We start from the raw sequence: 52,985 nt of genomic DNA, 5'->3' as shown, positions 1-52,985 counted from the left end.
GGGGCTGGGCTGCTGCATGCAGCCCCTCGTCCTCGCCATGCAGACGGCCGTGCCGCTGAAGGACATGGGCGTGGGAACCTCGACGGCGGCCTTCTTCCGCTCGATGGGCGGGGCCGTGGGGACGGCGGTCTTCATCTCGATGCTCTTCAGCCTCGCCGCGGACAAGGTCGGCGACGCGCTCAAGGCTGCGGCCTCCCGCCCCGAGTTCACCCAAGCGCTCCGCGACCCGTCCGTGCGCGCGGACCCGGCCAACCGCCAGCTCTTCGACCTCTTCCAGGGAGCCTCGGGCGGCCTGAGCACCGACAGCCTCAATGACACGAGCTGGCTCCGGAACGCGGACGCCGTGCTCACCCACCCGGTCAAGGACGGCTTCTCCCAGGCGGTCGACGGCGTGATGCTCACCGCCGGCGCGCTCATGGTCGTCGCGTTCCTGGTCACCCTCGCGCTGCCGAACGTCAGGCTGCAGGATCCGAAGGCCGCCATGAGGCGGGCGCCCGCGGAACCTGCGGAATAGGGAGCGCCGTCAGGCCAGGCGCTGCTGCGTGACGCCGAAGGGGACACTCTCGTCGAGCGCGACGGTGAACTCCCCGGCGGCCTCGCGCGTGACGAGGATGCCGCAGCACGGGTTTGCCGCGGCGCGCTCCTGGAGCGTGCCGATCGCACTGCCCAGCGCCGAGTCGAGCTCGTTCGCCGAGTCGACGACGACCCTGAGCGCGTGGTGCTGGTGGCTTCCGTAGGACATGGTGGCTCCTCAGTACTTCCGTATCTGCCCGAAAACGCTACCGGCCGAGGATTTGTCAGACAAATGCACGAAAGCATGGGCGCGCCGCGCGATGCGACATCTGTCGCACGTTCGATGTGACGATCAAGACACTCTGTATGGTCAAGAGCACACCGTGGTGGCTGTACGCTGGAATGGCCCTGTTAGGGGCATCACATTGATGGCAAACACTGCGAAGGCTTGCGCACTATGACTACGCCTAACGTCCCGGGGGCCCCGACCGGCTCAACGTCGAGCCACGCCGACGAGCCCCACCTCTCACGCGGACTGTCCAACCGCCACATCCAGCTGCTCGCGATCGGCGGTGCCATCGGCACCGGCCTGTTCATGGGTTCCGGCAAGACCATCTCGGTGGCCGGCCCCTCGGTGATCTTCGTCTACATGATCATCGGCTTCATGCTCTTCTTCGTCATGCGGGCTATGGGCGAGCTCCTCCTGAGCAACCTCAACTACAAGTCGTTCTCCGACTTCGCGGGCGACCTGCTCGGCCCTTGGGCCAGCTTCTTCACCGGCTGGACCTACTGGTTCTGCTGGGTGGTCACCGGTGTCGCCGACGTCGTCGCGATCGCCGGCTACGCGAACGAGCTGTGGCCCGGCATCCCGCTGTGGATCCCCGGCATCGCCACGATCCTCATCCTCCTCGCCCTCAACCTCCCCACCGTCAAGGCGTTCGGCGAGGTCGAGTTCTGGTTCGCCCTCATCAAGATCGTCGCGATCGTCGCGCTCATCGTCACGGGCCTCTACATGATCTTCACGGGTTTCTCCTCGAGCGCCGGCACGGCCTCGTTCACGAACCTGTGGCAGCACGGCGGCTTCTTCCCCAAGGAGTTCATGGGCTTCGTCGCCGGCTTCCAGATCGCCGTCTTCGCCTTCGTCGGCATCGAGCTCGTCGGCACGGCCGCCGCCGAGACCAAGAACCCGGAGCGCAACCTCCCCCGCGCCATCAACGCGATCCCTGTCCGCGTGGGCCTCTTCTACGTCGGCGCGCTCGTGATCCTCATGTCGGTCACGCCCTGGATGGAGTTCAAGGCCGGCCACTCGCCGTTCATCGGGATGTTCTCCCTGGCGGGCCTCGGCGCCGCCGCGACCCTCGTCAACCTCGTGGTCCTCACCTCGGCCATGTCCAGCGCCAACTCGGGCATCTACTCGACCTCGCGCATGGTGTTCGGCCTCGCGATGGAGGGCGACGCGCCGTCGGTCTTCGGCAAGCTCTCCTCCCGCAAGGTGCCCCAGAACGCGCTGTTCCTCTCGTGCGTGCTGCTGCTCTCCGGCGTCGTGCTCCTCTACGCGGGCAAGAGCATCGGCGAGGCGTTCGACATGGTGACCACCGTCTCCGCGGTCTGCTTCATGTTCGTGTGGTCGATGATCCTCGTGAGCTACCTCGTCTTCCTCAAGCGCCGCCCCGAGCTCCACGCGGCGTCGAAGTACAAGATGCCCGGTGGCCGCGTCATGGTCTGGGCCGTGTTCGCCTTCTTCGCCTTCCTCGTCTGGGCCCTGACCACCCAGCCGGACACGCTCACCGCGCTGCTCGTGACTCCGGTCTGGTTCATCGTCCTCGGCATCGCGTGGCAGTTCGTGAAGAAGTCCCCGGTCCACCAGGCACGCATCGCGAACCACGCGGAGACCCTGCACGAGGAGGCCAAGGTCAACGCCTGACCTTCCTTCCTCACGCACCGACGACGGCGGGTGCGCGGCTCACACGGGCCGCGCACCCGCCGTCGTGCGTCTGCGCGGCGCACGGGCCGCCGCTACGCTTGGGCGCATGAGCCGATTCGCCCCGCGCACCACACCGGCCCTCGAGCCCGACGACGCAGCCCGCCTGGCGGAGGCGCTCGAGGCGAAGGACGTGGCGGTGTTCGTGGACGGGACCGCGCACCGGCTGACGGGCGCCGCCGACGAGGCCGTCCGCGACCTCCTGGCCCGGCTCGCCCGCGGGGAGGCCGTGACCGTCACCAGCGCCGACGACGTCCTGACGGTGGCGCAGGCGGCCGAGCTGGCCGGGATCAGCCACTCGTACGTGCGCAAGCTGACGACCAACGGCACCTGGCCGGTCGAGTACCGCGGCACGCACCGGCGGATCAAGCGCGAGGACGTGCTCGCGTGGGTGGCGGCCCAGAAGACGTCGCAGGGACGTGACTCCTCGCGGGCGGGGGACGGCTAGAGGCGGGGGCGGGCGGCCCAGCGGCGGGCCTTGAGCGCGAGGTGCAGCTCCTGGCGCACCCGGCCGGAGAGCGGCTCGGCCCGGATGATCTTCCGCACCCGTGCGAGCCGGTGGTACACCGTGGAGCGGTGGACGTGCAGCTTGTCCGCGACCGCCTGGACGGCGCCATCGCTGTCGTAGAGCATCTCGAGCACGGGCAGGAGCTCGTCGTTGCGGTCCTCGGCCTCGAGGAGCGAGAAGTAGATGCTCGTCGGCTCGGCCGCGAGGGCCCCCATGAGCTGGTAGGCGCCCACGCTGCGCGCGTCCACGAGCTCGCCCAGCACTGGGTCCACGGCCGCGGCCTGGACGGCCGTCTTGGCCTGGGCGTACGCCTCGCCGAGCTCGCGCAGGGACGAGAACGGCTCGCTGATACCCACGAGCACGCGGCCCGCCGGGCGGCCCGAGCGCTTGGCGAGCTCGCGCTCGTAGTGGGTGAGGACGGCCGCGTGGCTCGCCCGCGCGGTGGTGGCCGCGAAGAGCACGACGGCGTGCGTCTCGGTCCCGACGCTGAAGAGCGCCGGGTCGATTCCCGCGGTCGCCTGCAGGGCCGCGGTGCTCGTCGCGACCACAGCGGCCTGCGGGTCCGACGGGGTGACGCCCTCGGGGTCGACCAGCACCACGACCTGCCAGGGGGCGTGGCCGTGGACCTCCCGCCACCCGGAAATGGCGGCGAGCGCGGACTTGTCCCCGGCAGCCGCGGCGAGGAACTCGGTCTCGCGTCGGCGCCGGTGCTCCGACTCGGCCGTGTTCGACTCCAGGAGCAGGCCTGCGATGAGCTCGATCTCGAGGCGCACCGCGGGCAGTGCCGCGAGGATCCCGCCGGAGCCTTCCTCCCCCGCGTTCTGCTGCACCCAGAGGTAGCCGACCCTGAAGCCGCGCACGAGCAGCGGGACGCACACGCGCCCGTACATGCCGAGGTCCGGGTTCGCGGGAACGGTGACGGGCCGGACGGCGGTCGCGACGCCGTGGGACAGCTGCCACGCCTGCACGTCGGCCGGCAGGCGCTTGGAGAGGAGGAAGTTCACGCGCGCCGGGTCGGCCTGGGACTGGTTGGACGAGTAGGCGATGAGCAGCCCGTCGAGGTCCTCGACGCTCAGCCCCCGCCCGAGCTTGGCCGCCGCCGCTTCCACCAGATCCTCGACGCCATGACGCATGGACTCCAGCATATCCTCCTCGCGACCACATGCGGGGACAGTTGCCGCCCTGAGCCACGACAAATGTCGGACCGCAATCCGTGAAAAGCCCGGAATTCCGGGGCCGCAGACGGGCGCATGGTGGTATACCTGTTAGCTGTCTCACAAACGGGCCTACGCTGGAAGCACCGAAGAACGGCCCCGGACGGGGCTTACCGGCCCCCTCGAACACAGCCGGCCCCCTCGAACACAGACGGAGACACAAGTGATCATCGGAGTCCCCAAGGAGATCAAGAACAACGAGTTCCGCGTGGCCATCACGGCCGCGGGAGTGCACGAGTTCGTGTCCCACGGACACACGGTCCTCGTCGAGCGCGGCGCCGGCGTCGGCTCCGGCATCACCGATGACGAGTACATGGTGGCCGGCGCCGAGCTCGTCACCGACGCCGCCGACGTGTGGGCGCGGGCCGGCATGGTCATGAAGGTCAAGGAGCCGATCGCCTCCGAGTACCGCTACTTCCGCAAGGGCCTGATCCTCTTCACCTACCTCCACCTCGCAGCCGAGCCGGATCTCACCCGTGCCCTGCTCGACTCCGGCGTCACTGCGATCGCCTACGAGACGGTCCAGGACGGCCGGAAGCTTCCGCTCCTCGCGCCGATGTCCGAGGTCGCCGGGCGCCTCTCGGTCCAGGTGGGCGCGCAGGCCCTCCTCGCACCGAACGGCGGCAAGGGCGTGCTCCTGGGCGGCGTCCCCGGTGTCCGCCCAGCCAAGGTCGTAGTGCTCGGCGCCGGCATGGCAGGGACCAACGCCGCCGTCGTCGCCATGGGCCTCGGTGCGGACGTCACGATCCTTGACATCAACATCGGCCGCCTCACCGAGCTGGACGCCCTCTACGGCGGCCGCCTCAAGACGGTCGCGTCGAACAAGTACGAGATCGAGAAGTCCCTCGTCGAGGCGGATCTCGTGATCGGCTCGGTCCTGATCCCTGGCGCGAAGGCGCCGAAGCTGGTGACCAACGAGCTGGTGGCCCGGATGAAGCCCGGCAGCGTGCTCGTGGACATCGCGATCGACCAGGGCGGCTGCTTCGAGGACTCCCACCCGACCACCCACCAGGACCCGACCTTCCAGGTCCACAACACGACGTTCTACTGCGTTGCCAACATGCCCGGCGCGGTTCCGAACACCTCCACCTACGCGCTCACGAACGTGACCCTGCGCTACGGCGTCCTGCTCGCGGACCTCGGCGTCAAGGGAGCCTTCGAGAAGGATGCGGCGCTCGCCTCCGGCCTCAACGTGGCCGCCGGCCAGGTCACGCACCGCTCGGTCTCCGAGGCCCACGGCCTCCCGCTCGCGCAGGACTGGCACGCGCTCGTGGCCGCCTGACCGCGCCGACCCAACGCCAGAGGCCCCGCAACCGGTGTTGCGGGGCCTCTGGCATGCTGCCGGGACACCGCGCGGGACGCCATGTGACCAAGCCCACGCCGCAGATCGGAACAGGGCACCCGCCTCATTGGTTGACGCATCACAGAAGTCGCCGCGCACCGCGGGGACGCCGTCTACCAGAGGAGAAACCTTGGCCGAGAACACGATCCTGACCCTCGTCGGCAGCCTGCGCGCCGAGTCCGTCAACAGCAAGTTCGCCGAGGTGGCCACCGCGGCCGCTCCCGAGGGCACCGAGGTCACCACCTTCGCCGGCCTCGAGGAGATCCCGTTCTACAACGAGGACCTCGACGTCGAGGGCAAGGTCCCGGCCAAGGCCGCCGAGCTGCGCGCCGCCGTCGCGGCCGCGGACGGCCTCCTGTTCGTCACCCCGGAGTACAACGGCACCATGCCGGCGGTCCTGAACAACGCGATCGACTGGATCTCCCGTCCGTTCGGCGCCTCCTCCGCGACCGGCACCAAGGCCGCGGTCATCGGGACCTCCGCCGGCCAGTACGGCGGCGTGTGGGCGCACGACGACGTCCGCAAGTCCCTCAAGATCGCCGGCGCAGAGGTCCTCGAGGACGTCACGCTGGCCGTCGGCGCCTCCTACTCGCGCTTCGCCGAGGTGGAGCCGAAGGACGACGCCGAGGTCGTCGAGGGCATCAAGAACGTCCTCGCCTCCCTCGCGGCCCCCGCCGCCGTGCTCGAGGCAGCCTCCGCCAACTGACTCTGAAGGTCACCTCCTGAAGGTCACCTCCTGAAGGTCAGGTCCTGAAGGTCACCTCCTGAAGGTCACCTCCTGAAGGTCACCTCATGTGACCCCCAGGACCTGACCTTTAGACGTCGGTGGGGGCGTGGGGCGGCGTCGGGGCCGAAAGGCCGTGGCCGCCACGCTCCCCTCGCCCTACGCTGGGCGCCATGACGCACGACGGCGGCACTCACCTGAGCTTCTGGGGAGCCACGGACACGGTCACCGGGTCCCGGTACCTCCTCGAGCACGACGGCCAGCGGATCCTCGTGGACTGCGGCCTCTTCCAGGGCTACAAGAAGCTCCGCGAGCGCAACCGCGCCCCGCTGCCGCTTCCGCCGTCGTCGATCGACGCCGTCGTGCTCACCCACGCGCACCTCGACCACAGCGGCTATGTGCCGGCTCTCGTGCGGGACGGCTTCCGCGGGCCGGTCTACGCGACACCGGGCACTGCGGAGCTCTGCACGCTCCTCCTCCCGGACAGCGGGCACCTGCTGGAGGAGGAGGCGGAGACGGCGCGCCTGCGCGGGTCCTCGCGGCACCATCCCCCGCGCCCCCTCTACACCGCCGCCGACGCCGTCGAGGCCCTGCGCAGCTTCCGGCCGCACCCGTTCCGCGAGCCACTGGAGATCGGCGACAGGATCAGCGTGCGCTTCGTCCCCGCGGGGCACATTCTCGGCGCCTCGCAGGTCCGCGTCACCCTCGGCGCCGGCGGGAGCGAGCTCACCGTGCACTTCACGGGGGACCTCGGCCGCCGCGACGACCCGCTCATGAATCCGCCGGAGCCGCTCGAGCCCGCGCAGGTCCTCGTCGCGGAATCGACCTACGGAGACCGGGCGCACCCCGCCGAGAGCGCGGAGGACGCGCTCGGCGACGTGGTGCGGCGGGTCGCGAAGCGGGGCGGCGTCGTCGTGATCGCTGCGTTCGCCGTGGGTCGGGCCGAGACGCTCATGCTCCACCTCGCCCGGCTGCGCCGGAAGGGGAAGATCCCGGACATCCCCGTCTACCTCAACAGCCCCATGGCCGTGGACGCGAGCGAGATGTACCGGGACCACCGCGACGAGCACCGGATCGACGAGCGCGAGTTCCGCGAGATGTACAACCTGCCGACCATGGTCCGCGAGCCGGACGACTCGAAGCTCCTCAACCTCCGGGGAGGTCCCATGGTGATCATCTCGGCGTCGGGCATGCTCACGGGCGGCCGCGTCCTGCACCATGTGGAGGCGTACGGCGGCGAGGCGAAGAATGCCATCGTGCTCAGCGGGTACCAGGCCGGCGGCACGCGCGGCGCCTCCCTCCTGGACGGCGCCGCCTCGCTGCGGATCTACGGCCGCGACGTTCCGATCCGCGCGGAGGTGGTGAGCCTCGAGAACCTCTCGGCGCATGCCGACGCAGACGAGATCCTGCGCTGGATGGGCGCCTGTTCCGCCGCGCCCCGGATGGTGTACGTGACGCACGGGGAGCCGGAGGCCTCGGATGCGCTGCGCCGCCGGATCCAGCACGAGCTGGGCTGGCGCGCCCGGGTGCCGGAGCACCTCGAGCAGGTCGACCTCGCCGATCCGCGGTGAGCCGACCGGCAGGGTGAGCCCGCCGACCCGGTAACCCCGTCTGCTCGGTGGACCCCTCTGCCGCCGAAACAGGCCTATCCGGGGCGCCGTGCCCCAGCCGTGACACCTCCGCCCCCACGCCCGTGCGTCCGTTGCCGCCCCGTGCCCCAACCGCTGCCGAAGCGTGAGCCCGCAGGCATTCATCCGCCCCGGTCCGCGGGCCTACGGTGGTCTCACCCGGCGGCGGGTGCCCTCCCCCGCCGGGGCCAGCCCGTGACGAAGGGGGCTCCCATGGGGAACCGGCGGCCCGCGCTCGCCCTTCTCAGCCTGCTCGCCGCGCTCCCGCTCTCCGGCTGCTTCCCGCAGACAGGCCCCGCGCCGTCGGCGCCCCCGTCCTCGTACCCGGCGTCCTCCGCGCCTGCGCCGTCCGCGCCGAGTCCCTCCCCCGCCTCCGCACCCGGCTCCCCGACGCCCACCGCGGGCGCGACGCCGGCCAGCGCGCCGCCGTCGTCCTCGCGGGGCACGCCGTCGCCGACCGCCGCGGGCACGACGCCGGCCACCGCCCCTCCCGCCGGCACCGCACCGGCCGCGGAGCTGCCCGAGAGGGTCGCGGCCCTGACCATCTACTACGTGGCGGTGGGCGACGGCGGGGTGGCGGGTCCCGCGATCGGGTGCGGCGACAGCCTGGTCGCCACCTCCACAGCCCCCGAGCGCTTCCGCGACCAGGTGGCGCCGAGCATGCGGAGGCTCCTGGCCGACCACCGGGCGATGCTGGGGCAGTCAGGGCTGTACAACGCGCTGTACCAGTCGGACCTGACGTACGAGGGCGCCGCGTACGACGGCCGCACGATCACGGTCTACCTGTCCGGCACGTTCACCCTCGCCGGCGCTGCGACGTCCCGCGCGTCACGGCGCAACTGGAGCGCACCGCCATCACCGCGGCTGGGGCGGCCCAGGCGAACATCCTCGTCAACGGCCGTCCGCTCGCCGCGGTCCTGAGCCTCAAGTAGGCCTCGCGACACGCGCCGTAGCCGACCGCGGCACCCGGGTCTAGGCTGGGAGGAGGACCGGCACCCCATCGCGCGCTGGGCGCGGTCCCGGTCCCGCGGACATGAACGAGGCGATGACCGATGTCAGGATTCGAGCCCGACAACGACGACCGTGTGCACACCGAGGCACCCGCCGAGGGCGATCCCGAGCTCGACGCGACCGAGATCCGGGCCCATTCCGAGGATCCCGCGGAGGGACCTGACGACGACTAGGCACCTTGAGCAGGAACGCCCCGTGATCGGCTGAATGCCCCAGCTGCCCGGGACCGGCGCCACACCCGCTCCACGGCGGCCATCGCCCGCGAGGCGACGGCCCAGTAGGCCGTGCCCGCGACGAGCGAGACGCCGACCGCCGCCCCGGCCAAGGCACTGCCCTCGCCTCCGGCAAGGCCGAGCCGCCCACCCGCCTCGACCACGAGCGGGTACACGAGCCAGTGCGAGAGGTACACGTACAGGGAGGCCGAGGCGAGGACCGCCACGAGCCGATGCAGCCCGCGCGGGACGGGCAGCGTGGGCAGCCAGAGGAGGAGCAGCACCCCGGCCAGGATCGTCGCGTTGCGGTACTCGTTGTGGAAGAAGCCCGGCACGGTGACGAGCGCGAGGAACGTGACCAGCGAACGCTGCCAGAGCGTGCGCGCGGCGGCGGTGACCCAGCCGAGGGCGAAGAGCCACAGGACCGGGCCCTGGTGCGCGACCGGGGGAATGAGGTGGAACCGCTCGGCGAGCGCGATGCCGAACAGCGCGAGGGGGAAGCCGAACGGCCACCGCCGCTGGGCCCTGCCCGCCCAGGGGAACGCGAGGAGTGCCATGACGGCGAGCAGGACGTACACGAGCTCCTCGACGAACCAGAACCGCGAGGTCGTGTTCCACCCCTCGGGGCCGAGCAGCGAGTTGAGCAGCAGGATGTTCTGCACGGTGTAGTCGCCCGTGACGGCGTACGCGAACGCAATGAACGCGACGCTCGGCACCAGGATCCGCGCCAGCGACCGCGCCTGGCTCCGCAGGCGCTCCCGACGGTTGCCCGTGAGCTGGAAGCGGGCGAAGTTGAATCCGGCGAGCGCGAACAGCACATGGGCGGTTCCCGGCCAGATGAACCACTCGATATGCGTCGCGATGATGAAGACGATTGCCAGCGCGCGCAGCACGATCCCGGTCTCCATGGGAGCGACGGCCCGGCTGAGCAGGGGCCGCGCACGACGCCGGCCCGCGCCCGGGTGCCGCACCCCGCCGGGGACCGGGGCGGGGTGGGAGGCGGGGATGTCCGCGTGCAGGGCCCCGTCGGCGGACAGGTCCGGATCCGGGGCGAGGGCGGCGAGCTCGGCGACCGGCATGAGGTGCCATCCGAGGGGCAGGGTCCCGAGTGCGGACTCGAGCCGCACGGACGCGGCAACGTAGGAGAGCGAGTCGCCGCCGAGCGAGACGAACGTGTCCTCCCCGCCCACGTGCTCGATTTCGAGGGCCTCGGCGAAGATGCGCGCGATGTCGGCCGTGCTGGGCCCGGCGGACGGATTCGGGCGGAGGCCGTCCCGCCGCGCGGTCGCCGGCCCGCCGCTTGTGGCGGCGAGGGCGAGGACGCCCCCGTAGTCCACCTTCCCGTTGGGCAGCCGCGGGATGGACTCCACGGGACGCACGACGACGGCGGCCCGCGGGAGCCCGAGCCGCGCCGCGAGGTCCTTGGCGACCAGCTTCGCGTCGGCGACGGGCCCGGGGAAGGCGACCGGCCCGCCGTCGTGCGCCGTCTCCACGGCGAGCACGAGGCGGGTGTCGTCGCCGACGGCGGCCGCGGCCACGCCGTCGTGCGCGAGCATCCGCTCTACCTGTCCCAGGTCCACGCGCAGGCCGGCGATCTTCACGAACCGCGAGCGGCGGCCCACGATCTCGTAGAGGCCGGGGCCGGTGCGGCGGGCGAGGTCCCCGGTGCGCAGCTCGGCGACGGTCCGGCCGTGGGACAGGTCGGCAGGTTCCTCGGCATAGCCGAGCATGACGTTGGGGCCCGAGTAGACGAGCTCGTGCACGGGCTCGCCGTCGGGGCCGTCGAGGCCGTCCACGGGGTCGAGGCGGAACGAGCCGCCCGGAATGGGCACTCCGATCGCGTGGGGGTGCTCGGCAGCGAGGTCGGGCGGGAGGTAGGCCATCCGCGCGGTGGCCTCCGTGGCCCCGTACATGACGAAGAGGTCCCAGCCGCGGCGGCGGCCCTGCGCGGCGTAGCGGCGGACCCGTTCGGGCTCGAGCTTCCCGCCGGCCTGGGTGATGTAGCGAAGGTGCGGGAGGTCCATGTCCGCGAACCCCACTCGGTCGAGGAGGTCGAAAGTGTAGGGCACCGCCGCGAACGAGGTCACGCGCTCCGTCCGGGCCAGGTCCCAGAAGCACGGGTCCACCACGGAGAGGTCGGTCAGGACCACCGCCGCGCCGACCTCGAGGTGGGAGTTGATGACCGAGAGTCCGTAGCAGTAGGACATCGGGAGCGTGGTGGCCGCGCGGTCCGCGTCCCGGAGGTGGAGGTACTGCGCGATGGCGGAGGCGTTGGCCTCGACACCCTCAGAGGAGAGCCGCACGAGCTTGGGCGAGCCCGTCGACCCGGACGTGCTGATCAGGAGGGCCAGGTCCGGGTGGAGCTCGTGTCGGGTGCCGCGGCGGCGCTCGTGGATGGCCGGGGCCGATTCGGCGCCCCCCACGGGTGTGCCGAGGCCGGGAGTGCCGAGGCCCGGCGAGCGCATGACGACGTCGGGGTCGTAGGCGGCGATGATCGCCTCGGCGGCGTCCGGCTTGCCGGTCGGGAGGACGAGCAGGGGGTGCCCGGCCGCGAGTGCCGCAAGGTATGCGGTCAGCGAGGGCAGGTCGTTGGCGGGCTCTAGCGCCACGAGCCGGCGGGTCGGGCCGAGGAGCCGGACCACCTCGTCGACGCGGCGCGCGAGGTCGCGGTAGGTGAGTGTGCTGCTGCCGGCGGCCCCCGGCACGACGACCGCGGGGCGGTCTCCGTGCCGTTCGAGTGCTGCGGCGAAGGACACCCCGGCGAGGTCTGGCTGGGCGGCGGCTGGCTGGGCGGTCATCGCCACCTACCCTAAGAGGTAAGGCTAACCTCATACAAATATCGGCATGTTTATGTTTCGTATTGTGCCGCGGCAGCCCAGACGGGGCGTAGCGTGGGGGGAATGGAGTTCAGGTACGACGTCGAGGTCCTGCACCTGCTCGTCTCCCCCGCCCACGCCTACTTCGGCCGGGCGCGCGACGGCGTAGCGGACGTCCCGTCCGAGGACGCGGCGAGCGTGGAGGTCGTGGCCGGCAAGGGCATCGTGGGCGACCGCTTCTTCGGCAAGGCCGCCCATATGGACGCCGCGGTGACCCTCTTCGCCGTGGAGGCGCTCGAGGCGATCGGGAAGGAGCTGGGCCGAGGGGCGAAGGAGGAGCCCTTCGACCCGCTCTTCACCAGGCGCAACGTCATCCTGCGGGGCGCGCAGCTCAGCCCGCTCGTGGGGCGGGACTTCGTGCTCGAGTCGGGCGGCGGCGTCGTGCGCCTCCACGGCGGGAGGCCGGCGCATCCGTGTGCCTGGATGGACAGGGTACTGGCGCCGGGGGCGCATGCGGCGATGCGGGGGCGAGGTGGAATCCGCTGCCGCCCGCTCACGTCGGGGACGCTCCGCCGGGGGCCGGCCGTGCTCGTCAGCCCCGTGCCGCTGGATCCCGCGAGCGCGGGCGAGCCGGCGGCGCTCCGCCCCTCGCGCCTGCCGTAGGGCGGCGCCTGCCTTGGGGCGCGCCTGCCTTGGGGCGCGCCAGCCTTGGGGCGCGCCAGCGCGGGCGCGCCCAGCAGGGCGGCCCGTCAGCTCCGCTCGGAGACGCGCTGGGCCAGCCGTGCGAGGCCCTTCTCGAAGTCCCTGCCGACCATCTTGTCCATGTCCACGAACCTCGAGAACAGCGCGGCGACGCCCTTGTTCTCGCCCTTCATCGACCAGGTGACGCGGGTGCCGCCGCGGTCGGGCTCGAAGGTGAAGCCCGTCGGGTTCACGGCCCTGAAGGGCTTGACGAACACCAGCCGGATCCGGATGCTGGCGGGCGCGTGGGAGGCGAGGATCTGCATGCTCCCGGCACCGGCCTTGCGGTTGCCCTTCCAGGAGTAGGCCGCCCCCACGCCGGATTCGGGCCCCGAGTACGTGCGCTGGAGCGCGGGGTCGAGGCCCTCCCACGGCGACCAGGAAGCCCATTCGCGGAAGCTGTTCACGAGGGGGAAGACGGCCTCCGGCGGCGCTGGAATGAAGGCACTCCGCGTGATCGTAAACTCAGCCATGGCCCCATGCTAGGCGCGCGCATGCCCGCCTCGGCAGAGGCGGGCATGGGTGCCGGGGCGCGCCGGCGGGGAAAAGGGTGTGCCGCGGTCAGGTCCGGGCGCGTCCGAGGACCCAGCCGATGAGGGCGAGGACCAGGAGGATGATGCCGACCCAGAGGAGGAAGCTCAGGGCCTGGTTGAACCCTCCGACGAGCAGCAGGATGATCGCGATGACGCCGGCGATGATGAGCAGTGTGTTCATGGTCACATTTCTTCCCGGATGCGGACGAATGAAACACGATGTGCTATGGAGCTAGCCGCGCAGACTGGGTTCGTAGGCCGTGTAGCCCTTCCTGAGCCGCACCGACTCGGGGCCGAGGCTCGCGAGGTCGTCCCACAGGACGAGGAACGAGCCGCGGTGCCGCCAGCTGAGGATCTGCGCGATGGGCCATGGCTGGTCGATGCCCTGGCGCTCGTAGCCCAGGAACGAGCTCGCCGTCCGCGGGCTGACGAGGACACCGACCAGCCGGGGCGCCGCGAGTTGGGCGTCAGGCCCGCCCTCCAGCACGAAGCGCAGGTCGGACACGACGCCGAGCCGCTTCCCCTCCGCATCCAGCGCCGCCGCCCCGAGCACGTCACTGAGGATCATGCCGGCCTCCAGGGATCCGCGCGATGATGTGGTCCCGCACCCACCGCTCCGTCCAGGAGGCGTCGAGCGACTCGGCTCGGACGCCGAGGCTGAGGACGGTCCCGACCTTGGACACTGCCGACCAGGGCACGCGCAGCAGCCGGCTTGCCGGCGCGCGCCCGCCGAAGATCCGCGTGGCGAGGACGGGGCCGGTGACGAGGGCGGCGATCCGCGGGGCCGGGGCGCCCGGTTCGATCGGCTGGTCTGGGTCGTGGCCGTCGAGCTCGAGGTCGTCCACGGTCGTGACGGGGACGCCGTCGGCATCGAGCACCTGTCGGTCGAGGAGGTGCAGCTGCGCGTCGAGGACTCGGCCTGCGAAGCGGGGTGCCTTCTCGAGGCGGTCTGGGGTGGTGGTCACTGTCCGGCTCCCGTGATGATCATGAGGGGGATCGCCGCGACGGAGGCGACGAGGATGATGACGAGGAAGACCGCGGCGACGACGTTCACGGCCCGCCCGTTGACCCGCTCTCCCATGTAGCCGGGGTCGTTGGCGACGATCAGGATCGGCAGGTAGGTCAGCGGCAGCGCGATCGCCGAGAAGACCACCGAGTACTCGGTCACGAGCACGGGGTCGACCCCTGTCGCGAGGACCGCCCCGGCGACCACGAGGCACACGATCATCGCCAGGTGGAAGCGCGCCGCCTCGGCGGGCCGGCGGAACTTGCCCCACGACCAGCCGAAGTACTGGGCCAGGGTGTACCCGCTCGAGAGGGTGGTCTCGAGCGCCGCCCCGAACGTCGCCGCGACGATGCCGACGATGAGGACGGCCAGCGCGATCTGGCCGCCCCCCTGCGCGACGGGGAGGGCCACCTGGGAGAGCGAGACGACCTCGATCCCGGCTGGCAGGAGCACGACGGCGGCGCATACGGCGATCGTGAGCGAGAGGAACCCCCCGAGGGGGAAGCCGATGAAGACGTTGATGCGGGACTGCGCGATGTCCTTGGGCCCCCAGCGTTCCTCGACTGCGCCCGAGGAGAAGAAGAACACCTCGTACGGGGTCATGGCCGCGCCGAACAGGGCGATGGCGTAGTACCAGTAGGTTCCGGCCGACTCGCCGGAGGGGACGGCTGGTGTGAGCGCATCCTTGAGGAGATCGCCCCACTGCGGGCCCAGAAGCGCGAGGGCCACGGCGAAGACCACGAGGCACAGGCCCAGGAGCCCGGTCACGTTCTCCATGATCGAGAACCGCACCCGCCAGATCACGAGCCACACGGCGACGATCGCGAGCGGGATCCACAGTTCGTACTGGACCCCCATCGCGAGCTGGAGCGCGAGGGCGATGCCGCCGACCTCCGCCGTCACCGTCATGAGGTTGATGAGGAACGACGCCGCGAGGTTGGCGAGCCCCGCCCGGGCGCCGAGCCGCTCGCGGATCACCTCGAAGGTAGCGCGCCCGGACACGGCGGCCACGCGCCCGGACATGTTCGCGAAGAGGCAGATCCCCACGACGCCGACCACCACGACCCACGCGAGCGAGACCCCGAACCGGGAGCCCACGACGGCGTTCGTGACGAGGTCGCCGATGTCGACGAACCCGCCGATCGCCGTCAGGATGCCGAGCGCGACGCCGAGGAGCCGCTTCACGGGACGTTCGCCCCAATCCCCCCGGCCGCGTCCTGGATGCCCGCCTCCGCGCCCCGCACCTCGGCGAGGAGGTCCGCGGCGGGTGAGGCAGCGCCGTCGTGCGCGAGGCCGTCCCGCACGTGGGCGAGCGTGCCGGCGAGCCGGTCGACGGCGGATGCTGCGGCATCGCGCTGCCCGGCCTGCTCGGGAGTGCGCGCCTCGAGGGCCCTGACGTCCTTGAGGGCGGACTCGGCCTCGCGGACCATGTCGCCGACCACCGTCTCGGCGGCGGCGTGGGTGGTGCGGCCATCGATCATCAGGGTGAGCGCGAGGGCTGCGGAGTGCGCGGCACTCGACGCCGTGGTGAGCGGCTGCTTGAGGGACTCGGCAGACGGCGCGGCGCCGCAGCCGCCCAGCCCCGCCACGATGGTGGCTGACAGGGCCACTGCAGCGCCACGCTCCCGCCACGCGCCAGGCCGCCTCGCGCGGCCCGGGCGCCGGGCGGGGTCAGGCGGAGATGCCTTCGACCAGTTCGCCAACCCTCTCCTCGGCGTAGTGGCGGGCGATGTCCGCCTGGCAGATGATGCCGACAAGCCTGTGGTCGTGGATGACCGGCAGGCGTCGGACCTGGTGTTCACTCATGACGGCGATCGCGTCCTCGATCGTCGCCTCCGAGTCGACCCAGTACAGCCGCCCCTGCGCGAGGTCGCCGGCGAGGACGATGTCCGGGTCACCGCCCTCCGCGAGGCACCTGACCACGATGTCGCGGTCGGTGAGCATCCCGATGATCTTGCGGTTCTCGCCGCAGATGGGCAGGGAGCCGACGTCGAGGCTGCGCATCCGCTCGGCAGCGAGGCGCAGGGTGTCCTTCTCACCGATGCATTCGGCGTTCGGGGTCATGAGGTCCTTGACCATGGGCATGGCATCCTCCCTCTCGTCCCGGCGCGCCGGCACGGCCCCGTGTGACCGACCTGACGAGCGCGCCGTTCACTCCCTTCCACCGTGCTACCCGGTCAGGGAGAGGTCAAGCGCACGACGGCGGCAGGTTAGTCGCCGCGGTCGCCCTGCCGCTCCGCGGCCACGCGGCCGGACTTCACGGCCTTGGCGAGCGCCGCGAGGTCCGCCTCGGTCTGGTCGGCATACGCGCGCGCCCAGCGGGCGATCGCAGCGTCCGCCGCAGGCGACCGGCCGAGGTAGCCGGCGATCGCGCCGCTCCCGGGGCTCTGCGTGTGGGCGCGGGCCAGGAGCCGTCCGCACAGCTTCGCGTACCGGAGCGCATGGTCCGAGCTCAGGCGCGTGAGGTTGACCGTGCCCTTCATGTCCCGGAACTGGCGGAGGTAGTAGTCCCGGGGCGCGTCGCCCTGGCTGCGCGTGTCCCGGATCCACCCCAGGAACGTGTCCGACTGGGCCTGCAGGACCCTCTGTGACCCGACCACCCGGTAGCCCTGGCCGTGGAAGGCCAGATCGGCGGCGACGAAGCCGGGCGGCACGGTGAGCCCGCCGTGCGTCTGCAGCACCGAGGGCCGCGCCTCCTTGGCCTGCAGCACGAACGGGTCTCCCGTCGGGCCCTCGAGGAGGACGATCCAGGACCTCAGGCCGATGCTGCCGACGCCGACGACGCGCAGCGCGTAGTCCGCGAGCCGGTACTGGCTCAGCAGGAGGGATGCGTCCGGACGCAGCGTGCGGCGGTAGGACGCATAGAGCTCCTCGAGGTAGTCGATCGCGAGCACGTCCGGGTGCCGCATGATCGGCGGCTGGTCGACGATCCGCAGGGAGCCGTCCTCGGTGCGGGTCCCGATCTGGGACAGCACCTGCTCCGAATCCCTGCGCCGCGCCTTCCGGGCATCGCCGCTGAGGAACCCCGAGCGGCGCGCCGAGGCGAGCAGGTCCGTCTCGACCTGGAAGTAGAACCGCTCCACGGCGGTCTTCCGGTGCAGCTCCCGGATGGTCTCCCGGTACTCCCGGGCTGCCCCCTCCGCGGCCTCGCGGCACCGCGCCTCTGAGTACCCATTCGTGCGGCCCATGACCCATGCGCTCGCCGCAAGCCGCTTCAGTTCCCATTCCCACGGCGCGGGGAACGCCTCGTCGAAGTCGTTCAGGTCGAACAGGAGGCGCCTCTCAGGGCTCGCGAAGAAGCCGAAGTTGGCAAGGTGCGCATCGCCGCACGCGAGGACCCGCGGGCCCGAGACGGGGGCACCCGCGAGGTCTGCTGCCATGATTGCGGCGGCGCCGCGGAGGAAGGCGAAGGGGCTCTCGAGCATCCGCCCCACCCTCAGCGGCACGAGGTCCTCGAGGCGGCCTTCGTGCTGTCCGGACAGGATCGCGACGGCGTCCCGGCCCGATGCCCGGTACGTGCCCTGGTCCCTGCGCGGCACGGCCTCGCGCAGGGCCCGTCCCGCCTTTGCCTGTTCGGCGCGGGTCTGTTCGGCGTGCGTCTGTTCGGCGCGGGTCTGTTCGGCGTGCGTCACTGCCACACGGCCAGACTAGGCCGCGCCGCGGGCGGGCGGAACGGCCGGAGAACCCGGTCGGATGCCTCAGTGTGCCGTGGCGTAGAGCCAGAGAAGGTGCCGCCCCGCTGGTCCAGGGCCCGGCGCCTCCCGTGGCACTGGACCTCCCGCGGCGCTGAGCCGGGTGAGGACGTCCGTCGTGAGGGTGTGGGTGTTGCGGGTTCAGGCGGCGATCTTGCGGCGCATGCGGTCCAGGAGGCGGCGCAGCAGGCGCGAGACCTGCATCTGGCTCACCCCGAGCTCGGCAGCGATCTCGCTCTGGCTCATCTCCTGCACAAAACGCATCCGGATCAGCCGCATGTCCTCCTCACTCGCCCCCTCCAGCGCCGCAGCGAGCATCTGACGCTCCTCCACCCGCTCGAACCCCGGATCCGTGAACGAGACAACACACGAGGACGCACCCCCCGCCTCCGGCTCCGACACCCCGTCCAGAGGCTCGATCGCCACCCCGACCATCGCCGAGTCCGCCCCCCGGGCCTCGGCCACCTTCCCCGCCGCAGCACCCGTGGCCTCGCTCAGCTCCGCCGTGGTCGGCTCACGCCCCAGATCCTGCTCCAGCCGCTCCCGCGCAGCCCGCACCCCCAGACGCAGCTCCTGCACCGACCGCGGCGGACGCACCACCCACGACTGATCCCGCAGATGACGCTTGATCGTGCCCGTGATCGTGGGCACCGCGAACGGCACGAACCCATGCCCGGACCCCTCCCGGTACCGCTGCGCCGCCATCACCAGCCCCAGCCGCGCCACCTGGCGCAGGTCCTCCGGATCATGCCCCGGCACCCGATACCGGCGCGCCAGCGCATCCGCCACCCCCAGATGCTCCGCCACCAGAACCGCGGCCTCCGCACCCAGCGGCCCCCGCACCGCCTCCCGCGGCCCCTCCTGGGCCCCCTGCCCCTCCTGGGCCTCCTGGCCCTCCTGGCCCTCCTGCGGGGCCTCCACAGCCGCGGCCCCGCGCAGGGCATCCCCGCGCCCGCCGGCCAACACCTTCAGACGAGCCTTCGACTCACTCACAGCGCCATCCTCCTTGCCGCCGCACACGCGGCGTCCCGGTCCTTCCGGCCGGCCCGGCCCCCTGCCCGTTCCCGGGCCCCGGGGCTCCTGGCCGGTTCTGTCCAGTTCCGTCCAAACGAGACAGACCTGTCTGTCCCGCTAGGAAGAGTTATACAAGTAGACAGACCTGTCTGTCTAGAGTGCTACTATGGATCGCATGGACGGTCGAGATCACGGCCGGGCACAAGTGGCTCAGCGCCCCGCGGCTCGCGAACGGATCTTGGAGACGTCCTACGAGCTCTTCGCCAGGCGGGGCGTGAGGGACGTGGGTGTCGACGAGATCATCGCGCGCTCGGGTGTGGCGAAAGCCACTTTCTACCGGCATTTTCCATCGAAAGAAGCCTTGGTCCTCGCCTACATGGACCGTTGGTACCGAACCCGACACGATGCGATCGAAGACGCGATCGCACGGAGTCACACCCCTGATGACGCGCTGCTCGCCGCCTTCACGGTCCTCGACGACTGGTTCAGACGTGGGACTGCCGAGGTGAGCACCTTCCTGCACGTCATGATCGAGATGGGACCCGAGCACCCGCTGGGCCGCGCCGCGATGGGCCACCTCGCAGCGATCCGCAGGCGGCTCGCCGCCCTCGCGGAGGCCGCCGGGCTCGACGACCCTGAGGGATTCGCCTGGTCGTTCCACATCCTGACCAAGGGCGCGATGGTCGCTGCCATCGAAGGCGACCGGCAGGCAGCGACCCGGGCACGAGGACTCGCGCGGATCCTCATCGATCTCCATCGGCCCGACTGGGCCGAACGGGCCTCTCGGGGCCAGGCGCAGATGCACGACGTCGGGCGGTAGCTGGGGGCTCCACCGGCGTCGTGCTTCTCTGGCCGAATAGGTCCAGTAGGGGTCCGCGCCAGAAACAGAGGAAGGGGCTGGGACCGGTTCGCCGGTCCCAGCCCCTTCCCTCGCCCTTGGGCAATTCCCGCTCAGGAGCCTGGAGAAGCGCCTCAGGGCTTCTCGCCGTCGGGATGCAGCGGATCCTTCGAGTCGGGCGGGAGCGCCACCGGGGCATAGGGGTCCTCGGGCGCGCCCGGCTGGGGCGAGTCAGGGTCCCGCGGCGGCCCGTCGGGCGCGTCGGGCTCCCCGCTGCCCGGAACAACAGGACGTTCGATCGGGTCGCGGTCCGGATCGCCCCTCTCCGGCCCGGGGCCCCTGTCGCCTGGCCGATCGGCCGGCGGCGCGCTCAGCCGGCCCGATCCAGTCTGCGTGTCGAACGGGTCGAGGCCAGGCTCGCGGCCCGGGGGCTGTGGAGCGCCTGGCGGCTGCCCCGGCACGGGACCCCCGGGTGAGGGCTGGCCCGGCTGCGGCATGGGCTCGGCGTCCGGGTCGATGGGCGGGAAGGTGCTCGGCCCCGGCTCAGGACCCCCAGGCTCGGGCCCGGGCTCGGGAGGCTGGCTGGGCGGCTGCGGCTCCGGCGGAATGGAGGCCGAGTTCCCGGCCGCCGCCGTGCTGACCGTGACCGTGCTGTCGGCCTCGGGGCTGACTGAGACGGCAGCTGCCGTCGTATCCATCGTGAGAGGCTTCATGCCTCCTTCTTTCCCCGTGGGGGATCCACCACACACTGGGCCGCCATCATGCAGCTCATCCTGCAACAACGTTTGTTTGGCTCAGCCAGCGTTCGGGAAACACAGGTCTGAGCGCCGGGGTGCTCCAGAAACCTCGGGCTGCACAACCCAAAGAGGGGCAGATTGCCCCTCGCTCAGGGAGGAGAACGGCTATGGGTCTGGGAGACAAGTTCGAGAACAAGGCCGAAGAGCTCAAGGGCAAGGCCAAGGAAGGCGTCGGCGACGCCACCGACAACAGGGATCTTGAGGCCGAGGGCAAGGCTGACCAGGGCAAGGCCGGGGTCAAGCAGGCCGGCGAGCACATCAAGGATGCTGCAAAAGACGTGACTGGCCACTGATCTGTCGCTTCACTGACGTCAGGACCTCACGACAAGGAGCAACACTATGGGCATTCTCGCATTCCTCATCCTCGGGCTGATCGCCGGAGCCATCGCGAAGGCCATCATGCCGGGCCGGCAGGGCGGCGGCATCCTCATTACGATGCTTCTCGGCGTCGTCGGCGCCATCTTGGGCGGCTGGATCGGAAGCGCGGTCTTCGGGATCGGCCTCCAGGAGTTCTGGAGCATCCAGACGTGGCTGGTGGCGATCGTCGGCTCGATCATCGTCCTGGCGATCTACGGGATGGTCACGCGTCGTCGTCATCACGCCTGACCCAAACAAGACCGCGACTGGCCTGATCGCCGCTGGGCTCGATCAGGAAAGCGCGAATGACTACGGCGGCGCACCCTCCCCCCGGGTGTGCCGCCGTTGTCGTAACGCCGTTGTCAAACGGTGAGCGAGAAGCTCGAATGAGAGGGAAAGGAGAAGCCATGGGCCTCGGAGACAAGATCCAGAACAAGGCCACCGAAGTCACCGGCAGGGTCAAGGAGAACGTCGGCAGGACAACCGACAACCCGGACCTGGAAGCCGAGGGACAGGCGGAACAGGCCAAGGCCGGGCTCAAGCAGGCCGGCGAGCACATCAAGGACGCTGCGCGCGACATCACCGGACGCCACTGACGCTGACGCCAGCCATCCACCGCGGCGACGCCCCCACGCTCGGGTGCGTCGCCGCCGTCGTGCGCGCCCGGGAAGCTCACCTAGACAACAGAGGGTGCATATCTGGCAACATGCGGGCTAGGATGTGTGCGTGACTTCACAGGACATCGCCGCCTCGCGGCCTGCGGAGCTCGGGGACGAGCTGACCGCCGAGACCCAGACAGCCCTTGAACGTGCGCAGGCGAGCCACCGCCACGAGGCCCTCTTCTCCGAGCGCGCCTACAACATCAAGCAGTCGGCCGTGCGGGACGTCTTCGACATCTCGATCCAGCCCGGGCTCGTCTCGCTGGCCGGCGGTTCCCCGAGCCTGTCGAAGCTGCCGCTCGAGCTTGTCGCGGAAACCGCCTCGCGGGTCATCGTCGAGCACGGCATGGAGGCGCTGCACTACGGCGGCGGAAAGGGGACCTTGGCGCTGCGCGAGCTCATCTGCGAGATCATGGCCGAGGAAGGGATCGTGGGCGCTTCGGCGGAGGACGTCGTCGTGACCACCGGATCCCAGTCCGCGCAGGACATCGCGGCGAAGGTCTTCTGCAACCCGGGCGACGTGGTGCTCGTCGAGGACCCCACCTATGTCGGCGCGCTCAACACGTTCGAGGCCTACCAGGTGCAGGTCGAGTCGGTCTTCATGGACGACGACGGGCTCATCCCCGCGCACCTCGAATCGCGCATCGCAGAGCTCGAGGCGGAGGGCAAGCGCATCAAGCTCCTCTACACGATCCCGAGCTTCAACAACCCGTCCGGGATCACGCTTGCGGCGGAGCGGCGGCAGCGGATCGTGGACATCTGCAGCGCGCACAACATCCTGGTCCTCGAGGACAACCCCTACGGCATGCTGCGCTTCGACGGGCACCCGCTCCCGCCGCTGCGCGCCGACAACCCGGACGACGTCATCTACTGCGGCTCGTTCTCGAAGATCTTCTCCCCCGGGGTGCGGCTCGGCTGGGCGCTCGTGCCCAGGCACCTGTACCGCCGCTTCTACCTCGCCGCCGAGGCCGTGGTCCTGTGCCCGTCCACGCTCAACCAGCTCATCGTGACCGAGTTCTTCAGGACCTTCGACTGGCGCGGCTACCTCGCCGAATCCCGGGCCACCTACGCCGAGCGGTGCTCGGCCATGCTCGAAGCGCTCGCCGAGCACTTCCCGCCTGAGGCGACGTGGACGACGCCGGACGGCGGCTTCTTCGTGTGGGTCACCCTGCCCGAGGGGATCGACACGTACCCGCTGCTGTACAAGGCGATCGAGGCTGGGGTCGTGTTCATCCCGGGCGCCGCGTTCACCCCGTCGGACGGCACCAGCAGCAAGCTCCGACTGGCCTTCTCCGGGGTCACGCCGGAGCAGATCCGCGAGGGAGTGCGCCGGCTGGCGCCGGTGGTCCGGGGAGCGCTCGAGGCCCACCGCGGCTGACCCGCCCCATCGACTGCTCCGTAAGTGTCGTTCCGAGCCCCCAAAAGGACACTTACGGAGCAGTCGTTTGGTGGGGCTAGCCGCCGATCGCGGCCAAGGCGTTGACGCGGCCCTTGCCGGCGAACGAGTTGTAGCCCGCGCCGCCCGTGCAGGTCTGGGGCGCGCCGTTGTCGACCGACGGGTTGGCTGCATATACCGACATGTCCGTCGGGCAGGGCACAGCGTCGGCGGTGCCGCCGATACGGGCCGCGACGGCACCTGGGCTCGTCACGCCGGAGCTGACCACGAGGGCCGCGACGCCTGCCACGTGGGGCGACGCCATCGAGGTGCCCTGGAGGTAGCAGTAGGTGGCGCCCGAGGCGTCGACGACCTTGTTGGTCCCGCACCCACCGGCGAGGGCTGCGGGGTACGTCGACAGGACACGGCCGTTGACGACCCCGGCGGCAACATTCTTGCGGTCACCACCCGGGGCCATGACGTCGGCCACGCCCGAGCCGTAGTTCGAGTAGTACGACTTGAAGCCCTTGCTTCCGTCCGCGGTCACGCCGATCACACCGGCGACCTCCGTGGGCACCACGGCGCAGGCGTTCGTGACGTCCCGCGTGACCGGCGTGGTGTCATCAGGGCTCTGCACGTCCTGCGTCGGGTGGGCCAGGTCATCGGAGAAGTTGCCCAGAGCCGCCACGACGGTCGTCCCCTTGGACTGCGCATACTTGATGGCCCGCCGCTCGGCCTCCCAAATGGCCTTCTGCTGGGGGTCGTTCTTGCAGTTGAAGTACCACGGATCGGCGAAGTAGCTGTTGTTCGTCACCTGGATGCCGTGCTCGGCGGCCCACATGAAGGAACACACCACGGCCTCGGGGAAGAAGAGGCCGTCCGCGTTCCCGGCCTTGATCCCGGCAAGCTTCACGTTCGGGGCCACACCCACGATGCCCACGCCGTTCTTCGCGGCCGCGATCGTGCCGGCCGTGTGGGTGCCATGCCCGTTGTCATCCATCCAGGCGGACGGGGTCTGGTTGGGGACACCGCCGACGCACGAGGCACTCTTGGAGAAGTCGACGTTCGGCGCGAGGTCCGGGTGCGTGTAGTCGAGGCCCGTGTCGATGTCACCGACCACCACCGACGTGCTGCCGCCGCTGATCGACCGGGCCTCGGGTGCATGGATCTGGTCCATGTCCCACTGGAGCCCGGAGAGGCTGTCTGCTCCGGGTGCCGGCGTCGGCGGCAGGATGGGATCGGCGGCTGCCGCGGAGTCGGCGTCGCCCTTGAGCGCCACGCCGAACGACGCCGTCGACGACGACGCGTCGACGCTCGGATCCGCAGCGCGGAGCTTGGCCGAGAAGTCCGACGCCGCCGAGCTCACCACAGCGACGCCGATGGCACTGTAGTCCTGCACGAGCGTTCCCCCGGCCTTGGCGATGGCGTCAAGGGACTTGCCGGCAGCCTTGCCGCCGGACTTGTAGAGCACAAGGTAGTTCTGGCTCCCGGCCTGGGCTGCACTGGGCAGAGCGGTCGGCGACGTCGCCGCCGTCGTGCCCGAAGGTGCTGCGATGGCTGGGAGGGTGCCGGCGAGCGCGATGCCCGCAGCCAGGCCCGCACACAGCGCGGACCTGCGGATGGATCGGTGCATGATCTGCCTTTCGTCCCGCCGGAAGCGCGGGTGCGCGACGCTTCCGGCCCTACCTCCGCCCCAGTGGCGCCGGGGCACGAAACGAGACTAGTGGCGCAGGTCATACTTGAAAAGAGTCATTCACACTTTACTGCGTTCGTAACGCCAGGGCAGGGCGTCGATCCACAGCCGGTGCCGGGCGTCCCCGACCGCCGAGGCGTCGTCGTACTGGGCGTCGCCGGACCACATGACCGCGCGCACGCCATCGTCCCCGCGCAGGGGATGGCTGAAGTACCGTTCGAAGCCGTCGCCGCCGGCCCGCGCCAGCGCCTCGTCGACGCCTCGAGCCCCGAGGAGCCTGTGCAGCGTCAGCCAGGTGGGCGGGACGAGCACGACGCCGCCGGCGCCGTGCCGCTCGAGCGCCGCCTCCGGCGTCATCCACTCGGACCCCACGTGCTCGCCGGGGTTGAGCACCACGTCCCCACCCGGATGGCCCGCGAGGAAGAACCAGGTCCGAAGCCGCTTCGGCGCGCCGATCGGCGGAATCCAGTGGGAGAGCGGGACGAGCCCGGCCGGCTCGAGCACGAGCCCCGTCTCCTCGAGCGTCTCGCGCACGGCAGCCCGGCGCAGCCCGGCGTCGCCGTCGCCGTCCTCGGGGTCCACCTTCCCGCCCGGGAAGACCCAGGCGCCCGCGAACGAGCCGGAATGGGGCCGCTCGAGGAGCAGGACCTCGACTCCCGCCGCGCCCTCGCGAAGCACGACGACGGTCGCGGCCTCCCCGACGATGGGCGACTCGGGGGTCTCGTCCACATCAGATGCCATAAGCCCCAATGTAGCCGTCCCCCCGCGCGGCCTACCCTAGAAGGCGTGCCCCTTTCCCGCCGCCACTTCCTGCGCGCCTCCGCGGCCGCCGTCGTGCTCGCTCCCCTCGCCCCGTCCCTGGCCGCCTGCGCCGCCCCAGAGGACGTCCCGAAGGTCGAGTTCGGCGCGAAGCTGCCGATCCCGCCGCTCGACGCCGGCACGCTCGACTCCGCGGGCGGGTCCCCCGTGAGGACGTTCCATCTGGCGCCACAGGCGGGCACCCACGAGTTCGTCGCCGGCAAGGCGGCCGACACCATGGGCTACAACGGCGCCTACCTCGGCCCCACGCTGCGGGCGTCACGGGGCGAGAAGGTCCGCGTCGTCGTCGAGAACCGGCTCACCGAGGAGACCACGGTCCACTTCCACGGCGTCCAGCTGCCGGCCGCGGCCGACGGCGGACCGCACGCCATGATCGCCGCGGGAGCCACGGCGTCCCCTGAGTGGACGTTCGACCAGCCCGCCGCGACGCTCTGGTACCACCCCCACCCGCACGGGAACACCGAGAAGCAGGTGGGCCTCGGGCTCGCGGGGCTCTTCCTCGTCGACGAGGCGGCGCCGCCCACGTGGGGCGCAGCCGGCCTCCCCCACGAATATGGGGTGGACGACATCCCGCTCATCGTCCAGGACCGCCGCCTCGACTCGAGCGGCAGGATCACCTTCGACTCGTCCGGCAACTCGATCGGCACCCTGGGCAACTCGATCGCCGCCAACGGGGTCCTCGGCGCCGTCCTGCCTGTCGCCACCCAGCGCGTGCGGCTTCGCATCCTCAACGCGAGCGCGGGCCGCTGGTTCCGGTTCGGCTTCGCCGACCACCGCCGGTTCCACATGGTCGCGTCCGACGGCGGCCTGCTCGCCACGCCGCTCGAGCTCGACGCCGTGCAGCTCTCCCCTGCGGAACGGGCCGAGATCGTCGTCGAGATGGCGCCCGGCGAGTCGGTTATGCTGAAGTCGTTCGCGCCGGAGCTGGGGCGGGTGAACCCCGCGGACGCGTTCGGCGGCGGGCGCGAGTTCGACGTCGTGCGCCTGGACGCCGCGGCAACCCTGACGCCGTCGGCCGCGCTGCCCGCGACGCTCGCCGAGCTGGCCGCGGCGCCGGACACCCGCGTCGCGACGTCCCGGTCCTTCACGTTCAGCGGCCGGCAGATCAACGGCAAGACCATGGACATGAACCGGATCGACTTCACCGCCGCGCCCGGCGGCGCCGAGGTCTGGTACGTGGACAACGTCAACGCGTTCCAGCACAACCTGCACATCCACGGGGTGCAGTTCCGGCTGCTGGACATCGACGGCGCGGCGCCGCCGCCCGAGCGCGCGGGCTGGAAGGACACCATCCCGCTGATGCCGCGCGAGCGGAACCGGCTCGCGTTCCGCATGCCGAAATACGCCGACGCCCAGCACCCCTACATGTTCCACTGCCACCTGCTCACGCACGAGGACCAGGGGATGATGGGGCAGTTCGTCGTGGCCGACGGGAGCTCTCCCGCTGCGGCAGCGGGTGCAGCTGGGTCAGCAGGCGCTGGGACGGGCTCCCAGCACGCCCACTAGGTCCACGCTGTCACAATCTGCACAACTCAGGGCGCCACGGGGCCGTTTCGGGCCGAATGAGCCTCCGAATGATGCAGATCTGCACGCCCGGACCCGTCACCGGCCCCACTGGGTGGGCGGGCCGAGGAACAGCAGCACCGCCACGATCGCCGCGACCGCCACAGCCAGCCCTGCCGCGAGCGCGACCGGGTGGGCCAGCAGGGCACGCAGGACGCCGCTGGCCCACGAGCTGTCGCGGGGGTCGTCCGTGCGCTCGCGGCGCCACCCGCCCTCGAGGTGGCCGCGGCGCTCGAGCCAGCGGTCGAACGGGTACGTCGCATACGGCACCACCGCGGTCGCGACCGCGCCGGCGATCCGGCCCAGAGGCCAGTGCTGGTTCACCCCGACGAGGGCCGCCGTCACCGCATAGGAGACGAAGACAACCCCGTGGACCATCCCTGCGACCTGGACCGGCCAGTCCCCCGCCTTCAGCGCGTACTTCAGGACCATGCCGAGGATGAGCAGGGTCCAGGTCGCCATCTCGGCGAGGGCCAGGGTGCGGTAGAGGGATCGGGGCGTGGCGGCGATGCCGGCGCCGGTGGCCGGTTCCGTGTTCAGGGAAGTCACCCTTCCATCCTCGCAGGCGACTCACGACGCCGGCCTCCACCTTTCGGCTGATCCTCGCCGGCCGCGGGCGGCCGGTGCGGCGCGGGCGTCAGTACCCGGCGGCGGCGTCCACAAGCCCCTCCAGCTCCTGGCCCTCGGCGAACCGCCGGACGTTCTCGGCGACGCGCTCCCCGAGGAGCGGCCGGATCATCTCGATGGTGTCCGCGGCGTGCGGGGTGATGATGGCGTGGGGCTCGTCCCAGAGCGGGTGGCCGTCCGGGAGCGGCTCGGGGTCGGTGACGTCCAGGGCCGCCCCCGCGATCGTGCCGGCGCGGAGGGCCTCGACGACGGCGTCGGTGTCCACGAGCCCTCCGCGGGCGATGTTCACCAGGATCGCGGTCGGCTTCATGCCGGCCAGCTCGTCCGCGCCGATGAGCTTCGACGTCCCGGACGTGAGCGCGGCGGCGACCACCACGACGTCGGCCTCGGGCAGGAGGTCGGCGAGGCGGTCCGCTGTGGTCGTGCTCCTGGCGCCGGGCACGGGTGCCGCGGTGCGCCGCACGACGTCGACCTCGACGTCGAAGGCCCGGAACAGCCGCAGGATCTCCAGGCCAACCCCGCCGGCGCCGATCACGACGGCGCGGAGCCCGTGCAGCGACGTGCCGGTCGCGGGCGCCCAGGAGCGGGCGCGGATGCGCGCGGGCAGCTCGCGCAGGAGAGCGAGGGTGAGCGCGAGGGCGTGCTCGGCGACGGGCTTGGCGTAGGCGCCCTTCGCGCTCGTCCACACCTTCTCGGGGTGGGCGGCGAGGGCGTCCGCATAGGCCTCGATCCCGGCGGAGGGAAGCTGGACCCAGCGTACGGACGGGGTCGCGTCGAGGACCGCCTTGAGCTCGTGCTTGGGGTTGCCGTGGTCCAGGACGAGGACCTCTGGATCCCCGTCGAGCCCGACGACGGCGCCTCCGCCCGCCTCGATCGCACGGGTGAGGAAGGGAAGCGTCTCGCCGTGGACGGCGACCCGCACCGGAGCGGAGGGAGTCTGTGTGGTCATAGGGCCAGACTAGAGGCGCCTACGATCGATGCGTGCACCGCTTCGCGATCGTCCTGCCCCTGACGCCCATGGCCGTCGGCGAGCGCTACGCGGTGCGCGACTGGCCGCTGCACATCACCGTCATGCCGGTCTTCTCGACGTGGGCGGCCGCGGCGCAGCTCGCGGACAGCATGGCCGCGGTGGCGGCGCGCACCGCGCCGATCGAGGCGTCCGCGGGAACGCCGGAGCTCTTCGGCCCGAAGCACGACACTCCCGTTGCCCTCGTCGACTCGCCCGCGCTCCGGGCCCTGCACAGCGTCTTCGTCGACGAGCTCGACATCCACGTCCCGACCTTCCGCAGGCCGGACTACGCGGGCAACGGCTTCCGGCCGCACATCACGGCCACCAGGCGCGGGGCCGCGTCCGAGGGTGATCCGCTGCGCCTGACCCAGCTCGCGCTCGTCGACATGGAGCCCGAGCCCGGCCAGGGCCGGCCGATGGTGGTCGCCGTCGCCGGCCTCGCGGGGTAGCGTGTGGCCGTGGAGATGCGACTCGAAGTAGTGCAGGTGCCCGTGGCGGACGTCGAGGCGTCGAAGTCCTTCTACATGGAGACGCTGGGCTTCAACGTGGACCACGACGTGGAGCACATTCCCGGGATGCGGGTCGTGCAGCTGACGCCGCCGGGCTCCCCCACGTCGATCGTCATCGGCACAGGGATGACCAGCATGGCTCCCGGCAACCTCGAAGGCCTCCAGCTCGTGGTGCAGGACCTCGCCACAGTCCGCGCGGAGCTCCACAGGCGGGGTGCGGAGATCAGCGAAATCCAGAACCTTGGCGGCGTCCAGTTCGCCTACTTCGCGGATCCCGACGGAAACCGTTGGGTCCTCCAGGAAGCGGTTCCGCCCGAGTTCCGAGCAGCCCATGTGAAGGAATGACTAGGCCCTGTCGCGCCGTTCCGAACGAGTCGACGCAAGCGCCCGGGCGATCCGGGGCTCAAGCCAGAAGACCACAGCCGTGACCGGGACCCAGGCCCAGCTGACCCACTCCGTCACGGCGTCGGCCGCCGCGTGCGCCTCGTTGGTCATGCCGGCGTTCTCGGCCGCGAGCTGAAGCGGGAGGCCCGCGATGATGCACAGCGAGAGGGCCACCGTCCCGGCGAACGCTGCGCGCACGAAGACGCCTTGGACAGTCCGGGCGCCCCGCTGGGGCCGGTGGTAGGCCAGGAGGATCAGCAGGAAGGCGGCCCCGAGGACCACCGAGAGGAAGGTCCAGTCCCCGGGCTGGGCGAAGAAGGAGGCACCAGCGGCGACGATGGCCGTGGTCAGCGCGCCCGTGTCCACCGACATGGAGGCGGCCCCGCCGCTGCGCCGGTCGTCCGCCTCCGAAGTCGTCATCCAGCCATTGTGCGGGGCCACGCCGCCGGCAGTGAAGGGCTACACCGCTGCCGGGGCGGTGGCACCGGTGGCCGCACGGCCGAGCGCCTCACCCAGCCCGGCGGCGTCGTGCGCGCCGGCGAAGATCTCGGTGCCCGGCTCGAAGGCGCGCCCGGCGGCGAGGGGGCCGGCGTCCACGGCGTCGTACCCGAGCGCCTCGACGAACCCGAGGACGACGGCGCGCGCGGACTCGTCGTCGCCGGCGACGGCGAGCGCTCGGCGGTCCGGGGTGCCGGCGGGGCGGCCGTCCGACTCGAGGTCGTGGTAGCCGATGTGGTTGAGGGTCTTGACCACGGACGAGCCGGAGAGGAAGTCCTGGACCACCTCGGACGTGCCGCGCCCCGCGTGCATCTCGGGCATGGCGCCGTCGGTGGGCTCCCAGTAGTTCATCGCGTCCACGACGACCCGGCCCGCAAGCGCGGCGGCGTCGAGGGTCGAGTACCTGTGCAGGGGCACGGCGAGGACCACGAGGTCGGACGCTGCGGCATCGGCGGCAGCCACGGCGATTGCGCCCGGCGTGATGATCTCGACGATGAGCTCGATCTCCTCGACCGGCTTGGCGGTGGCGATCCGGACCTCGTACCCGGCCTTGAGGGCTTCTCGCGCCAGGGCCGTCCCCACGCGCCCGGCCCCCAGGATGCCGACGGTCCTGATGCGCTGCTCCATGCTGATGCCGCCTCCAATGTACGTCGAACTACAGATGATCTTTTCAACAGAAGATCTATGCCGCAACATTCCCGCCGGTATGATGGATCACATGAGCGCCACCGCCCCCGACCTGTCCACGGTTCCCGGCGAGCTCGGGTGGAACCTCGCCATGGTCCTGCGCGGGTACCAGGCGCGCTTCGAGGCAGCGATCGGCGATGCGCCGGGCGGCGTGCGCGGGTTCCAGATCCTCTCGGCCGTGGTCCACTACGACCTGCCGAACCAGCAGGCCCTCGGCGCCCACCTCGCGATCGACCGGACCGTCCTCACCTACCTGCTCGACGGGCTGGCCGACGCCGGGCTCATCGAACGGATCCCGGCCCCCGGTGATCGCCGCGCCCGCAAGGTCGTGGCCACCGGTGAGGGCCGGGCACAGCTCGCGCGGCTCGAGGAGCAGGTCGCGGCTGCCGAGGCGGCGCTCCTGGCCGGGTTCCCGGCGGACGACGGCGCAGCCCTCCGCGCGCTGCTGGCCCGCCTCGCACGGGCGGTCCACGCCGCCGACCCGGGCGCCGACCCCTGCGAGGCCGTCGCCCCCTGCTGACGGGGCCGCATCCCGCGCGGGCGACGCGGAAGAGCGAGCCGTTCGGCCCTGTTGGGCGGCGCGGCCCGGTGCAACCCTGATCCCATGGCGCGCATCCGAGTCCACACCCGTGAAGACGTCCCCGCCGAGGCCCGCGAAGCGGTCGCCCAGATCGCCGGCAGTGTGGGCCGCCTGAGCCACATGCTCGGGGAACTGGCCCACAACCAGGCCGTCTTCGACATCTACCTCGGCAAGAACCAGGCCCTCAAGGACCACGGCACGTTCGACGCGAAGACCCGCGAGGCGATCGCCCTCGCGATGGCCAACCAGAACGGCTGCGAGTACTGCGAGGCGTCCCACACCAGATCGGGCCGGCGGGCGGGGTGGACGGACGAGGAGATGATCGCGATCCGGGCCGGGAAGGTCACGTGGGACCCGAAGCTCGCCGCCATGACCGCGCTCGTCCGTGACGCATCGGCCAACACCGGCGACGTGTCCGACGGGGTCTGGCAGGCAGCCCTGGACGCCGGCTGGACCGAGGACGACCTCGCCGAGGCCTTCGCCCACATCATGGGCAACCTCTTCAACAACTACTTCAACCGCTACGCGCGCACCGAGTTCGACTTCCCGGCCGCGCCCGCACTGCCCGAGTAGGAGGCGCCAGCGTGTCCGCATGGCAGGAAGTCATCACCCCTGGCCGCTTCGACGGCCAGACGGTCATCGTCACCGGCGCGGGCTCGGGCATCGGGCGTGCGACGGCGCTGAGGGTCGCCAGAGAGGGCGGGCGTGTCATCGCGAGCGATGTGAGCCGGGAGCGCCTCGAGGAGCTCTTCGCCGAGAACCCTGACCTCGGCCTCGTCCCGGTCGCCGGGGACATCAGCACGGAGGACGCCGTGAAGGCGGTCGTCGCCGCGGCCGGGGGCAGGGTCGACGGGCTCGCGAACGTCGCGGGGATCATGGACCACTTCCACGGCCTGCACGAACTGCCGGACGAGATCTGGGAACGGGTCATGGCGGTCAACGTGACCGCCATCGTGCGCCTCTCGCGCGCCGTGCTGCCCCTCATGCTCGAGGCCGGGCACGGCTCCATCGTCAACGTGTCGTCCGAGGCGGGGCTGCGCGGCTCGGCGGCAGGCGCGGCCTACACGGCGTCGAAGCACGCGGTGAACGGCCTGACGAAGAGCGCCGCGTTCATGTACGGGCGTAGGGGCATCCGGGTCAATGCAGTCGCTCCCGGCGCCACGATCACCCACATCGAGGCGCCGATGGACTCGGAGCTCGCGAAGGAGACCATCGCGCCGCTCTTCGGTGTGGTGCTTCCGCCAGCGGCCCAGGCTGACGAGGTTGCAGCGAGCATCACCTTCCTGCTGAGCAGGGACGCGACGAACATCAACGGAGTGGTCCTCGCCTCGGACAACGGGTGGAACGCCATCTAGCGCGATTGAGCGCCGGCCCAGCGGGAAACAGTATTCAACACCGCCCCGAGGGGCACGACAGGAAGGATGAGGACAGTGAAGCGGCGCGCCGTCGTCCACGAACACCTGCTTGCGTGGTTGCGCGAGCAGCAGGACGAAGAGGCAGGTTCCGACGGCTCGAACGGCTCCGGCAGGACGGACGACAGGGAGTCGTCCCAGCACCGGCGGGCAGCATGAGCTGACCCGCGCGGGGCCGGCCGCCGGACGCCCGCCGAGGGCTAAGATCCCGGCATGGAATCCGTTGTGCTGTACAGGGTCCGCGAAGGAGTCGACCGGGCCCGCATCCTCGAGGTGTACCCGCGGCACCAGGCGTACTACCAGTCCTTCAGGGCCGACGGCGGCGGGCTCGTGGCGCTCGGGCCCTTCCTGACCCCGGACCCGACGGCCTCGTCGATGGGCCTCTTCACCTCCCGGCAGGACGCCGAGCGGTTCGTCGCCGGGGATCCCTTCGTCACCGAAGGCCTCGCCGAGCCGCACGTCCTGGACTGGGACCCGGTGCGGTTCGAGCCGTAGCCCGAAGTCACCCCCTGTGCCGCCGAAGTCACCCCGTGTGCACTCGAGATCACCCCGTGTGCCGCCGAACTCGCCCCATGCACTCCGCCCTGCCGAAGCGGCCGAACCAGCCTCAGCCGCCCATCGTCGCGGCCCACGCGTCGACGCGGGCCTTGACCTCCTCGTCGGAGAGGTCCTCGACGCGGGTCATCACGGACCAGCGGATGCCGAAGGGGTCGCGGATGCTCGCGAAGCGGTCCCCCGAGACGAAGACGGCCGCGGGCTCGCGCACCGTTGCCCCGGCGACCACGGCCCGCTCCACGGCGGCATCCACGTCGGGGACGTAGACCGCGAGGGAGAAGCAGTCGTCGTCACCGGCGGGCGGCGGAACGAGGTGGTACTCCGGGTTCGGGTCGCCGAGCTCGAGGCGGCCGTTGCCGAAGTCGAGGACCGCGTGCGCCACGATCATCGTCCCATCCGGCCCGGGGAACTCGGTCCGGGAGAGGGCCTTCGCGCGGAAGACCGTCTCGTAGAACCCGATCGCGGCGGCGGCTCCGTCAACCACGATGAACGGCGTCAGGGAGGTTGAACCGTGCGGCGTCCCGTTCGTGGTGTGCCTGCCGTTGGCTGGCTCGGTCAGGTCTGCAGGCTGATCGCTCATGGGGCCACGCTAGCGTCCCAGGGCCTGTGCCGGGAGGGGTGCAGCACTGACGCCTGTCAGCACGCCGTGCGACAATCAGCGAGGAGGCGCCATGGCAATCCGGACAGCTCAGGTCCTGCTCCCGGCCGCTCCGCTGCGCCTGACCACGGAGGAGGTCCGGCTCCTGTGGTCGTTCGTGCACGGCGCCATCCAGATCCCGTCGATGCGGGCCTGGATGCGCGAGTCGCTGGGCTTCTGCCCCCGCCACACGTGGGGCTATGCCGTGGTCGAGATCGAGCTGTGGGAGGCAGGCGTGGGCGACCGCGCGGGCCACGTCCCCTTCGATGTCAGCGTGCTCTACGAGGACCTGGCGCGTGGGCTGGGCCATCGGCTCGCCCAGCCGCGCGGCTGGGGGCGCCGACCGGACGCGGTCCTGGTCCCGGCCCGCCGCTGCCTGATCTGCACCCAGCTCGACTCCCCGCCCAAGGAGGGGTTCGCCATCGGCTACGCCAACTCCAACAGCGCTGCCCTCGCGGCCGAGGCCAACCCGCTCCGCCACAGCCGGCGCTGGTGTTCGCTCACCGCAGACGCCTGGGCCGAGCTCGCGTGCTCGGCGTGCCTCGGCGACGGGCCTACTTCGCCGGCGCACGACGCCGCCGCCCCCTGCCGCCTGCATCTCGCCGAGGCGGTGCGCGCCGGCCGGGCGGACGACGGCGACCTGGCCGCCGCGGCCTCGCGGCTCACCGGGGTAGCGGACCGGCTCGCCGTGTTCGTCGAATCGGTCACGATGTTCGGCCCGTCGGCGGGTCCGGCGGACGAGGCCTCGTGGATCGAGGCGCTTGGGTTCTTCGCCGGATGGCGCTTCCCGGCGTTCCTCGCCGGGCTCGTGGCGCCGGAGAACTGAAGGCCGGCTGACGCATAGTGCCCTACCCCTCGTGCCGGCGCCTACGCGCCCGCGGCCGTGAGCTTCTCGCCCAGGGTCCGCATGGCCTCGCGCAGCTCCGGCGGCTCGATCACGCTCACGGGCCAGCCCAGCCGCACCACGTGGTACGCCACATAGTCGAGGTCGTCCGCGCCGGCGGTGAGGATGGCGTGGTCACCGTCCGGCTCGACCACCGCAATCGTCGAGGGCACGCGTTCGGCGACCTCGTGGGCGGGCGCGTGGATGCGCACCTTGGCCACGTACTGGTAGGGCGCCTGGGTGATCGAGGCCTGGACGTACTCGACGGCGTCGGGCGCGTCCCGCGGCGTGAACCGCCAGCCGGTGCCGCGGGCGGCGGCCATGCGGTCGAGGCGGAAGGTGCGCCAGTCCGCGCGGTCGAGGTCCCAGGCCATGAGGTACCAGCGGCGCGCGGCCGCGACGAGGCGGTACGGCTCGACGCGCCGCTCGGAGCGTTCGCCGGACGCCTTCGTGTAGTCGAACGTCGCCCGCTCGGGGGTGCGGATGGCGCGGGCCAGCGCGACGAGGACGTCGGCATCGACGGCGGTGACGGGGCTGTCGAGGCTCACGGTCGCCTCGATGACGCCCTTGACCTCGGCCCTCAGCCGCGCCGGCAGCACCTGGTCGAGCTTCGCGAGCGAGCGGACGGCCGCCTCGCCGAGGCCTGTGACGGTCCCGCCCGCCGCCAGCCGCAGGCTCACGGCGACCGCGACGGCTTCCTCGTCGTCGAGCAGCAGCGGCGGCAGGGCCTTGCCCGCGCCGAGCTGGTACCCGCCGCCGGTGCCGTGCTCGGCCCGGACCGGGTAGCCCAGCTCGCGCAGCCGCTCGACGTCCCGGCGGATGCTCCGCGTCGTCACGCCGAGCCGCTCGGCGAGCTCCGTCCCGGTCCACACGGGGCGCGACTGGAGCAGGTTGAGCAGGCTCAGCACACGCTGGGTCGTGTCGTTCATGGCTCCATCATGGCGCGGGATGCGGACAGTATCTGTCCTACTCGCCTCCTTAGAAGACGGAGGTGAACCCGCTCCACCCGGTACCCACGACGGCGCTGCCCCGCCACCCGCCGCGGCCGTTGCCGAAGTAGACGAGAAGCCTGCCGCCGCCGTCGACCGCCCACACGTCCTGGGTGCCGTCGCCGTCGAAGTCTCCCGCACCTCCGATCCGGGCCATGCCGCCCCAGCCCCAGCCGACGACCGTCGCGCGGTCGCTGAGCCAGCCGCCCTTCCCGTCGCCGCGGAACAGCAGGAGCTGCCCGCCGGCGTCGCGCGCGAGGACATCGTTCCTGCCGTCGCCGTCGAAGTCCCCGGGGGAGAAGACCTGGCTCAGGCTGTTCCAGCCATCTCCAATAAGCGGGTTGTACCAGCCGGGGGTGGCAGCGGTGTGGAGCCGGTTGACCGAGTACCCCCTTGTGGGGCGGAAGGTGCCGTCGCCCTGGCCGGGGAAGAAGACGAGCCCGCCGTCAGTGGCCCGGCACAGGAGGTCGTTGATCCCGTCGGCGTCGAAGTCCCCGACCGGGACGATGGCACCGCACTCGTTCCAGCCCCAGCCGATCTGGCGGCGGGGAAGCCAATCGCCGTGGCCGTCGCCGGGGTAGAGGAAGAGGTTCCCCGAGGTGTCGCGGGCCAGCACGTCGCCGTTGCCGTCGCCGTCGAAGTCGCCCACGTTGAGGACGAGGTCGAACACGTCCCACCCGACGCCGACCGTCCTGGCCGGGAGCCAGCGGCCCACCCCGTCCGTCGGGTACAGCAGCAGCCTGCCCCCGGCGTCGCGGGCGAAGATGTCGGGCGCAAAGCCGGCGTCGAACCCCTCGCCTGCCACCTTGTAGCGAACGATGCCGGGCGTGGTCGCCGAGAAGGGCCGCTGGGCGCTCGGCGTCCCCGTCGTCGTCACCATCGCCTCGAGCCGGTACTTCCTGCCGGCGTCCCGGGCCGCGAGGGTGTGGGCGAACTGGTCGGGCGTCGCCGGCTGGTAGTTGAGCTTGTACGAGACGGTGAACGGCTGCGGTGGGGTCACGGCGACGCTCGACTCGTCGAAGGCTGCCGTCACCCTCTGGCCGACCACGGCACGCCCGGTGAGCCGTGCCGGAGACGCCGTGATGGGTGAAGTGATTCTGACCGGCGCTGAGGTCGCGCCCGCGGGACGGTAGCCCTCGGCGAACGACTCGAGATGCACGCTCAGGTCATGGCCGATGTCCTCCTCGACGACCCAGTCCGGGTGGTCAACCTCGACCCCGTCACGCAAGTACGTCTTGCGTCCGCTCTTGCCGGCCGCCCACGTGGCGTCGACGAGGCTGATGGTCTCGCCGTAGCCGGGAGTGCCCACGATCGCCGGGGGCGTCAGGTTCGCATTGTCGCTGATGCGGTAGGCCGGGGCGTCGACCGTGAATGTGGTCGTCCCGTAGGCGTATCCCGGCAGGCAATAGCCGGCTTCGCTCTGCTGACAGCTGCCGTCACGGGCGTAGTCTGCCGTCGCGTTGTACCAGTACTGCTGGCCGTTGAGGTAACCGAGGAAGGCCTTGGCGTATCCGACCCTGACGCGTGTGATCGAGTAGGCACCGGACCACTTGAGATGCCCCTGGTCCGCGTCCACCGGCAGCACGGCCCGCCCGGTGAACGGGCCGGAGCCGGAGACCGGACCGGATGTCGCCCTGAGGTACTCCGGGCTCTCAAGGCCGTCCACCGAGAATTCGACGTAGTCGGCCGCCTGGCTGAGCGTGAAGTCGATGGTCAGGGACTGCCCCGGAGTCAGCACGGCCGGTGACGTGACGCGCACGTCCAGGAGACGAGGCGGTGACGCGGCATTGACTTGGGCCGAGGCGGGGACGGTTCCGACGCCGGTCGCGATGAGGACGATGGCCGCCGCCGCTGCAGCCAGTCGGCGTGGCCAGCGGCGCCCGGCCCGCCGGAATAGGGCACGGTGGTGCATGGACGCGAGTGGCACAGTCCCCCCAAGGATTCATCTCGCGCCCAGCACGCGGGATGGCGCTGAGCCTAACGCGGTCCGTGCGCACCGCGGAAGACGTCAGGAGGCGAACCCTCAGGCGCGTGTCAGCAGGAGGCTCACGTTGTGGCCGCCGAAGCCGAACGAGTTGCTGACCGCGGCGTCGACGCGGGCCTCCCGGGCGGCGCCCGCCACGACGTCGAGCCCGATGGCCGGGTCCAGGTCGTCCAGGTTCCGGGTGGCCGGGATGACGCCTTCCTGGATCGTCTTGGCCGTGATGATCGCCTCCACCGCGCCGGCGGCGCCGACCAGGTGGCCGAGCGCTCCCTTGGGCGCAGTGACGGCGACGCTGTCGCCGAGGGCCTCGCGCACGGCGATGGCCTCGCTCACGTCGCCGACCTGGGTGCCGGTCGCGTGGGCATTGACGTGCTGGACGTCCGACGGCGCCACGCCGGCCTTGGCGAGGGCCTTCCGGATCGCCTTGACCTGGCCCAGGCCCGCGGGGTCGGTGCCCGTGATGTGGAAGGCGTCCGCCGTGATGCCGTAGCCGGCGAGCACGGCGCGGGCCCTGGCCCCGCGCGCCCGGGCGTGGTCCGCCCGCTCGAGGATCACGACGCCGGCGCCCTCGCCGAGCACGAAGCCCGTGCGGTTCGCGTCGAACGGGCGCGAGGCCGCCTCGGGGTCCCCCCCGGCCTTGGAGAGGGCACCGATCTGCGCGAAGCCCGCAATGGTCAGGGGCGTGATGGCCGCCTCCGCCCCGCCGGCGATCACGACGTCCGCCTCGTCGCACTCGATGAGGCGCGCGGCCTGGACGATCGCCTCCGCGCCGGAAGCGCAGGCCGAGGCGGGGGCGGAGGCGCCGGCGCGGGCGCCGAACTGGATCGACAGCTGCGCGGCGGCGGCGTTGGCCATGAGCATCGGGACGGTGCGCGGGGAGACGCGCCGGGCACCGGAGGCCTCGAGGACGTCGTCCTGGGCCAGGAGCGTGGTGACCCCGCCGATCCCGGTGCCGATCACGACGGCGAGCCGGTCGCCGTCGACCGCCGGCGCGCCCGCGTCTGCCCACGCCTCGCGCGCAGCGATGACGGCCGCCTGCTGGCTGCGGTCGAGGCGCCTGGCCTCGACCGGCGGCATCGCGGCCTCGGGCTCGACGGCGAGGGATGCCGCGATGCGGACCGGGAGGCTGTCGTCGAAGCCGGCGAGGCTGCGGACGCCCGAGCGCAGGGCGAGCATGCCGTCCCAGAGCTCGGAGACGGTGCCGCCCAGCGGGGTGGTCGCCCCCATACCCGTGATGACGATCTCAGTCATTGGCACGCCTTCCCCATCCCCGCCGACGACGCTCGCGCACCGTTGTATGCGATACAAAATCGTCGGCGTTGTACAGCATACAATTCCAGCATGGGTTCGGTCGAAGTCTCGTCACATCGCTACACCCCCGCGCCCCCACGGGGCCGCGGGGCCAGGACGCGTCGGCGCATCATCGACGCGGCCGCAGGACTCTTCGCCGCGCGCCCGGCCGATGCCGTCACGGTGAGCGAGATCGCCGGTGCGGCCGGGGTGTACCCGAACCAGATCACCTACCACTTCGGCTCCAAGGACTCCCTGTTCATCCACGCCGCGTTCGCGCTCATGCTCCGCGACGCCGGACGGATCGAGGGCGCAGGCTCGCGCATGACGACGGCGGCCGCCTTCCGCCGGGCGATCGCGCGGACGGTGCTCGTCACGCCGTCCCTGCCCGTGGTGATCAACGCCCTCGCCGTGGCGCGCGCGAAGCCCCAGCTCGGCGCCGTCGTCAAGGGGCACCTGAGCCTCCTGTTCCGGATGTCCGAGCGCTACCTCGAGCGCAGCCTGGAACGGCACGGATGGCGGATCGAACGGTCCTCACGGCGCGAGGTGCGCACGTTCTGGGCTGCCGCGTTCGGCGCGATCCTCATCGCCCAGTCCGGCTATCCCGGCACCCAGGCGGACCTCGACCTCGCGGGGACGCTCACCATCCGGGAGCGGGAGTGACACCTTGGTCCCCTGCTCGCGACGCACGCCACGTGACCCCCGGAAGGTGACTCCCTGAAGGTGACCCCCAGAAGGTGACCCCCAGAGCCCCTCTGGGGGTCACGTCCTGGGGGTCACGTCCTGAGGGTCACCTTCTGGGGGTCACGTCCTGAGGGTCACCTGCCGCCGGTCAGCGCCGGTTGAGGAAGATGCTCACGTCGTCGTTGTTGATGAGGTCTGGCACGGTCCAGCCGTCGAGGTCGTACTCGGCGAGGCACTGGTCCGCGAACCCCTTCATCGAGGCGACCGTGCCGTTGCCCTCCGCGACCATGAGTGTCTCGAGCTTGACGCCCTCGTGGTTGCCCGCGTAGTTGCGCTCGTAGAGCTCGTGGCGGCCGCCGAACTCGGTGCCGATCGCGTCCCAGAGCAGCTTCATGAGCTTGACCCGGTCCACGGCTGCCACACCCTCGGAGCCCCGGATGTACTTGTCGAGGTACGGGCGGATCTCGGGGGTCTTGAAGTCCAGCGCGGACGAGTTGAGGTAGATGAGGCCCGACGCGACGTCCTGCTCGATGATCTCCTTGATGCGCGGGTACCCGGTCGACATGAACACCCGGTACGCCATGGCGTAGTCGACCTTCGGCAGAACCGTCCCGTTGGGGCCCGGATCCGGGTTGAGCGCCATGCCGTCCGCGAGCGCGTAGAACATGTTGCGCCACGCGATGACCTCGCCGGCACGGGTCTGCACGCCCCGGAAGTCCTTGGTTCCCGTGATCTCGAGGGCCTTGAGCAGGAGGCCGGCGATGAAGTCCAGCTTCACGGCCAGACGGATCACGCCCTGGAACGAGAAGCGGTTGAGGAAGCCGGTGGCGGGGGTGAAGTTGTTCATCTTGTCGATGTCGCCATACGAGAACACGTTCTCCCACGGGACGAGGACGTTGTCGAAGACGAACACGGCGTCGTTCTCATCCAGGCGCGAGGAGAGCGGGTAGTCGAACGGCGTTCCCATCACCGCGGCCTGGTGCGAGTACGAGGCGCGGGAGATGAGCTTCACGCCCGGGGAGTCCATGGGCACGGTGCAGATCAGCGCGAACTCCTTCCGCTTGATCGGCAGGCCGTAGTGGGCGATGAAGTTGTACTGCGTGATCGCCGAGCCCGTGGCCACGACCTTCGCACCCGAGACGACGAGCCCGGCGTCGGTCTCCTTCTGGACCTTCATGAACACGTCCCCGGCCTGCTCCGGCGGGAGGTGCCGGTCCACGGGCGGGTTCACGATCGCGTGGTTCCAGTAGAGGACCTTCTCCTGCGACTCCCTGTACCAGCGGTTGGCGTTGTCCTGGTACGGCTCGTAGTACTCGGGCATGCCGCCGAGCGTGCCGAGGAAGGAGCCCTTGTAGTCCGGCGAACGGCCGAGCCAGCCGTAGGACATCCGGGCCCACGTCTCGATCGCCGTCCGCGAGGCCTTGAGGTCCTCGACGCTGCGGGCGGCCTTGAAGAACGGATGCGTCTGGCCTCCGGAGCCGGTGTCCGTGGGCACGAGCAGCTTGGACGCGGTCTCCTCCTGGTGGAAGCCGTCGTACAGGCGGGCGACCATGCGCACCGAGTTGCGGAAGGCGGGATGGGTGGTGACGTCCTTGACCCGCTCGCCGTAGATCCAGACCTCGCGCCCGTCGCGGAGGGACTCGATGTACTCGCCTCCGGTCTGCGGCCTGAGGGCATTGGCGGGCGTCGTGCGCTCGCTCATGTCGGGAACGGCGTGCGGGGCGGCGGTGGGCGTGTCGAGGATCTCGGTCATGGCTGCTTCCTTTCGATGGCCGACGGCGGCGCTGCCGCGGCGTGGGTGGGCGGGTGCGGTGCCTTGGGGGTACTGGCGTCTGCGGGGCAGGCGGGGCGGGATGCGCCTACAGCGTGGCGAGGGCGGGGACGAACGAGGACTGGGCAGCGTGGCCGTCGCCGCAGTAGTCCCACGGCGCGCCGCCGACGAGGCCGCCGAGGTGGTGGAACTTGCCGCCGAAGAACAGGAGGGGCGCGGCGGGGGTGATCTCGAGCGCGACGACCTCGCCGACGACGATGAGGTGGTCGCCACCGTCGTATACGGCCCACGGGCGGCACTCCAGGGTCGCGGCGTTGCCGGCGAGGACCGGGACTCCGGTGGAGCTCTGCCCCCAGGCGGGGCCGTCCCTCATCGGCCTGCCCGCGAAGTGCAGGCACGTGTCCTGCTGGGCGGCGCCCATGATGTTGATCGCGAACGGCCGCTGGGCCACGAACCCGGACAGCTTGGACTCGCGCATGAGCGTGACCTGGGCCAGCGGCGGGTCGAGGGAGACTGCGGTGAAGGCGCTCACGGTCGCACCATGGGCCTCGCCGACGTCATTGCGGGTCGTGACGACTGTGACGCCTGTGCCGAAGCGCCCGAAGGCGTGCCGCAGGTCGCGCGGGTCGATGGGTGGGGTGGTCATAGGGTGATCTCCTCGTGTGCGGGCCGGCAGCGTCGCCGGCACGTCCTTTCCCCGGTGACGACGAGTGTTCCAGCTCACATCCGCTCTGCGAGGTCCTGCACTGGACGATGTCCGGGGAGTGCAAGAACGTGTCCGAGGACTGCAAATCGCGCGGCTGGCCGACTCGGGCGGGCGCGACCGCGCGGCGGCACGGCCCGTCAGTCGGGCAGGATCAGGGTGTCGGCACCGCCGCGCCGGGCGGCCAGCGGCGTCATGCCGAAGCGTGCCTTGAAGACGCGGGCGAAGTAGGCCTGCGAGGAGAAGCCGCATCTGGCGGCGACGGCCGCGATCGGCGTCGTCCGCTCGCCCTCGTCGGCGAGGAGGGACCGTGCCCGCTCGAGGCGCCGGCGCAGGATGTACGCGCCCGGCGGTTCCGCCTCTTCGGCGAACACGCGTGTGAGGTGCCGTTCGCTGATGCCCACGGCGTCGGCGACCCGCGCCGGGCACAGGTCAGGGTCCGCGAGGTGCTCCTCGATGAAGCAGCGGGCCGACGCGAGGTAGCCCAGGGGTGTCCCGGCGCCCCTGCCTGCGACGAGGAGGCGCAGCAGTTCGAGGGAAGATGCCTCGACTGCCCGGGCGTCCAGCGGCGCGGCGGCCGGTGCACCGCCGGCTGTGCCCGTGGCGAGGGCCTCCCGGACGAGCCTCGCGAGCGCGAGCATGTGGCGGTTGGAGGGACCGGCGTCGTGGAAGTCGACGACGACCGGCTTGGTGAGCGGCCTCCCGCCGGACAGGGCGAGGTATTCCTCGCGCGGGATCGTCAGGACCATTTCCTCGACGCCCCGGTGGAAGCCGCGCATGAAGGGCCGGTCGGCGTCGTAGATGACGGCCTGGCCCGGCCTCAGCGTCTCGAAGCCGCCCGGGTAGTAGAAGAACGCCTCGCCGGCGAGCGCGAAGAACACGCCGATGACGTCCATCGGATGCCGGCGGATGAACCGCTCGTTCCGCTCGATGACCTGGGCGCTCCCCCGCACCTGGGCGAGCTTGATCGAGGGGAAGTGCAGGTTGATCTCCGCCGCCGCGAGCGGCGAGTCGTCCATCGTCCGGATGTCGAGGGCGATGAGCGCCTTCGCATTGTGGATCGACCAGAGCTCCACCCGGTTCGCCGTGGGGATGCCCTCGGTCGAGAACGCGAGCGTGCGCGCCGGGCTCGGCCCCCCGGTTGCGGCCGCGGAAGTCATCGTCGGTCATCAGCTCCTCGGCGTCGTGCATGCACCCTGCGGATTGCTGTGAGCGGCGTCACTGCCGCTGGAATGGACCGACTGTACGGGAGAGCGCCTTGGCGGCCGCGGCCCCGCTTCCGCTGAGTTGAAACGACCTAGGTTCAGCCGCCGCAGTCCGGGCACCACCAGCCCGCCCAGGCGGCGGACTCCAGCCCGTGCTCGTGGGGACGCACGACGGCGGCGCTCGGCGTGCCGCTGCCGTCAAGCCCCCCGCTGGGGGCGCCGGGCACCGGCGAGGAGGCGGGGCGGGCAAGGGTCAGGAGGGTGAAGAGCATGGCTGGTCCTTTCGGCAGGAGACGACCTCGCCGACGGCGATCACGTGGTCGCCGCCGTCGTAGACGTTCCAGGGGCTGCAGGTCAGGGTCATCTCGGTCCCGGACGCGTCGGGGACGTCGACGGTGAAGGGCGCGTCGCCCACGCACTGGGCGGCGGCGGAGCTGCGGGGCAGCGTGACGAGAGCCAGGGGCGGGTCGAGTGAGACGAGCGTGAAGGCTCCGGCCCCGCATCGGTGCGCGGCGCCGTCGTACGCTTCCGCGGTGACGATGGCCCCAGAGGAGGGCCGCGCCAGCGCCATGGCGCCGAGGCCGGGGCTCTGTGGTCCGGAACTGGTCTCGGTGCTCATGGCGACTCCTTCGTCCTTCCCTGTGATCCATCTCACCGGGTGATGCTTCCACGGTAGGACGGGGTATTGAGCCGAGGGAAATACTGATTTCGGCGCCATTGAGACCTCTCGGGTCTCATCGGGACGGCCTCAGCCAGCGCTGGCAGACCAATCGCTGGCAGACCAGCGGTACGCTGGGCTGGCTCGCCGACGACTTGGAATGAGGGCACCATGTCCGAACCGCCCGCCACTCCCCCGCGCAGGCAGGTCGCCGACCTCTGGTCCGACGGCCTCGGCCGTGCGGGCACCCGCTCGGTGCAGGCCCTCGCGGTCGGCGCCCTCATATGGGCGGTGGTCTGGGTCCTGCTGAGGATCCCGCTCGTGGTCATCCCCGTGGTCATCGCCGCGATCCTCGCGTGCGCGATCGCCCCGCTCGTCCGCTGGCTGCACGCCCACGGGTGGCCGCGGGCCCTGGCCGTGCTGAGCTCCTTCGTGGCGATCCTGGCAGTCTTCGGCGGGATCATCACCGGCATCGTGTTCCTCGTCCGCGCCCAGGCCCACGAGCTGGCGGAACGGTTCACGGCCGGCCTCGAGCAGCTCCACAGCTTCCTCAACAACGGGCCCGCGCGCATCAGCGACGAGCAGATCGCCCAGGCGCGCGACTCCATCCAGCACTTCTTCACGTCCGGAAGCGTCGGGGCCGAGGCCCTGACCGGGGCCCGCACGGCTGGCGAGATCGTCACCTCGCTCATCCTGATGGCCGTGATCCTGTTCTTCTTCCTCAAGGACGGCCGCCAGATCCTCGAGTTCCTCCTGTGGTTCATGCCGCCCTCGCACCGGGACAGGGCCCGGCTCGCCGCGGACCGGAGCGCGCTCGTGCTCGGCGGCTACGTCCGCGGCACCGTGATGGTCGCCGCCGCGGACGCGGTCATCGTCGGCATCGGGCTGCAGGTCCTGGGGGTGCCCCTGGCGCTGCCCCTGGCCGTGTTCGTCTTCATCGGAGGGTTCATCCCGATCCTGGGCGCGACCCTCGCGGGGTTCCTCGCCGTGGGCATCGCCCTGATCTCCAACGGGCCGGTGGTGGCGCTCGTCGCACTGATCGTGGTCCTGGCCGCGAACCAGATCGAGCACCACCTCCTCCAGCCGCTCCTCATGGGCCGGGTGCTCTCGATCCACGGCCTCGCGATCCTCCTCGCGCTCGCGTCCGGGACGGTCCTCGCCGGGATCATCGGGGCGCTGCTGGCGGTTCCTGTCACCGCCGTCGCGTGGACGGTCATCAAGACCTGGACGGGCCGCGGCGAGAGCGCCGACGGGCCGCCGCTCAGCGGATCGAGTTGGGATGCTTCGCCAGCGGAGTGACCTTGATCTTCATGTACGGGTACATGGGGAAGCCGCTCAGGATCGTGTGGAGCTCGTCGTTGGACTCGACGTCGAACAGCGAGTGGTTGGCGTACTCCCCCACGATCCGCCAGATGCCGGCCATCTTCCCCGAGCGCTGGAGCCCTGCCGAGTACTCCTTCTCGCGGGCCTGGAAGTCCGCGACCTGCTCGGGGGTCAGATGGGGCGGGAACGTCACGTCCATGCGTGCCATGAACAGCATGTGGTCCTCCTCAGGAATCCTGGCGGTAGCGGGCAAGCTTGCCCTCGTCGATCTCGGCGCCCACGCCGGGCACCTCGCGGACGCGGATGACGCCGTCGCGGATCTCGAGCGGTTCGGCGAGGAGGTCGTCGGACATGTCCAGGAAGTTGGACAGCTCCCCCGCACGGCGCTGGCTGGCCTCGTGCGCCGCGCCGAACGTGACGGTGGCGAGGGACCCGATCTGCGTGTCGATCTGGTTGCCCATCGTCACGTCCACGCCGAGGCCGGTGCACAGCCCGAGGATCTCGCCGGCCTTCGTGAACCCGCTGCGGGCCGTCTTGATGCAGATGGCGTTGCACCCTCCGGAGAGGAGCTCGCGCGAGACGTCGCCGGGGGTCGGCACGGACTCGTCGCCCACGATCGGGATCGTCGAGTGCTGCACGAGGCGGCGGCGGCTGAGCGCCTCTGACGCGTCGCACGGCTCCTCGAGCGCGGTCAGCCCCATTCCCTCGGTGCGGCGCAGCACCTCCATCGCCTCGTTGGCGGTCCAGCCGCGGTTCGCGTCGAGGTAGATCTCGACGTCCTCGCCGAGGCCCTCGCGCAGCACGCGGACGGCCTCGACGTCGAGGCCGAGCGGGCGGCGGCCGGTCTTGAGCTTGAAGGTCGTCACGCCGTACTGCTCGCGGAACCGCTGGGCCTCCTCGAGCAGCTCGTGGGCCGGGCGGAAGCCGAGCATGTGGGAGACGCGCATGCCGTCCGCGTAGCCGCCGAGGAGCTTGTGGACCGGGACGCCGAGGGACTTGCCGATGAGGTCCCACAGCGCGATGTCCACCGCGCCCTTGGCGGTGTCGTTGTGCACCGTGCGGCCCATGACGCGCTGGGCCTTCTCGCGGTCGAGCGGGTCCAGCCCCGTCAGCTGCGGCGCGAAGAGGTCCCGGACCACCGCGACGATCGAGGCCTGCGTCTCGCCGTAGGTGTAGGGCCGCGGCGGGGTGTCGGCGATGCCCACGAGCCCGTCGTCGGTGTGGATCCGCAGGAGCACGTGCTCGGCATCGTGGACCTCCCCGCTCGCGAACTTCAGCGGGTGGGTGTAGGGGATCGAGTAGGGGATCGCCTCGATGCGCTCAATCTTCACGGGTGGGCTCCTTCACGGGCTGGGTGCGCACGACGGCGGGTGGCTGGGCCGCGCGGGGTGCGGCGGCGCCGTCGTGCGCGGGTGCGGACACGGTGTCGAAGAGGGCGAGGAAGCGGCGGACGAGGGGCGTCTGGGCGCCGTGCCGCCACGCGACCGCCAGGTCCACCGGCGGGGCGTTGCGCACGGGCCGGAAGACGATGCCCTGGAACGCGAACCGGCGGGTCGTCATGGGCACGAGCGCGAGGCCCATCCCGGCGGCGACGAGCGCGAGGAGGGTCGAGGTCTCGGCGGCCTCCTGGACGACGCGGGGCGTGAAGCCCTCGCGGTGGCACGCCTCGCGGAAGATCCGGGTCACGACGGACTGGGCGGGGTACCCCACGAACGACTCGCCCGCGAGGTCGGCGAGGTCGAGCTGGGAACGCTCCGCCCACGGGGAGTCGGCAGGGAGCGCGGCGACGAGGCGGTCCTGGTCGAGGAAGGCGAGGTCGACCTCCGGCGAGTCGACCGGCGGGCGGAGGACGGCGACGTCGAGCCTGCCCTCCTCGAGGTCGGCCACCATCTGCGGCGTGAGCATCTCGCCGTGGACGCTGAGCTTGAGGCCGGGCAGCTCGCGGCGGGCCTTCTGCACGAGCGGCGGGAGCAGCCGGTAGGTGGCCGAGCCGGAGAAGCCGACGCGGAGCACGCCCGCGGCGCCGGCGCCCACCTGCGCGACGTCCGACTCGAGCTCCTCGAGGTCCTGCAGGATGCGGCGGCCGCGCTCGAGGAGGAGCTCGCCGGCGGGGGTGAGCTCGACCTTGCGGGTGGTGCGCTCGAACAGGGGCGTGCCGAGCTGCTCCTCGAGCTGCTTGATCTGCTGGGACAGCGGCGGCTGGGCCATGTGCAGGCGCTGGGCCGCGCGGCCGAAGTGCCGCTCCTCGGCGACCGCGACGAAGTACCTCAGGTGTCGCGTCTCCATGGCCCCCTCGCCTGCTCTCGTCACGGGTGTCCGGCAGAGGCCGGTGCCTTCCAGCGTAGGACCACGCATTAGGTTGCGGAAATATCTATTCCGCCTTTATTGAGATTTTTCCAGTATCAGAAGGGCAGTGGTCGCATGTTCGCGTGGCGGTCAGCCCGCGCCGAGGAGGAGCCACCACAGGCCCACGATCACCACAGGACCCACGAGGGCGCCCGCGACGACCTGCCCGAGGGTATGCGCCCCGAGGGCCACGCGGGACCACCCGACCAGCGGAACGAGCAGGAAGAGCGGCCACCACTCCGGGCCGAGCAGGAGCACTGCCGCTGTGGTCGAGGACGCGATCGCGGACGCGTGGCCGCTCACCTTCCACCACAGGCTCACGACGGCGAGGAAGGCGATCCCGGCGACGATCGCCACTGTCATCGCGAGGACCGACGCCGGCGCGCCGAGGACCGCGAGGACAGCCAGTCCCGCGAGCACGCATCCGACCGCCATCGCGAGGACCGGCGCGCGCTGCGTGCGCTGGCTGACGTGGTGGTCGGTGACGCGTCCGGCCCTGACCAGGGCCAGGAGGATGCCGAACGGGAGCACGCAGGTGAAGAGGGCCGCGATGGCCCCGTACCACCACGTCTCCGGCCAGCCCGGGCTTGCGGCGGGGCTCACGATGAGCTGGACCGCGATCGTGAACGGCGGCTGGAACACCTCGCTGAGGACGCGCGCGACGGCGGTGCGCGGCGTCTGGGGCGGTGGCGCCGCCTGCGCGGGCCGGGACCTGCTCAGCATCCTCCCAGTCTTCCACGCGCAGCCCCCCGAGCACGACGGCGGCGACGCACCCGCGCGGGGTGCGTCGCCGCCGTCGGGCGTGGTGGGCGCGTCAGTGCGCGGCGACCGCTTCCGGCTCCGCCGGCTCCCCTGCCGCGCGGCCTGCGCTGGCGTCGCGGGGCAGGAAGTACACCGCGACGGCGCCGATCAGGATCACGGCGCCGACCGCGAGGTAGAGCCCGTTCGGGGTCCACCCGGTGTCCAGCAGCGCCCCGGTCGCCAGCGGGGCGATGATCGCGCCGATGCGCCCGATGCCGATCGCCCAGCCGACCCCCGTGCTGCGCAGGCTCGCGGCGTAGGCCGAGGGGGTGATGACGTACAGGCCGGCGATGCAGCCGTTGATGAGGGCGCCGAGCAGGACGCCCACCACGAAGGCGAGGGCGAGGACGCCCGCCGTCGAGATGAAGACGCCGGTCGCGACAGCGGCGAGCACCGTGAACCACAGCATGACGGTGCGGCGGTGCCACTTCGCGGCGAACGCGCCGTAGGCGATCGAGCCGACCGTTCCGCCGAGGGTGAGCATGAGCCCGCCCACCACACCCTGGCTCTCGGTCATGCCCGCGGTCACCAGGAGCTTGGGAGTCCAGCTGTTGACGAAGTAGAACCCGAACATCACCACGAAGAACGCGCCCCAGACCAGCAGGGTCGTGCGGAGGTTGGGGCGGGCGAAGAGCTGGCCCACGGTCGTGCCGGACGGATCCGGCCGCGTGGCGTCCGCGACCGGCACCGCGAGGACGTCCGCGGTCTCGGCACCGCCGAGGCGCAGGCGGCGGGCGAGGCGCGCGAGCCGGGCCTCGTAGCCGCGCGGGCGGCGCGTGGCGAGGAAGTCGATGCTCTCGGGCGCGAAGAGGAGGACGGCCACGAGCAGGACGGCCGTCGCGGCCGCGCCGCCGACGAACACGGCGTGCCAGCCGAACGTCGCCTGCAGCCACACGGCCGCGCTTCCGCCGACCGTGGCGCCCACGCCGTAGCCGGCCGTGTAGATGCTGATCGCGAGGCCGCGGAGCTTCTTCGAGGAGAACTCGCTCACGAGCACGTTGGTGCAGGCGAGGATGCCGCCGACCCCGAGGCCGGTCACGACCCGCCAGAGCCCCAGCTGCCAGGCACCGCCCGAGGTGGCGGACAGGAGCATGCCGACGGCAGAGAGGGAGACCGAGAGGATCAGGACGGGCCGGCGCCCGATCCGGTCCGCGACCGGCCCGAGCACGAGCGAGCCGATGGCCATGCCCACCAGGCCTGCGCTGAGGAGCATCCCCAGTTCGCCGCCGGTCAGGCCGAAGTCCTTGGAGACGCGGGCCGACGTGAACGCCATGGCGAGCACGTCGAAGCCGTCGAGCGCGTTGAGCGCCGTGGCGAGCGCGACGACGAGCCACTGGGCCGTGCGCATGGGGGCCGCTTCGATGCGGGCCCGGAGGTCAGGTGTCATTCTCAGCTCACTTCGATGGTCACGACGGCGGGGCCACTCCCCGCGATCACGGATTCCCTGCTGGTGATGGCGCGCGAGACGCAGCAGCACATCTTCTCGGAGGCGTGCTGCTGGCGGTCGCTGTAGAACACGTCCCGGTGGTCGAGGCGGCCCTCGAGGCCGAGGACGCGGACCTCGCAGAGGCCGCATTCGCCCTTGCGGCAGTCGGACATCATGTCCGCCCCCGCGTCCTCGAGTGCCTCGAGCATGGACCGGCCCTTGGGCACGACCGTCTGGATGCCGAGGCGCGGGATCCGCACCACGAACTCCTCGGGGTCGAACCAGCCGCTGTTGCCGAACGTCTCGTAGCGCAGGTTCGGCAGGGACAGCTCGAGGTCCTGCCACGTGCGCCGCACCGCGTCCATGAGGCGGATCGGGCCGCACATGTACAGCTCGGTGTCGAGGTCCACGTCCGCCAGGAGCGTCGGGACGTCCAGGCTCGAGCCCTCGTCGTCGACGTGGACCTCGAGCCGGTCGCCGTGCTCGGCGACAAGGTCGTCGAGGTAGGCCATGGCCGCGCGGCTGCGTCCCGCGTACACGAACCGGTAGTCCGCGCCGGTACGGGCCAGGATACGCGCCATCCCCAGGACCGCCGTGATGCCGATGCCCCCGGCGAGGACCAGGTAGCGCCGGGCGCCCACGCGCAGCGGGAAGTTCTGCATCGGCTGGGTCAGCTCGACCTCCGCGCCGGTCTCGAGCGTGTGCATGTACACGCTCCCGCCGCGCGAGGCAGGCGTGCGGTACACGGACAGCGCGAGGCGCGCGCCGTCGTCGTCCGCCTCGACGATCGAGTAGGAGCGCACGTCGGGCTGGCCGTCGATCATGACGGCGACGTCCACGTGGGTGCCCGCGGCCGCCCTGACCGGATTCTCGGGGGCGATGACGATCCGGCGGATGTCCCGCGCCACGTCACGGGCCTCGACGACCCGCCCGCGCTGCCAGATGGCTGAGGACTGCGCCGCCATGCTCAGGCACCGACCTGCGCGGGCTGGGGCGTGGGCTGGGAGGCCGGCGCGGAGGCCGCGGCGCCGGGGAGCCGGCCCTCGGCCTCGAGCATGCGCTCGATGAGCCGCCGGACCCACATGCCGCCCTTGTCGATGTTGAGGCTGTAGAACTCGTAGTCCGGGTTCGCGTCGATCGCGGCCTGCTGGGCCTTCAGCATCTCCTCGTCCTCGCCGAACACGCCGTGCACGCCGTCGCGGAGCTGGGTGGTGATGAGCTGGCTGTCGAGGCGGTAGTTGCGCATGAACGCCCAGAGGTAGTGGCACGTCCTGTCCGTCTCGGGCGAGATCGTGTTCATCACGAAGCCGTTGACGCCCTGGCTGCGGTCGCCCTCGGGGGCGCCCGTGCCTGCCTTGGCGACGCCGACATCGATGGTGATGGTCGAGGGGGCCTGGAAGGTGATGATCTGCCACCGGTCGACCCGGCCCTCGAAGCCGGGGAACTTGTCCCGCATGTTCTTGAGCCAGAAGGGCGGCGGTTCGATGTCCTTCATCCAGCGGGAGACCGTGACGGTGCGGTCATCGTGCGTGACCTCGAAGTCGGACTCGGAGAGCTCGTCCTGGCCGATCGAGGAGGAGTGGACGAACTCCTCGTGCGTGAGGTCCATGAGGTTGTCGAGCACGAGCTGGTAGTTGCACGGCGCGTAGATGGTCTCGCCGTCTCCGGCCCACTCGGGCGAGGTCATCTGGTGCATGTCCGGGATGAGCTCGGGGTCCGCCAGCTCCGGGTCGCCGAGCCACACCCACACGTACCGGTAGCGGTCCACGACCGGGAACGAGGGGACCACGGCGGAGGGGTTGATGGTCTCCTGCGCGGGCATGGAGGTGCAGCGTCCCGCGGAGTTGTACCGGAGCCCGTGGTAGGGGCACTGGATCTCGTCGCGGCCCACGGTCTTGCCCAGGGAGAGAGGGGCGAGTCGGTGCCAGCACGCGTCGGCAAGGGCGACGGCCCGGCCGTCCTCGGTGCGGAAGAGCGCGAGCGGGCGGTTCGCGATGGTGCGGGCCATCGGCTTGCGCGTGACCTCGTGGTCCCAGGCGGCGGCGTACCAGGCGTTGAGCGGGTGGCCGAGGGTCTTGTTGGTGGTCGAGGCGGGGTGGGTGCCAGACATCGGTGTCCTTCCGTGGCGGTCGTCGCTGACCGGAGACTATCTATCGATGTAGATAGTTGGTGATTCGAGACACAGACTACCTATGTCCATAGTTAGTTGGCAAGGGCTGGGTAGGCTGGCTACCGACACGAAACGAGGTGGCCCGTGAGCCTGAGGTTCGCCCTCCTGGCGATGCTGACGTCGCAGCCGATGACCGGCTACGACGTCTACAAGAACTTCGAGACGTCCGTGGGCTACGTGTGGCACGCGCCGGACTCGCAGATCTACCCGGAGCTGCGGCGCATGGAACAGGACGGGCTCATCCGCGGCGAGACGGTCCCGTGGGGCAGGAAGGGCACGAAGAAGCGCTACGAGATCACGGTCGACGGCGTGGCGGCCTTCCGCGCCTGGCTCAACGAGCCGCCGCAGTACACGCGCGAGCGGGACCCCCTGCGCCTGCGGGCCGCGTACCTCGAGTGGGCCGAGCCCGACGCCGGGCGGCAGTTCTTCCGCGACCACATCGAGTACCACGGCGGCCGGATCCGCGACTGGGAGGACATGATCCGCACCCTCCGCGACCACACCAACCCGACCCTCGCGCGGCGCCTCGAAGGCCAGCCCGAAGACGAGTGGCAGCGCATCGTCGAGTACAAGGTGTTCGCGTACGAGGGGCTGATCGAGCGCGCGCGGGCCGAGGTGGCCTGGGCCGAACGCGGGCTCGCCCTCGTGGACCGCCTCGAGGGGGCGGGGCGGCCCGCCTCCAGCTGAGCCCGGCTAGGTGTACCCGGCCATCAGGTTGGTGCCAGCCGGCTGATCGGGGGTTTGCCTCCGAGTGCGCTGTGACAGCGTTCAGTGTTGTAGTGCTCGAGCCATGGTGCAAGGGCGGCTGTTCGTTGGTC

The 52,985-nt window shown here is 71.2% G+C and carries 62 protein-coding genes (1 of these 62 running past the window's edge); 26 read left to right on the top strand and 36 right to left on the bottom strand.

What is annotated here, in order from left to right:
• Positions 1–514 carry the final stretch of an MDR family MFS transporter gene (locus ACQ5BE_RS13245; protein WP_430297440.1) on the top strand. Its footprint begins 1,088 nt before the window's first position, so the window shows 514 of its 1,602 coding nt (coding positions 1,089–1,602); the start codon falls outside the window, past its left edge; its stop codon occupies positions 512–514.
• A gap of 9 nt (positions 515–523) precedes the next feature.
• Here the strand turns inward: ACQ5BE_RS13245 and ACQ5BE_RS13240 are convergent, their stop codons facing one another.
• Positions 524–742, bottom strand: a complete 219-nt coding sequence (locus tag ACQ5BE_RS13240; RefSeq protein ID WP_430297439.1) for a hypothetical protein — start codon at positions 740–742, stop codon at positions 524–526.
• Positions 743–970: 228 nt separating this feature from the next.
• Between ACQ5BE_RS13240 and cycA the strand changes: the two genes are divergently transcribed.
• Both cycA and ACQ5BE_RS13230 read left to right on the top strand, forming a co-directional pair.
• A complete protein-coding gene (cycA, locus tag ACQ5BE_RS13235) occupies positions 971–2,437 on the top strand; it encodes a D-serine/D-alanine/glycine transporter (RefSeq protein ID WP_430297438.1) in 1,467 nt (488 codons plus the stop codon).
• A gap of 106 nt (positions 2,438–2,543) precedes the next feature.
• Positions 2,544–2,942, top strand: coding sequence for an excisionase family DNA-binding protein (locus ACQ5BE_RS13230; protein ID WP_430297437.1), 399 nt, complete (start codon positions 2,544–2,546; stop codon positions 2,940–2,942).
• Here the strand turns inward: ACQ5BE_RS13230 and ACQ5BE_RS13225 are convergent.
• On the bottom strand, positions 2,939–4,135 hold the full coding sequence (locus ACQ5BE_RS13225) for a PucR family transcriptional regulator (RefSeq protein WP_344300465.1): 1,197 nt from the start codon (positions 4,133–4,135) through the stop codon (positions 2,939–2,941). The genes ACQ5BE_RS13230 and ACQ5BE_RS13225 overlap by 4 nt on opposite strands.
• A 244-nt stretch (positions 4,136–4,379) precedes the next feature.
• On the opposite strand from ACQ5BE_RS13225, the gene ald reads away from it, so the two are divergent.
• The 5 genes from ald to ACQ5BE_RS13200 all read left to right on the top strand — a co-directional run bounded on the left by ald (position 4,380) and on the right by ACQ5BE_RS13200 (position 9,094).
• A complete protein-coding gene (gene ald / locus ACQ5BE_RS13220) occupies positions 4,380–5,498 on the top strand; it encodes an alanine dehydrogenase (RefSeq protein ID WP_430297436.1) in 1,119 nt (372 codons plus the stop codon).
• Positions 5,499–5,688: 190 nt separating this feature from the next.
• Positions 5,689–6,264: an NAD(P)H-dependent oxidoreductase gene (locus ACQ5BE_RS13215; protein ID WP_344300464.1), complete on the top strand. Its 576-nt coding sequence runs from the start codon at positions 5,689–5,691 to the stop codon at positions 6,262–6,264.
• Positions 6,265–6,455: 191 nt separating this feature from the next.
• Entirely contained in the window at positions 6,456–7,853 is a 1,398-nt protein-coding gene (locus tag ACQ5BE_RS13210) for an MBL fold metallo-hydrolase RNA specificity domain-containing protein (RefSeq protein ID WP_430297435.1), read from the top strand.
• A 270-nt stretch (positions 7,854–8,123) separates the two neighbouring features.
• Positions 8,124–8,831, top strand: a complete 708-nt coding sequence (locus ACQ5BE_RS13205; protein WP_430297434.1) for a hypothetical protein — start codon at positions 8,124–8,126, stop codon at positions 8,829–8,831.
• A gap of 131 nt (positions 8,832–8,962) precedes the next feature.
• A complete protein-coding gene (locus ACQ5BE_RS13200; protein WP_255405361.1) occupies positions 8,963–9,094 on the top strand; it encodes a hypothetical protein in 132 nt (43 codons plus the stop codon).
• Here the strand turns inward: ACQ5BE_RS13200 and ACQ5BE_RS13195 are convergent.
• A complete protein-coding gene (locus ACQ5BE_RS13195) occupies positions 9,091–11,931 on the bottom strand; it encodes an AMP-binding protein (protein ID WP_430297433.1) in 2,841 nt (946 codons plus the stop codon). The genes ACQ5BE_RS13200 and ACQ5BE_RS13195 overlap by 4 nt on opposite strands.
• 102 nt (positions 11,932–12,033) lie before the next feature.
• Between ACQ5BE_RS13195 and ACQ5BE_RS13190 the strand changes: the two genes are divergently transcribed.
• Positions 12,034–12,612, top strand: coding sequence for an MOSC domain-containing protein (locus ACQ5BE_RS13190; RefSeq protein WP_430297432.1), 579 nt, complete (start codon positions 12,034–12,036; stop codon positions 12,610–12,612).
• 86 nt (positions 12,613–12,698) lie between these two features.
• Here the strand turns inward: ACQ5BE_RS13190 and ACQ5BE_RS13185 are convergent, their stop codons facing one another.
• From ACQ5BE_RS13185 to ACQ5BE_RS13145, 9 genes are all read right to left on the bottom strand, one after another.
• On the bottom strand, positions 12,699–13,163 hold the full coding sequence (locus ACQ5BE_RS13185; RefSeq protein WP_430297431.1) for an SRPBCC family protein: 465 nt from the start codon (positions 13,161–13,163) through the stop codon (positions 12,699–12,701).
• A gap of 88 nt (positions 13,164–13,251) precedes the next feature.
• Positions 13,252–13,404 carry a hypothetical protein gene (locus tag ACQ5BE_RS13180; protein WP_344300457.1) on the bottom strand — a complete coding sequence of 51 codons (153 nt, stop codon included), beginning with the start codon at positions 13,402–13,404 and terminating at the stop codon, positions 13,252–13,254.
• Positions 13,405–13,455: 51 nt separating this feature from the next.
• Complete coding sequence (locus tag ACQ5BE_RS13175; RefSeq protein ID WP_430297430.1) at positions 13,456–13,791, bottom strand: PRC-barrel domain-containing protein; 336 nt, start codon at positions 13,789–13,791, stop codon at positions 13,456–13,458.
• The gene (locus tag ACQ5BE_RS13170) at positions 13,778–14,188 is read right to left on the bottom strand and encodes a PRC-barrel domain-containing protein (RefSeq protein WP_430297429.1); all 411 of its coding nucleotides are present in this window, start codon (positions 14,186–14,188) and stop codon (positions 13,778–13,780) included. The genes ACQ5BE_RS13175 and ACQ5BE_RS13170 overlap by 14 nt, the downstream gene beginning before the upstream one ends.
• Positions 14,185–15,414, bottom strand: coding sequence for an NRAMP family divalent metal transporter (locus ACQ5BE_RS13165; protein WP_430297428.1), 1,230 nt, complete (start codon positions 15,412–15,414; stop codon positions 14,185–14,187). Before ACQ5BE_RS13165 ends, ACQ5BE_RS13170 begins: the two co-directional genes overlap by 4 nt.
• Positions 15,411–15,839, bottom strand: coding sequence for a hypothetical protein (locus ACQ5BE_RS13160; protein WP_430297427.1), 429 nt, complete (start codon positions 15,837–15,839; stop codon positions 15,411–15,413). Before ACQ5BE_RS13160 ends, ACQ5BE_RS13165 begins: the two co-directional genes overlap by 4 nt.
• A 61-nt stretch (positions 15,840–15,900) precedes the next feature.
• Positions 15,901–16,314, bottom strand: coding sequence for a CBS domain-containing protein (locus ACQ5BE_RS13155; RefSeq protein WP_208710637.1), 414 nt, complete (start codon positions 16,312–16,314; stop codon positions 15,901–15,903).
• A gap of 125 nt (positions 16,315–16,439) precedes the next feature.
• Entirely contained in the window at positions 16,440–17,867 is a 1,428-nt protein-coding gene (locus ACQ5BE_RS13150; RefSeq protein ID WP_430297426.1) for a DUF2252 domain-containing protein, read from the bottom strand.
• A 195-nt stretch (positions 17,868–18,062) separates the two neighbouring features.
• On the bottom strand, positions 18,063–18,914 hold the full coding sequence (locus ACQ5BE_RS13145) for a sigma-70 family RNA polymerase sigma factor (protein WP_430297425.1): 852 nt from the start codon (positions 18,912–18,914) through the stop codon (positions 18,063–18,065).
• A 187-nt stretch (positions 18,915–19,101) separates the two neighbouring features.
• Between ACQ5BE_RS13145 and ACQ5BE_RS13140 the strand changes: the two genes are divergently transcribed.
• On the top strand, positions 19,102–19,755 hold the full coding sequence (locus tag ACQ5BE_RS13140) for a TetR/AcrR family transcriptional regulator (RefSeq protein ID WP_430297424.1): 654 nt from the start codon (positions 19,102–19,104) through the stop codon (positions 19,753–19,755).
• Positions 19,756–19,907: 152 nt separating this feature from the next.
• Here ACQ5BE_RS13140 and ACQ5BE_RS13135 read toward each other — a convergent pair whose 3' ends face one another.
• Positions 19,908–20,486: a hypothetical protein gene (locus ACQ5BE_RS13135; RefSeq protein ID WP_430297423.1), complete on the bottom strand. Its 579-nt coding sequence runs from the start codon at positions 20,484–20,486 to the stop codon at positions 19,908–19,910.
• A gap of 191 nt (positions 20,487–20,677) precedes the next feature.
• Between ACQ5BE_RS13135 and ACQ5BE_RS13130 the strand changes: the two genes are divergently transcribed.
• From ACQ5BE_RS13130 to ACQ5BE_RS13115, 4 genes are all read left to right on the top strand, one after another.
• On the top strand, positions 20,678–20,863 hold the full coding sequence (locus ACQ5BE_RS13130) for a CsbD family protein (protein ID WP_208710678.1): 186 nt from the start codon (positions 20,678–20,680) through the stop codon (positions 20,861–20,863).
• A gap of 46 nt (positions 20,864–20,909) precedes the next feature.
• Positions 20,910–21,176 (top strand): GlsB/YeaQ/YmgE family stress response membrane protein, encoded by a 267-nt coding sequence (locus ACQ5BE_RS13125; RefSeq protein ID WP_208710679.1) that lies wholly within the window; start codon positions 20,910–20,912, stop codon positions 21,174–21,176.
• Between the two features lie 158 nt (positions 21,177–21,334).
• Positions 21,335–21,523: a CsbD family protein gene (locus ACQ5BE_RS13120; protein WP_344301088.1), complete on the top strand. Its 189-nt coding sequence runs from the start codon at positions 21,335–21,337 to the stop codon at positions 21,521–21,523.
• 130 nt (positions 21,524–21,653) lie between these two features.
• A complete protein-coding gene (locus ACQ5BE_RS13115; RefSeq protein WP_430297422.1) occupies positions 21,654–22,964 on the top strand; it encodes a PLP-dependent aminotransferase family protein in 1,311 nt (436 codons plus the stop codon).
• A 76-nt stretch (positions 22,965–23,040) separates the two neighbouring features.
• Here ACQ5BE_RS13115 and ACQ5BE_RS13110 read toward each other — a convergent pair whose 3' ends face one another.
• Both ACQ5BE_RS13110 and ACQ5BE_RS13105 read right to left on the bottom strand, forming a co-directional pair.
• The gene (locus ACQ5BE_RS13110) at positions 23,041–24,594 is read right to left on the bottom strand and encodes a S8 family serine peptidase (protein WP_430297421.1); all 1,554 of its coding nucleotides are present in this window, start codon (positions 24,592–24,594) and stop codon (positions 23,041–23,043) included.
• 120 nt (positions 24,595–24,714) lie between these two features.
• Positions 24,715–25,395, bottom strand: coding sequence for an NUDIX hydrolase (locus ACQ5BE_RS13105; RefSeq protein WP_430297420.1), 681 nt, complete (start codon positions 25,393–25,395; stop codon positions 24,715–24,717).
• Positions 25,396–25,440: 45 nt separating this feature from the next.
• Between ACQ5BE_RS13105 and ACQ5BE_RS13100 the strand changes: the two genes are divergently transcribed.
• A complete protein-coding gene (locus tag ACQ5BE_RS13100) occupies positions 25,441–26,979 on the top strand; it encodes a multicopper oxidase family protein (RefSeq protein WP_430297419.1) in 1,539 nt (512 codons plus the stop codon).
• A gap of 96 nt (positions 26,980–27,075) precedes the next feature.
• Here ACQ5BE_RS13100 and ACQ5BE_RS13095 read toward each other — a convergent pair whose 3' ends face one another.
• On the bottom strand, positions 27,076–27,585 hold the full coding sequence (locus tag ACQ5BE_RS13095) for a DUF3817 domain-containing protein (protein ID WP_430297418.1): 510 nt from the start codon (positions 27,583–27,585) through the stop codon (positions 27,076–27,078).
• Positions 27,586–27,673: 88 nt separating this feature from the next.
• Complete coding sequence (locus ACQ5BE_RS13090) at positions 27,674–28,612, bottom strand: NAD(P)-dependent oxidoreductase (protein ID WP_430297417.1); 939 nt, start codon at positions 28,610–28,612, stop codon at positions 27,674–27,676.
• Between the two features lie 32 nt (positions 28,613–28,644).
• On the opposite strand from ACQ5BE_RS13090, the gene ACQ5BE_RS13085 reads away from it, so the two are divergent.
• Positions 28,645–29,121 carry a 2'-5' RNA ligase family protein gene (locus ACQ5BE_RS13085; protein ID WP_430297416.1) on the top strand — a complete coding sequence of 159 codons (477 nt, stop codon included), beginning with the start codon at positions 28,645–28,647 and terminating at the stop codon, positions 29,119–29,121.
• A gap of 9 nt (positions 29,122–29,130) precedes the next feature.
• Positions 29,131–29,526, top strand: coding sequence for a VOC family protein (locus ACQ5BE_RS13080; RefSeq protein ID WP_430297415.1), 396 nt, complete (start codon positions 29,131–29,133; stop codon positions 29,524–29,526).
• Here ACQ5BE_RS13080 and ACQ5BE_RS13075 read toward each other — a convergent pair whose 3' ends face one another.
• Together ACQ5BE_RS13075 and ACQ5BE_RS13070 are read right to left on the bottom strand one after the other, a co-directional pair.
• Entirely contained in the window at positions 29,527–29,985 is a 459-nt protein-coding gene (locus ACQ5BE_RS13075) for a hypothetical protein (protein WP_430297414.1), read from the bottom strand.
• Between the two features lie 39 nt (positions 29,986–30,024).
• Positions 30,025–30,690, bottom strand: coding sequence for an NADPH-dependent F420 reductase (locus ACQ5BE_RS13070; RefSeq protein WP_430297413.1), 666 nt, complete (start codon positions 30,688–30,690; stop codon positions 30,025–30,027).
• 91 nt (positions 30,691–30,781) lie between these two features.
• Between ACQ5BE_RS13070 and ACQ5BE_RS13065 the strand changes: the two genes are divergently transcribed.
• The 5 genes from ACQ5BE_RS13065 to ACQ5BE_RS13045 all read left to right on the top strand — a co-directional run bounded on the left by ACQ5BE_RS13065 (position 30,782) and on the right by ACQ5BE_RS13045 (position 33,237).
• Positions 30,782–31,270 (top strand): MarR family winged helix-turn-helix transcriptional regulator, encoded by a 489-nt coding sequence (locus ACQ5BE_RS13065; RefSeq protein WP_430297412.1) that lies wholly within the window; start codon positions 30,782–30,784, stop codon positions 31,268–31,270.
• An 84-nt stretch (positions 31,271–31,354) separates the two neighbouring features.
• Complete coding sequence (locus tag ACQ5BE_RS13060; protein WP_430297411.1) at positions 31,355–31,903, top strand: carboxymuconolactone decarboxylase family protein; 549 nt, start codon at positions 31,355–31,357, stop codon at positions 31,901–31,903.
• Positions 31,904–31,914: 11 nt separating this feature from the next.
• Complete coding sequence (locus ACQ5BE_RS13055) at positions 31,915–32,685, top strand: SDR family NAD(P)-dependent oxidoreductase (protein ID WP_430297410.1); 771 nt, start codon at positions 31,915–31,917, stop codon at positions 32,683–32,685.
• Positions 32,686–32,760: 75 nt separating this feature from the next.
• Positions 32,761–32,901 carry a hypothetical protein gene (locus ACQ5BE_RS13050; protein ID WP_430297409.1) on the top strand — a complete coding sequence of 47 codons (141 nt, stop codon included), beginning with the start codon at positions 32,761–32,763 and terminating at the stop codon, positions 32,899–32,901.
• Between the two features lie 54 nt (positions 32,902–32,955).
• Positions 32,956–33,237, top strand: coding sequence for a YciI family protein (locus ACQ5BE_RS13045; RefSeq protein WP_430297408.1), 282 nt, complete (start codon positions 32,956–32,958; stop codon positions 33,235–33,237).
• Between the two features lie 112 nt (positions 33,238–33,349).
• On the opposite strand, the gene ACQ5BE_RS13040 is transcribed toward ACQ5BE_RS13045, so the two are convergent.
• Complete coding sequence (locus tag ACQ5BE_RS13040; protein ID WP_430297407.1) at positions 33,350–33,877, bottom strand: VOC family protein; 528 nt, start codon at positions 33,875–33,877, stop codon at positions 33,350–33,352.
• 91 nt (positions 33,878–33,968) lie between these two features.
• Here ACQ5BE_RS13040 and ACQ5BE_RS13035 point away from each other — a divergent pair, with 91 nt between their 5' ends.
• Positions 33,969–34,760, top strand: coding sequence for a hypothetical protein (locus ACQ5BE_RS13035; protein ID WP_430297406.1), 792 nt, complete (start codon positions 33,969–33,971; stop codon positions 34,758–34,760).
• Positions 34,761–34,801: 41 nt separating this feature from the next.
• Here the strand turns inward: ACQ5BE_RS13035 and ACQ5BE_RS13030 are convergent, their stop codons facing one another.
• The 3 genes from ACQ5BE_RS13030 to ACQ5BE_RS13020 form a co-directional block, all read right to left on the bottom strand.
• Positions 34,802–35,746: a helix-turn-helix transcriptional regulator gene (locus tag ACQ5BE_RS13030; protein ID WP_430297405.1), complete on the bottom strand. Its 945-nt coding sequence runs from the start codon at positions 35,744–35,746 to the stop codon at positions 34,802–34,804.
• Between the two features lie 49 nt (positions 35,747–35,795).
• Positions 35,796–37,718 carry an FG-GAP repeat domain-containing protein gene (locus tag ACQ5BE_RS13025; RefSeq protein ID WP_430297404.1) on the bottom strand — a complete coding sequence of 641 codons (1,923 nt, stop codon included), beginning with the start codon at positions 37,716–37,718 and terminating at the stop codon, positions 35,796–35,798.
• A 111-nt stretch (positions 37,719–37,829) separates the two neighbouring features.
• Positions 37,830–39,041, bottom strand: a complete 1,212-nt coding sequence (locus ACQ5BE_RS13020; RefSeq protein WP_430297403.1) for a beta-ketoacyl-[acyl-carrier-protein] synthase family protein — start codon at positions 39,039–39,041, stop codon at positions 37,830–37,832.
• A gap of 90 nt (positions 39,042–39,131) precedes the next feature.
• On the opposite strand from ACQ5BE_RS13020, the gene ACQ5BE_RS13015 reads away from it, so the two are divergent.
• Positions 39,132–39,743, top strand: a complete 612-nt coding sequence (locus ACQ5BE_RS13015) for a TetR/AcrR family transcriptional regulator C-terminal domain-containing protein (protein ID WP_430297402.1) — start codon at positions 39,132–39,134, stop codon at positions 39,741–39,743.
• A 169-nt stretch (positions 39,744–39,912) separates the two neighbouring features.
• Here the strand turns inward: ACQ5BE_RS13015 and ACQ5BE_RS13010 are convergent, their stop codons facing one another.
• From ACQ5BE_RS13010 to ACQ5BE_RS12990, 5 genes are all read right to left on the bottom strand, one after another.
• Entirely contained in the window at positions 39,913–41,517 is a 1,605-nt protein-coding gene (locus ACQ5BE_RS13010) for a 4-hydroxyphenylacetate 3-hydroxylase family protein (protein WP_430297401.1), read from the bottom strand.
• 106 nt (positions 41,518–41,623) lie between these two features.
• Positions 41,624–42,181: a flavin reductase family protein gene (locus tag ACQ5BE_RS13005; protein WP_430297400.1), complete on the bottom strand. Its 558-nt coding sequence runs from the start codon at positions 42,179–42,181 to the stop codon at positions 41,624–41,626.
• Positions 42,182–42,378: 197 nt separating this feature from the next.
• The gene (locus ACQ5BE_RS13000) at positions 42,379–43,398 is read right to left on the bottom strand and encodes an AraC family transcriptional regulator (protein WP_430297399.1); all 1,020 of its coding nucleotides are present in this window, start codon (positions 43,396–43,398) and stop codon (positions 42,379–42,381) included.
• A 143-nt stretch (positions 43,399–43,541) separates the two neighbouring features.
• Positions 43,542–43,715: a hypothetical protein gene (locus tag ACQ5BE_RS12995; protein WP_430297398.1), complete on the bottom strand. Its 174-nt coding sequence runs from the start codon at positions 43,713–43,715 to the stop codon at positions 43,542–43,544.
• Complete coding sequence (locus ACQ5BE_RS12990) at positions 43,697–44,062, bottom strand: flavin reductase family protein (protein WP_344301120.1); 366 nt, start codon at positions 44,060–44,062, stop codon at positions 43,697–43,699. The genes ACQ5BE_RS12995 and ACQ5BE_RS12990 overlap by 19 nt, the downstream gene beginning before the upstream one ends.
• Before the next feature lie 210 nt (positions 44,063–44,272).
• Here ACQ5BE_RS12990 and ACQ5BE_RS12985 point away from each other — a divergent pair, with 210 nt between their 5' ends.
• Positions 44,273–45,400: an AI-2E family transporter gene (locus ACQ5BE_RS12985; RefSeq protein ID WP_430297397.1), complete on the top strand. Its 1,128-nt coding sequence runs from the start codon at positions 44,273–44,275 to the stop codon at positions 45,398–45,400.
• Here ACQ5BE_RS12985 and catC read toward each other — a convergent pair.
• The 7 genes from catC to ACQ5BE_RS12950 form a co-directional block, all read right to left on the bottom strand.
• On the bottom strand, positions 45,363–45,641 hold the full coding sequence (gene catC, locus ACQ5BE_RS12980) for a muconolactone Delta-isomerase (RefSeq protein WP_208710708.1): 279 nt from the start codon (positions 45,639–45,641) through the stop codon (positions 45,363–45,365). The two genes, ACQ5BE_RS12985 and catC, sit on opposite strands and share 38 nt — an antisense overlap.
• Before the next feature lie 10 nt (positions 45,642–45,651).
• Complete coding sequence (locus tag ACQ5BE_RS12975; protein WP_430297396.1) at positions 45,652–46,755, bottom strand: mandelate racemase/muconate lactonizing enzyme family protein; 1,104 nt, start codon at positions 46,753–46,755, stop codon at positions 45,652–45,654.
• A complete protein-coding gene (locus tag ACQ5BE_RS12970) occupies positions 46,745–47,710 on the bottom strand; it encodes a LysR substrate-binding domain-containing protein (RefSeq protein ID WP_430297395.1) in 966 nt (321 codons plus the stop codon). The genes ACQ5BE_RS12975 and ACQ5BE_RS12970 overlap by 11 nt, the downstream gene beginning before the upstream one ends.
• A gap of 150 nt (positions 47,711–47,860) precedes the next feature.
• On the bottom strand, positions 47,861–48,493 hold the full coding sequence (locus tag ACQ5BE_RS12965; RefSeq protein WP_430297394.1) for a phosphatase PAP2 family protein: 633 nt from the start codon (positions 48,491–48,493) through the stop codon (positions 47,861–47,863).
• Between the two features lie 91 nt (positions 48,494–48,584).
• Positions 48,585–49,958 carry an MFS transporter gene (locus ACQ5BE_RS12960; RefSeq protein WP_430297393.1) on the bottom strand — a complete coding sequence of 458 codons (1,374 nt, stop codon included), beginning with the start codon at positions 49,956–49,958 and terminating at the stop codon, positions 48,585–48,587.
• A 2-nt stretch (positions 49,959–49,960) separates the two neighbouring features.
• Positions 49,961–50,962, bottom strand: a complete 1,002-nt coding sequence (locus tag ACQ5BE_RS12955; protein WP_430297392.1) for a PDR/VanB family oxidoreductase — start codon at positions 50,960–50,962, stop codon at positions 49,961–49,963.
• 2 nt (positions 50,963–50,964) lie between these two features.
• Positions 50,965–52,107 (bottom strand): aromatic ring-hydroxylating dioxygenase subunit alpha, encoded by a 1,143-nt coding sequence (locus tag ACQ5BE_RS12950; protein WP_430297391.1) that lies wholly within the window; start codon positions 52,105–52,107, stop codon positions 50,965–50,967.
• Between the two features lie 144 nt (positions 52,108–52,251).
• On the opposite strand from ACQ5BE_RS12950, the gene ACQ5BE_RS12945 reads away from it, so the two are divergent.
• On the top strand, positions 52,252–52,854 hold the full coding sequence (locus ACQ5BE_RS12945) for a PadR family transcriptional regulator (protein WP_430297390.1): 603 nt from the start codon (positions 52,252–52,254) through the stop codon (positions 52,852–52,854).
• 23 nt (positions 52,855–52,877) lie between these two features.
• On the opposite strand, the gene ACQ5BE_RS12940 is transcribed toward ACQ5BE_RS12945, so the two are convergent.
• A partial coding sequence (locus ACQ5BE_RS12940; protein ID WP_430297527.1) for an integrase core domain-containing protein occupies positions 52,878–52,985 on the bottom strand: 108 nt, incomplete at its 5' end.

This window comes from Sinomonas sp. B1-1, from assembly GCF_050474465.1.
Classification (GTDB): domain Bacteria; phylum Actinomycetota; class Actinomycetes; order Actinomycetales; family Micrococcaceae; genus Sinomonas; species Sinomonas flava.
This window is presented reverse-complemented; position numbering and strand designations above follow the sequence as displayed.

Excerpts from the sequence above, each read along its gene's own strand:
- ACQ5BE_RS13240 (WP_430297439.1), bottom strand. The coding sequence starts at position 742 with ATGTCCTACGGAAGCCACCAGCACCACGCGCTCAGGGTCGTCGTCGAC.
- cycA (WP_430297438.1), top strand. The coding sequence starts at position 971 with ATGACTACGCCTAACGTCCCGGGGGCCCCGACCGGCTCAACGTCGAGC.
- ACQ5BE_RS13230 (WP_430297437.1), top strand. The coding sequence starts at position 2,544 with ATGAGCCGATTCGCCCCGCGCACCACACCGGCCCTCGAGCCCGACGAC.
- ACQ5BE_RS13225 (WP_344300465.1), bottom strand. The coding sequence starts at position 4,135 with ATGCGTCATGGCGTCGAGGATCTGGTGGAAGCGGCGGCGGCCAAGCTC.
- ACQ5BE_RS13210 (WP_430297435.1), top strand. The coding sequence starts at position 6,456 with ATGACGCACGACGGCGGCACTCACCTGAGCTTCTGGGGAGCCACGGAC.
- ACQ5BE_RS13205 (WP_430297434.1), top strand. The coding sequence starts at position 8,124 with ATGGGGAACCGGCGGCCCGCGCTCGCCCTTCTCAGCCTGCTCGCCGCG.
- ACQ5BE_RS13200 (WP_255405361.1), top strand. The coding sequence starts at position 8,963 with ATGTCAGGATTCGAGCCCGACAACGACGACCGTGTGCACACCGAGGCA.
- ACQ5BE_RS13195 (WP_430297433.1), bottom strand. The coding sequence starts at position 11,931 with ATGACCGCCCAGCCAGCCGCCGCCCAGCCAGACCTCGCCGGGGTGTCC.
- ACQ5BE_RS13190 (WP_430297432.1), top strand. The coding sequence starts at position 12,034 with ATGGAGTTCAGGTACGACGTCGAGGTCCTGCACCTGCTCGTCTCCCCC.
- ACQ5BE_RS13185 (WP_430297431.1), bottom strand. The coding sequence starts at position 13,163 with ATGGCTGAGTTTACGATCACGCGGAGTGCCTTCATTCCAGCGCCGCCG.
- ACQ5BE_RS13180 (WP_344300457.1), bottom strand. The coding sequence starts at position 13,404 with ATGAACACACTGCTCATCATCGCCGGCGTCATCGCGATCATCCTGCTG.
- ACQ5BE_RS13175 (WP_430297430.1), bottom strand. The coding sequence starts at position 13,791 with ATGATCCTCAGTGACGTGCTCGGGGCGGCGGCGCTGGATGCGGAGGGG.
- ACQ5BE_RS13155 (WP_208710637.1), bottom strand. The coding sequence starts at position 16,314 with ATGCCCATGGTCAAGGACCTCATGACCCCGAACGCCGAATGCATCGGT.
- ACQ5BE_RS13140 (WP_430297424.1), top strand. The coding sequence starts at position 19,102 with ATGGATCGCATGGACGGTCGAGATCACGGCCGGGCACAAGTGGCTCAG.
- ACQ5BE_RS13135 (WP_430297423.1), bottom strand. The coding sequence starts at position 20,486 with ATGAAGCCTCTCACGATGGATACGACGGCAGCTGCCGTCTCAGTCAGC.
- ACQ5BE_RS13130 (WP_208710678.1), top strand. The coding sequence starts at position 20,678 with ATGGGTCTGGGAGACAAGTTCGAGAACAAGGCCGAAGAGCTCAAGGGC.
- ACQ5BE_RS13125 (WP_208710679.1), top strand. The coding sequence starts at position 20,910 with ATGGGCATTCTCGCATTCCTCATCCTCGGGCTGATCGCCGGAGCCATC.
- ACQ5BE_RS13120 (WP_344301088.1), top strand. The coding sequence starts at position 21,335 with ATGGGCCTCGGAGACAAGATCCAGAACAAGGCCACCGAAGTCACCGGC.
- ACQ5BE_RS13110 (WP_430297421.1), bottom strand. The coding sequence starts at position 24,594 with ATGCACCGATCCATCCGCAGGTCCGCGCTGTGTGCGGGCCTGGCTGCG.
- ACQ5BE_RS13105 (WP_430297420.1), bottom strand. The coding sequence starts at position 25,395 with ATGGCATCTGATGTGGACGAGACCCCCGAGTCGCCCATCGTCGGGGAG.
- ACQ5BE_RS13090 (WP_430297417.1), bottom strand. The coding sequence starts at position 28,612 with ATGACCACACAGACTCCCTCCGCTCCGGTGCGGGTCGCCGTCCACGGC.
- ACQ5BE_RS13075 (WP_430297414.1), bottom strand. The coding sequence starts at position 29,985 with ATGACGACTTCGGAGGCGGACGACCGGCGCAGCGGCGGGGCCGCCTCC.
- ACQ5BE_RS13070 (WP_430297413.1), bottom strand. The coding sequence starts at position 30,690 with ATGGAGCAGCGCATCAGGACCGTCGGCATCCTGGGGGCCGGGCGCGTG.
- ACQ5BE_RS13065 (WP_430297412.1), top strand. The coding sequence starts at position 30,782 with ATGAGCGCCACCGCCCCCGACCTGTCCACGGTTCCCGGCGAGCTCGGG.
- ACQ5BE_RS13060 (WP_430297411.1), top strand. The coding sequence starts at position 31,355 with ATGGCGCGCATCCGAGTCCACACCCGTGAAGACGTCCCCGCCGAGGCC.
- ACQ5BE_RS13045 (WP_430297408.1), top strand. The coding sequence starts at position 32,956 with ATGGAATCCGTTGTGCTGTACAGGGTCCGCGAAGGAGTCGACCGGGCC.
- ACQ5BE_RS13040 (WP_430297407.1), bottom strand. The coding sequence starts at position 33,877 with ATGAGCGATCAGCCTGCAGACCTGACCGAGCCAGCCAACGGCAGGCAC.
- ACQ5BE_RS13035 (WP_430297406.1), top strand. The coding sequence starts at position 33,969 with ATGGCAATCCGGACAGCTCAGGTCCTGCTCCCGGCCGCTCCGCTGCGC.
- ACQ5BE_RS13030 (WP_430297405.1), bottom strand. The coding sequence starts at position 35,746 with ATGAACGACACGACCCAGCGTGTGCTGAGCCTGCTCAACCTGCTCCAG.
- ACQ5BE_RS13025 (WP_430297404.1), bottom strand. The coding sequence starts at position 37,718 with ATGCACCACCGTGCCCTATTCCGGCGGGCCGGGCGCCGCTGGCCACGC.
- ACQ5BE_RS13020 (WP_430297403.1), bottom strand. The coding sequence starts at position 39,041 with ATGACTGAGATCGTCATCACGGGTATGGGGGCGACCACCCCGCTGGGC.
- ACQ5BE_RS13015 (WP_430297402.1), top strand. The coding sequence starts at position 39,132 with ATGGGTTCGGTCGAAGTCTCGTCACATCGCTACACCCCCGCGCCCCCA.
- ACQ5BE_RS13010 (WP_430297401.1), bottom strand. The coding sequence starts at position 41,517 with ATGACCGAGATCCTCGACACGCCCACCGCCGCCCCGCACGCCGTTCCC.
- ACQ5BE_RS13005 (WP_430297400.1), bottom strand. The coding sequence starts at position 42,181 with ATGACCACCCCACCCATCGACCCGCGCGACCTGCGGCACGCCTTCGGG.
- ACQ5BE_RS13000 (WP_430297399.1), bottom strand. The coding sequence starts at position 43,398 with ATGACTTCCGCGGCCGCAACCGGGGGGCCGAGCCCGGCGCGCACGCTC.
- ACQ5BE_RS12995 (WP_430297398.1), bottom strand. The coding sequence starts at position 43,715 with ATGCTCTTCACCCTCCTGACCCTTGCCCGCCCCGCCTCCTCGCCGGTG.
- ACQ5BE_RS12990 (WP_344301120.1), bottom strand. The coding sequence starts at position 44,062 with ATGAGCACCGAGACCAGTTCCGGACCACAGAGCCCCGGCCTCGGCGCC.
- ACQ5BE_RS12985 (WP_430297397.1), top strand. The coding sequence starts at position 44,273 with ATGTCCGAACCGCCCGCCACTCCCCCGCGCAGGCAGGTCGCCGACCTC.
- catC (WP_208710708.1), bottom strand. The coding sequence starts at position 45,641 with ATGCTGTTCATGGCACGCATGGACGTGACGTTCCCGCCCCATCTGACC.
- ACQ5BE_RS12970 (WP_430297395.1), bottom strand. The coding sequence starts at position 47,710 with ATGGAGACGCGACACCTGAGGTACTTCGTCGCGGTCGCCGAGGAGCGG.
- ACQ5BE_RS12965 (WP_430297394.1), bottom strand. The coding sequence starts at position 48,493 with ATGCTGAGCAGGTCCCGGCCCGCGCAGGCGGCGCCACCGCCCCAGACG.
- ACQ5BE_RS12960 (WP_430297393.1), bottom strand. The coding sequence starts at position 49,958 with ATGACACCTGACCTCCGGGCCCGCATCGAAGCGGCCCCCATGCGCACG.
- ACQ5BE_RS12955 (WP_430297392.1), bottom strand. The coding sequence starts at position 50,962 with ATGGCGGCGCAGTCCTCAGCCATCTGGCAGCGCGGGCGGGTCGTCGAG.
- ACQ5BE_RS12950 (WP_430297391.1), bottom strand. The coding sequence starts at position 52,107 with ATGTCTGGCACCCACCCCGCCTCGACCACCAACAAGACCCTCGGCCAC.